General features: G+C 58.1%; 47 protein-coding genes and 3 pseudogenes. 24 read left to right on the forward strand and 26 right to left on the reverse strand.

Features of this window, described 5'->3' with window-relative positions; genetic code table 11:
• Window positions 1-186: 186 nt before the first annotated feature.
• Genes WLY71_RS12985 through WLY71_RS13000 form a run of 4 tightly spaced genes read right to left on the reverse strand, consistent with a single transcriptional unit; the run spans window position 187 to window position 2,448 of the window.
• Window positions 187-645 carry a metallophosphoesterase family protein gene (locus WLY71_RS12985; RefSeq protein ID WP_347803859.1) on the reverse strand — a complete coding sequence of 153 codons (459 nt, stop codon included), beginning with the start codon at window positions 643-645 and terminating at the stop codon, window positions 187-189.
• Between the two features lie 33 nt (window positions 646-678).
• Entirely contained in the window at window positions 679-1,071 is a 393-nt protein-coding gene (locus WLY71_RS12990) for a GFA family protein (protein ID WP_347803860.1), read from the reverse strand.
• A 47-nt stretch (window positions 1,072-1,118) separates the two neighbouring features.
• A complete protein-coding gene (locus tag WLY71_RS12995; RefSeq protein WP_347803861.1) occupies window positions 1,119-1,676 on the reverse strand; it encodes a hypothetical protein in 558 nt (185 codons plus the stop codon).
• A 1-nt stretch (window position 1,677) separates the two neighbouring features.
• Window positions 1,678-2,448, reverse strand: coding sequence for a DUF2092 domain-containing protein (locus WLY71_RS13000; protein WP_347803862.1), 771 nt, complete (start codon window positions 2,446-2,448; stop codon window positions 1,678-1,680).
• Between the two features lie 117 nt (window positions 2,449-2,565).
• Between WLY71_RS13000 and WLY71_RS13005 the strand changes: the two genes are divergently transcribed.
• The 3 genes from WLY71_RS13005 (at window position 2,566) to WLY71_RS13015 (ending at window position 4,297) form a co-directional block, all read left to right on the forward strand.
• On the forward strand, window positions 2,566-2,967 hold the full coding sequence (locus WLY71_RS13005) for a hypothetical protein (protein WP_149632081.1): 402 nt from the start codon (window positions 2,566-2,568) through the stop codon (window positions 2,965-2,967).
• Window positions 2,968-3,192: 225 nt separating this feature from the next.
• On the forward strand, window positions 3,193-3,474 hold the full coding sequence (locus tag WLY71_RS13010) for a DUF3303 domain-containing protein (RefSeq protein WP_056741823.1): 282 nt from the start codon (window positions 3,193-3,195) through the stop codon (window positions 3,472-3,474).
• A gap of 148 nt (window positions 3,475-3,622) precedes the next feature.
• Window positions 3,623-4,297, forward strand: coding sequence for a DUF3313 domain-containing protein (locus WLY71_RS13015; protein ID WP_347803863.1), 675 nt, complete (start codon window positions 3,623-3,625; stop codon window positions 4,295-4,297).
• Window positions 4,298-4,414: 117 nt separating this feature from the next.
• On the opposite strand, the gene ligD is transcribed toward WLY71_RS13015, so the two are convergent.
• From ligD to WLY71_RS13030, 3 genes are read right to left on the reverse strand one after another with little or no spacing between them, the layout of a single operon-like run.
• A complete protein-coding gene (gene ligD / locus WLY71_RS13020) occupies window positions 4,415-7,036 on the reverse strand; it encodes a DNA ligase D (RefSeq protein WP_347803864.1) in 2,622 nt (873 codons plus the stop codon).
• Window positions 7,033-8,028, reverse strand: a complete 996-nt coding sequence (locus WLY71_RS13025; RefSeq protein WP_347803865.1) for a methyltransferase — start codon at window positions 8,026-8,028, stop codon at window positions 7,033-7,035. Before WLY71_RS13025 ends, ligD begins: the two co-directional genes overlap by 4 nt.
• A gap of 10 nt (window positions 8,029-8,038) precedes the next feature.
• On the reverse strand, window positions 8,039-9,424 hold the full coding sequence (locus WLY71_RS13030; RefSeq protein ID WP_347803866.1) for an iron-containing redox enzyme family protein: 1,386 nt from the start codon (window positions 9,422-9,424) through the stop codon (window positions 8,039-8,041).
• Between the two features lie 194 nt (window positions 9,425-9,618).
• Between WLY71_RS13030 and WLY71_RS13035 the strand changes: the two genes are divergently transcribed.
• Window positions 9,619-10,062, forward strand: a complete 444-nt coding sequence (locus tag WLY71_RS13035; RefSeq protein ID WP_347803867.1) for a cupin domain-containing protein — start codon at window positions 9,619-9,621, stop codon at window positions 10,060-10,062.
• 70 nt (window positions 10,063-10,132) lie between these two features.
• Here the strand turns inward: WLY71_RS13035 and WLY71_RS13040 are convergent, their stop codons facing one another.
• A complete protein-coding gene (locus tag WLY71_RS13040; protein WP_347803868.1) occupies window positions 10,133-10,873 on the reverse strand; it encodes a tellurite resistance TerB family protein in 741 nt (246 codons plus the stop codon).
• A 166-nt stretch (window positions 10,874-11,039) separates the two neighbouring features.
• On the opposite strand from WLY71_RS13040, the gene WLY71_RS13045 reads away from it, so the two are divergent.
• The 5 genes from WLY71_RS13045 to WLY71_RS13065 all read left to right on the forward strand — a co-directional run bounded on the left by WLY71_RS13045 (window position 11,040) and on the right by WLY71_RS13065 (window position 14,221).
• The gene (locus WLY71_RS13045; RefSeq protein ID WP_347803869.1) at window positions 11,040-11,465 is read left to right on the forward strand and encodes a GNAT family N-acetyltransferase; all 426 of its coding nucleotides are present in this window, start codon (window positions 11,040-11,042) and stop codon (window positions 11,463-11,465) included.
• Between the two features lie 246 nt (window positions 11,466-11,711).
• The gene (pcsA, locus tag WLY71_RS13050) at window positions 11,712-12,428 is read left to right on the forward strand and encodes a phosphatidylcholine synthase (protein WP_347803870.1); all 717 of its coding nucleotides are present in this window, start codon (window positions 11,712-11,714) and stop codon (window positions 12,426-12,428) included.
• Between the two features lie 16 nt (window positions 12,429-12,444).
• Complete coding sequence (locus WLY71_RS13055; RefSeq protein WP_347803871.1) at window positions 12,445-12,831, forward strand: DUF488 domain-containing protein; 387 nt, start codon at window positions 12,445-12,447, stop codon at window positions 12,829-12,831.
• An 85-nt stretch (window positions 12,832-12,916) separates the two neighbouring features.
• Window positions 12,917-13,390: a GNAT family N-acetyltransferase gene (locus tag WLY71_RS13060; RefSeq protein WP_347803872.1), complete on the forward strand. Its 474-nt coding sequence runs from the start codon at window positions 12,917-12,919 to the stop codon at window positions 13,388-13,390.
• Window positions 13,391-13,453: 63 nt separating this feature from the next.
• Window positions 13,454-14,221: a metallophosphoesterase gene (locus WLY71_RS13065; RefSeq protein WP_347803873.1), complete on the forward strand. Its 768-nt coding sequence runs from the start codon at window positions 13,454-13,456 to the stop codon at window positions 14,219-14,221.
• On the opposite strand, the gene WLY71_RS13070 is transcribed toward WLY71_RS13065, so the two are convergent.
• From WLY71_RS13070 to WLY71_RS13085, 4 genes are all read right to left on the reverse strand, one after another.
• Window positions 14,195-15,070 carry an alpha/beta fold hydrolase gene (locus WLY71_RS13070; RefSeq protein WP_347803874.1) on the reverse strand — a complete coding sequence of 292 codons (876 nt, stop codon included), beginning with the start codon at window positions 15,068-15,070 and terminating at the stop codon, window positions 14,195-14,197. The genes WLY71_RS13065 and WLY71_RS13070 overlap by 27 nt on opposite strands.
• A gap of 768 nt (window positions 15,071-15,838) precedes the next feature.
• Window positions 15,839-16,852: a GlxA family transcriptional regulator gene (locus WLY71_RS13075; RefSeq protein ID WP_347803875.1), complete on the reverse strand. Its 1,014-nt coding sequence runs from the start codon at window positions 16,850-16,852 to the stop codon at window positions 15,839-15,841.
• Window positions 16,853-17,009: 157 nt separating this feature from the next.
• On the reverse strand, window positions 17,010-17,801 hold the full coding sequence (gene map, locus WLY71_RS13080) for a type I methionyl aminopeptidase (protein WP_347803876.1): 792 nt from the start codon (window positions 17,799-17,801) through the stop codon (window positions 17,010-17,012).
• Window positions 17,798-18,064, reverse strand: a complete 267-nt coding sequence (locus WLY71_RS13085; protein WP_347803877.1) for a ParD-like family protein — start codon at window positions 18,062-18,064, stop codon at window positions 17,798-17,800. Before WLY71_RS13085 ends, map begins: the two co-directional genes overlap by 4 nt.
• 308 nt (window positions 18,065-18,372) lie before the next feature.
• Here WLY71_RS13085 and WLY71_RS13090 point away from each other — a divergent pair, with 308 nt between their 5' ends.
• Window positions 18,373-20,052, forward strand: a complete 1,680-nt coding sequence (locus WLY71_RS13090; RefSeq protein ID WP_347803878.1) for a thiamine pyrophosphate-binding protein — start codon at window positions 18,373-18,375, stop codon at window positions 20,050-20,052.
• A 211-nt stretch (window positions 20,053-20,263) separates the two neighbouring features.
• Window positions 20,264-21,481 carry a DUF3422 domain-containing protein gene (locus WLY71_RS13095; protein ID WP_347803901.1) on the forward strand — a complete coding sequence of 406 codons (1,218 nt, stop codon included), beginning with the start codon at window positions 20,264-20,266 and terminating at the stop codon, window positions 21,479-21,481.
• Between the two features lie 32 nt (window positions 21,482-21,513).
• Here the strand turns inward: WLY71_RS13095 and WLY71_RS13100 are convergent, their stop codons facing one another.
• The 3 genes from WLY71_RS13100 to WLY71_RS13110 all read right to left on the reverse strand — a co-directional run bounded on the left by WLY71_RS13100 (window position 21,514) and on the right by WLY71_RS13110 (window position 24,367).
• Complete coding sequence (locus WLY71_RS13100) at window positions 21,514-22,632, reverse strand: glycosyltransferase 61 family protein (RefSeq protein WP_347803879.1); 1,119 nt, start codon at window positions 22,630-22,632, stop codon at window positions 21,514-21,516.
• Window positions 22,633-22,706: 74 nt separating this feature from the next.
• A complete protein-coding gene (locus WLY71_RS13105; RefSeq protein ID WP_347803880.1) occupies window positions 22,707-23,861 on the reverse strand; it encodes a hypothetical protein in 1,155 nt (384 codons plus the stop codon).
• Window positions 23,862-24,169: 308 nt separating this feature from the next.
• Window positions 24,170-24,367, reverse strand: a complete 198-nt coding sequence (locus WLY71_RS13110) for a hypothetical protein (RefSeq protein ID WP_347803881.1) — start codon at window positions 24,365-24,367, stop codon at window positions 24,170-24,172.
• Window positions 24,368-24,561: 194 nt separating this feature from the next.
• Between WLY71_RS13110 and WLY71_RS13115 the strand changes: the two genes are divergently transcribed.
• Window positions 24,562-24,762 carry a hypothetical protein gene (locus tag WLY71_RS13115; RefSeq protein ID WP_347803882.1) on the forward strand — a complete coding sequence of 67 codons (201 nt, stop codon included), beginning with the start codon at window positions 24,562-24,564 and terminating at the stop codon, window positions 24,760-24,762.
• Window positions 24,763-24,946: 184 nt separating this feature from the next.
• A complete protein-coding gene (locus tag WLY71_RS13120) occupies window positions 24,947-25,387 on the forward strand; it encodes a hypothetical protein (protein ID WP_347803883.1) in 441 nt (146 codons plus the stop codon).
• 14 nt (window positions 25,388-25,401) lie between these two features.
• On the opposite strand, the pseudogene WLY71_RS13125 reads toward WLY71_RS13120, so the two are convergent.
• Window positions 25,402-25,521 (reverse strand): annotated as a pseudogene (locus tag WLY71_RS13125) (ABC transporter ATP-binding protein); the annotation flags it as partial.
• Window positions 25,522-25,673: 152 nt separating this feature from the next.
• Between WLY71_RS13125 and WLY71_RS13130 the strand changes: the two are divergent.
• Window positions 25,674-26,600 carry a universal stress protein gene (locus WLY71_RS13130; protein WP_347803884.1) on the forward strand — a complete coding sequence of 309 codons (927 nt, stop codon included), beginning with the start codon at window positions 25,674-25,676 and terminating at the stop codon, window positions 26,598-26,600.
• 135 nt (window positions 26,601-26,735) lie between these two features.
• Here the strand turns inward: WLY71_RS13130 and WLY71_RS13135 are convergent, their stop codons facing one another.
• Both WLY71_RS13135 and WLY71_RS13140 read right to left on the reverse strand, forming a co-directional pair.
• Window positions 26,736-27,548 carry a class I SAM-dependent methyltransferase gene (locus tag WLY71_RS13135; protein WP_347803885.1) on the reverse strand — a complete coding sequence of 271 codons (813 nt, stop codon included), beginning with the start codon at window positions 27,546-27,548 and terminating at the stop codon, window positions 26,736-26,738.
• A 37-nt stretch (window positions 27,549-27,585) separates the two neighbouring features.
• Window positions 27,586-27,855: a DUF4242 domain-containing protein gene (locus WLY71_RS13140; RefSeq protein WP_347803886.1), complete on the reverse strand. Its 270-nt coding sequence runs from the start codon at window positions 27,853-27,855 to the stop codon at window positions 27,586-27,588.
• A gap of 325 nt (window positions 27,856-28,180) precedes the next feature.
• Between WLY71_RS13140 and WLY71_RS31335 the strand changes: the two are divergent.
• A pseudogene (locus WLY71_RS31335) lies at window positions 28,181-28,381 on the forward strand (helix-turn-helix domain-containing protein); the annotation flags it as partial.
• A 9-nt stretch (window positions 28,382-28,390) separates the two neighbouring features.
• Here WLY71_RS31335 and WLY71_RS13150 read toward each other — a convergent pair.
• The 3 genes from WLY71_RS13150 to WLY71_RS13160 all read right to left on the reverse strand — a co-directional run bounded on the left by WLY71_RS13150 (window position 28,391) and on the right by WLY71_RS13160 (window position 30,315).
• Window positions 28,391-29,620, reverse strand: a complete 1,230-nt coding sequence (locus WLY71_RS13150; protein ID WP_347803887.1) for a cytochrome c biogenesis protein DipZ — start codon at window positions 29,618-29,620, stop codon at window positions 28,391-28,393.
• Window positions 29,621-29,790: 170 nt separating this feature from the next.
• On the reverse strand, window positions 29,791-30,003 hold the full coding sequence (locus WLY71_RS13155; protein WP_347803888.1) for a hypothetical protein: 213 nt from the start codon (window positions 30,001-30,003) through the stop codon (window positions 29,791-29,793).
• 48 nt (window positions 30,004-30,051) lie between these two features.
• Window positions 30,052-30,315, reverse strand: coding sequence for a DUF2790 domain-containing protein (locus WLY71_RS13160; protein WP_347803889.1), 264 nt, complete (start codon window positions 30,313-30,315; stop codon window positions 30,052-30,054).
• 306 nt (window positions 30,316-30,621) lie between these two features.
• On the opposite strand from WLY71_RS13160, the gene WLY71_RS13165 reads away from it, so the two are divergent.
• From WLY71_RS13165 to WLY71_RS13175, 3 genes and pseudogenes are all read left to right on the forward strand, one after another.
• On the forward strand, window positions 30,622-31,362 hold the full coding sequence (locus WLY71_RS13165) for a response regulator (protein ID WP_154993650.1): 741 nt from the start codon (window positions 30,622-30,624) through the stop codon (window positions 31,360-31,362).
• Complete coding sequence (locus tag WLY71_RS13170) at window positions 31,359-32,660, forward strand: sensor histidine kinase (RefSeq protein ID WP_347803890.1); 1,302 nt, start codon at window positions 31,359-31,361, stop codon at window positions 32,658-32,660. The genes WLY71_RS13165 and WLY71_RS13170 overlap by 4 nt, the downstream gene beginning before the upstream one ends.
• A gap of 72 nt (window positions 32,661-32,732) precedes the next feature.
• Window positions 32,733-33,206 (forward strand): annotated as a pseudogene (locus WLY71_RS13175) (LysR substrate-binding domain-containing protein); the annotation flags it as partial.
• Here the strand turns inward: WLY71_RS13175 and WLY71_RS13180 are convergent.
• From WLY71_RS13180 to WLY71_RS13200, 5 genes are all read right to left on the reverse strand, one after another.
• On the reverse strand, window positions 33,127-33,723 hold the full coding sequence (locus WLY71_RS13180) for a DinB family protein (protein ID WP_347803891.1): 597 nt from the start codon (window positions 33,721-33,723) through the stop codon (window positions 33,127-33,129). The pseudogene WLY71_RS13175 and the gene WLY71_RS13180 overlap by 80 nt on opposite strands.
• Window positions 33,724-33,964: 241 nt before the next feature.
• On the reverse strand, window positions 33,965-35,083 hold the full coding sequence (locus tag WLY71_RS13185) for an NAD(P)/FAD-dependent oxidoreductase (RefSeq protein ID WP_347803892.1): 1,119 nt from the start codon (window positions 35,081-35,083) through the stop codon (window positions 33,965-33,967).
• 16 nt (window positions 35,084-35,099) lie between these two features.
• The gene (locus WLY71_RS13190; protein ID WP_347803902.1) at window positions 35,100-35,375 is read right to left on the reverse strand and encodes a hypothetical protein; all 276 of its coding nucleotides are present in this window, start codon (window positions 35,373-35,375) and stop codon (window positions 35,100-35,102) included.
• 109 nt (window positions 35,376-35,484) lie between these two features.
• Window positions 35,485-36,423: a cyclase family protein gene (locus tag WLY71_RS13195; RefSeq protein WP_347803893.1), complete on the reverse strand. Its 939-nt coding sequence runs from the start codon at window positions 36,421-36,423 to the stop codon at window positions 35,485-35,487.
• A 205-nt stretch (window positions 36,424-36,628) separates the two neighbouring features.
• Window positions 36,629-36,997 (reverse strand): DUF6124 family protein, encoded by a 369-nt coding sequence (locus WLY71_RS13200; protein WP_347803894.1) that lies wholly within the window; start codon window positions 36,995-36,997, stop codon window positions 36,629-36,631.
• 900 nt (window positions 36,998-37,897) lie between these two features.
• Here WLY71_RS13200 and WLY71_RS13205 point away from each other — a divergent pair.
• The 6 genes from WLY71_RS13205 to WLY71_RS13230 form a co-directional block, all read left to right on the forward strand.
• Window positions 37,898-38,194 (forward strand): hypothetical protein, encoded by a 297-nt coding sequence (locus tag WLY71_RS13205; RefSeq protein WP_347803895.1) that lies wholly within the window; start codon window positions 37,898-37,900, stop codon window positions 38,192-38,194.
• A 273-nt stretch (window positions 38,195-38,467) separates the two neighbouring features.
• Window positions 38,468-41,182 carry a magnesium-translocating P-type ATPase gene (mgtA, locus tag WLY71_RS13210; protein WP_347803896.1) on the forward strand — a complete coding sequence of 905 codons (2,715 nt, stop codon included), beginning with the start codon at window positions 38,468-38,470 and terminating at the stop codon, window positions 41,180-41,182.
• Window positions 41,183-41,441: 259 nt separating this feature from the next.
• Window positions 41,442-41,855, forward strand: a complete 414-nt coding sequence (locus WLY71_RS13215) for a response regulator (protein WP_347803897.1) — start codon at window positions 41,442-41,444, stop codon at window positions 41,853-41,855.
• A gap of 110 nt (window positions 41,856-41,965) precedes the next feature.
• Window positions 41,966-42,592: a response regulator gene (locus WLY71_RS13220; RefSeq protein WP_347803898.1), complete on the forward strand. Its 627-nt coding sequence runs from the start codon at window positions 41,966-41,968 to the stop codon at window positions 42,590-42,592.
• Window positions 42,593-42,604: 12 nt separating this feature from the next.
• Entirely contained in the window at window positions 42,605-45,823 is a 3,219-nt protein-coding gene (locus WLY71_RS13225; protein WP_347803899.1) for a transporter substrate-binding domain-containing protein, read from the forward strand.
• Window positions 45,824-46,216: 393 nt separating this feature from the next.
• The coding region (locus tag WLY71_RS13230; RefSeq protein ID WP_347803900.1) for a pyridoxal-phosphate dependent enzyme at window positions 46,217-46,624 on the forward strand (408 nt) is incomplete at its 3' end.

Here is a 46,624-nt window from a genome sequence, read left to right on the forward strand (position 1 = left end):
GATCGGGGTCGGGGAGAAAGGTGAGATCGTGGTTTGCCATGGGTGTCTCTTGCTTGAGGGGGTAAAGGGGCCGTCGAGTATATAGCGGCTGGAAAACTCAGTGTGGAACGCCCAGTTTGATAGCGATATCTTCTGGCTGGAGACGCCGCCCATCGACTGGTGTAGCCAAAACAATCCAGGGAAAGGTCATTCCAGTAGCGAGACCAGACGCGGCTCAATTGAGGTCTCAAGCACCTCAAGCAGAGCCAGCGTCACCGGCAGCTTGAAGCGCCGTCTTCCCGCGCTGCCGGGATTGAGGTAGAGCTGTTCGCCGCGCCATTCTATGCGTGGCTTGTGCGAATGGCCGGTGATCACCAGCTTTATGCCTGCATCAAGCACGGCTGGGAGATCGGCACTGTCATGTACCAGCAAGGTCTGCCATCCGTTCAGGTCGAAACATAGGCAGTCGGCGAGGTTTTCCGCCCAAGGGGCGTCCAGATCATTGTTCCCGCGGACCACGTGCAGCGGGGCTATTGACGCCAGTTGATCGAGAATTTCGGGATTGCCGATGTCGCCCGCATGAATAATCCGTTCACAACCCTGCAGCGCAGCAAGGGCTTCGGTGCGGAGCAAGCCATGGGTATCGGAAATCACGCCCACTTTCATGCAACATTCCACACCCGGTTCAAGCATCGGCACCTACTCCTCAAAGCGACCCGTGGCATCACGATCGCGCTCGTATCGTCTTGTGAGCGGAAACGGCGGCAACCAGGACTCGCGACGCACGATCCAGCTTTCGTAGGTTGGCATCAGTTGGTCTGGGGCATCCAGGGACCCCAGGTTCACTTCGATTTCGTCGTCGGTGCGCGCAAAAACGGACGAGCCGCAGCGGGGACAGAAAAACCGCCCGGCGTAGTCGCGTGTTTCGCCTTCGATCGTCACCGCACTCTGAGGGAATATCGCAGATGCGTGAAAAAGCGCCCCATGATGCTTGCGGCAGTCGAGACAGTGACAAAGGCCGACCCGATACGGGAGTCCTGACGCCTCAATTCGGACGTTGCCGCACAGGCACCCACCCGTGAATCGCTCCATGCTGCGTCTCCTCTAAAATCAAGCAGTCGGAACGTGATCCCCCCGACTCAAGGCGCATTAACCACGACATAAGTCACATCGCTGCCCTGATACTGCGGTTGATACCAGGTTGAACCGCACTGCATGTAAGCCGTGTTGTACTGGATGACTTGCACGCAACTGGGGGGCAGTTGCGCAGGCGTGAAGATCGACCCGACCACCGCCGCTGTCACCGCGACCGTTGCGGTGACGGCCGCCGCCGTGGCGATCGGATGGTAGTGATTGTCGTAGCCATAGCGGCCACGCCCGTCTACATCGATGTCCACGTCGCGGCTGTTGTCGATGTTGACGTTACGGGTGCTGTTGTTGATGTTGGTTCGGTTGCCGACCGTGTTGCCGGCATTGACCCGATTGCCCGCGTTGACGTTGGTAGCGCGTTGCGCGGTATTGCCGGTGTTGACGCGCTGAGCCCTTTGGGCAGTGGGCGGCGGCGCACGATTGACCGATGCCCTGGCATGCCCTTGGGCGCGCTGGGGTCGGGCATCCACATAAGTGACCAGGCTCAGCGTCAGTACCGAGGTGGTTACGAGCGATAACAACAGGCTCCACGACTTCGTCCTGTTCATGTCATTCCCCTCCCTGATCACTGGCTTTCTTCAAAGGAATCGCCACATCGCCCTTACCCGGTGCGAAGGTGAAGATCGAGTCCTTGATGCCTGGCTTCAGGTTCCAGCGATACACCGCGCTGTATTCCGGAAACCCCGGTTCATCGGTGGTAGTGATCACCAGTTTGCACGGCAACGGCTTCTCGGATCGGGTGATCCACAACTGCCAGTCAACGCCCTCCTGCCGAAAGGCCAGGTGATCACACAGTTGCCCCTTGATCGTCGACGGGCCGACATACAGCGCCTCTTTCAGCGCATCGATCTGCGCCTGATCGCTGCCAAACAGAAACAGGTCCTCCATGGGCACCTGAATCCCGTAATGGTTTTCTATCAAGTGCAGCGTATCGGAGACTTCAGGCGGCGCATCCACGGTGGTGTAGTACTTGAGAAACGGTGAATACTGGGTCAGTTTCTTGCCGTTGTAGAAGAACTCTCGCGTTCGAACATCGCCTTGCGTCTTGGCATACATCCGATCGCGACCCACCACTTTCAAGACAGTGGAGGCCTCGGTCTTGATCTTCTGGCCGGACTCCAGAACGGTATCCCGGGACACTTCGGCATCAACCTGAAACGTCGCCAGACTGCGTAGGTAGGTGCCCATATCGATGAGTTTATCGACCACTTGCGGGTTAATCGTCGGGGTGGCGTCCGGTGTTGGCGGATCGTCGGCACGAGCCCCGGGGATCAGCGCCAGGGTGAACAACAGGCAGAAAACACTCGCGTTGGCTTTCATTGATCCCGCTCCTGGGCCTGTGCACGACTCTTAAGCCTAGACCCGGCGTGACCCGTTCGCCAGAAGGGCAAAAACCCTATGGGCAAACCGGATTGGAGCACTCTATGATTGAACCCCATGACCACCACGCCTCCGATCCGCCAACCCTGCCCGCCCGGCGCCTGCGACTGCGGGCGTGACCCGCTGCTGGAAACACCGGGGGCGGACGTGCGTATCCTGTTTCTGACCCGTTCGGAAGAAAAGCGCCTGGTCGAACGCCTGGAAAACCTCCAGAGCCTGAGTGACCTTGAGCGTGTGCAACGGCGGATGTACGAGCAGTTGGGCATCCGCGTGGACATCGTCCCCAGTTTCAACGAAGTACGCACCATGCGCGGTATCGGTATTAACCTTGGCGAACAACCAGGGCTATGCCGCAAAACCCGTCAGTCGATCCCGGCCGCGATTCGCCGCGCACTGGAGAAGCGCCCGGAGATTGCCTACGAGCTGCTCAATGCCAACGACCTGTTGCGCGACGCGTGAGTCCTTCCAGCGAGCCGATGTCATTGAATCCACGGACTGATAAAAAGGCAATGAAACAGGATCAGCGGTCATACGCAGAGTCTTGGCCGCTGCTATGCCTTCTCATGGGAGCAATGGTTTCAAGCCAGTCAGGGATGAAGCTGGAAACTCAAGCGTGACCGTGGTCCCGGCACCCGCCAGGTGCGCGAAGAGCAACAGGTGCCAATCCGTAGCAGGAGGTGGCAAATGTTATTCATAGTCAGTTGGTCTATCAGTTCGGCAAATCGTAACAGCGCGATCGAGCGTTTCCTCAAGACCGGGGGGGCTCCACCCGCGGGCGTCAAGATGCTGGGGCGCTGGCACGCCGTCGGTGGTGCATCCGGTTTTGGCGTGGCAGAGGCCAGTGATCCGGCGGCCATTCAGAAGTGGGTGCTGGAATGGAGCGACCTCATGACCATGGAGGTCCAGGCGGCACTGACCGATGAACAGATCGCGCCGTTGCTGGCGGCCGCTGTTGGCAAGCAATAGTCGTTGGGGCGGCGAGCCGGGCTCGCCGCCCCATGCCCTCCCCCGCACGAACTTTTACTGTTCCCCTGGGCGAATCCTGGCGCATTGCGGCCGGCCACCTATGCTCTGAACAAGGTCACCGACATCAATCCATGGAGCACTCACCACAATGAACCTGTCCCGAAAGCTGTTTATTGGCATTGCGCTGACCAGCCTGCTGATCGGCGGTTGCACCTCGAAAGTCACCGAGCGTGAGCAGTATTCCGGCTTCCTGTCCAACTACAACAACTTGCAGCAGGTCACCACCACCAGCGGCGAAACAGCCATGCGCTGGGTGAGCCCGTCCTGGAATCCAGATGCCTATAACACCGTGGTTTTCAATAAGCTGGAGCTCTACCCGGCGCCCAAGCCCACTGAGCGGGTTAACCAGCAAACCCTGGACGAGTTGCAGAGCTACATGACCAGCAAGGCCAAAGGCGTGCTGGACCAGAAGTATCGGGTGGTGTCGAGCGCAAAATCAGCGCCGGCCGGTTCAAAAACCTTGATCATGCGCGCGGCGATCACCGGGGTGAATGCCGAAAACGAAGGCATGAAGTGGTATGAAGTGGTTCCGGTTGCCGCCGTCGTGGGGGGTGTTTCCGCTGTCAGTGGTCACCGCGATCAGGACACCACACTGTTCATCGAGGCCGAGTTTATCGACGCCAGCAACAACCAGACCGTGGCGAAAGTGGTGCGAAAAGTCTTTGGCAGCACCCTGTCAAACGCCAGCCAGAAGATCACCACCAAGGATTTCAAAGTGGCGATCGACAAGCTGACCAGTGACCTACAGGCGTTCATCAAGTAACCCCTGTAGGAGCTGCCGCAGGCTGCGATCTTTTGATCTTGATGTTGTCGGTGTAACCACTATCGCCAAGATCGCAGGCTTCGCCAGCTCCTACACCTATCGTGTTCACCCCAACCGCTACTTCTTCATCCCAACCCGCCGCCGCATTTCGGCGGTGATCGACTGCCGGGTTTTCTTCAGGTCGGCCCAAGGTTCATCACCGACCTCGGCCAGGCGTCCATGCACAGTGTGCACGTTCCACTGATTGCCACCCTTGAGCTCGCCCACCTCTTCGCGAAAGATCGGCACTGACACCGGCAGCCCTTCGCGGGTGCGCACGGCGTAGGCGCAGATGGTCGTGGCGCCAAGGCCGTTGCGCAGGTAATCGATGAAGATCCGCCCGACCCGGTTCTTCGGTCCCGACACGGCGGAAAAACGCTCCGGCAGCAACTTGGCCATGTGGCTGACAATCGCGTGGCTGAAGTCTTTCACCTCATCCCAACCCAGCTTGCGAGTCAGTGGTACCACCAAGTGAATCCCTTTGCCGCCGCTGGTCTTGAGGAACGCCTTGAGCCCCAGTTCATCGAGTACCGAGAGGGTCAGCTGGGTGGCTTCGACCATGCTTTTCCAGGGCAGCGCCGGGTCCGGGTCGAGGTCGAGGACGAAGCGGTCGGGTTTGTCGAGGTTGTCCGAGGTGGCGTTCCAGGTGTGCAGCTCAACGGTGCTCATCTGCACGGCGCCGATCAGGGCTTCGGCGTTGTTGATGATCATCACCGGTTGGCCGGTGAGTGCCTTGTCCAGGGTGGTGATCCCCGGAATGGCCAGGCGCTCGGCGTTCTTCTGGAAAAACAATTCGCCGGCGATGCCGTCCGGGGCGCGCACCAGCGCCACGGGCCGGTCCTTGAGCTCGGGCAGAATCCATTCGGCGACGCTGGCGTAATACTCCGCCAGTTGCACTTTGGTGGTGCCGCTGCTGGCGTCGATGACCCGGTCCGGGTGAGTGATGCGGACCTTGCCCTCGCCCAGGCCGATTTGTGAGGGCGCGGGCGCGGCTTTCTTTTTGGCAGGGGTGGAAGGTTTTTCGGCAGTGGTTTTTTTCGCGGCTGAAGTCTTCACGGCTTTCGGACGCTCCTCGGTAATGTCTTCGGCAGGTTTGTCGTCACGCAGACCATGGAACACCGCATGACGAACTGAACCTTCTTTGGTCATTTCGGCAAAAGCGACCTCCGCCAGCAGCGTGGGCTTGAGCCAGTGCACACCCTTGGCGTCAAAACCGCTCGGTGGATTGACCACCGAAATCTTTTTGCTTTGCAGCGGTTTCAGTTGCTCGTAGATGCGCTTGAGCGTCGTCTCGTTGAACCCGGTGCCGACTTTGCCCGCGTAACGCAACTCACCGCTGTCGCGGTCATGCAACCCCAGCAGCAGCGCACCGAAGGCATTGCGCGAGCCTTTCGGGTCGGTGAAACCGACGACCACAAATTCCTGCCGATGCTTGCACTTGAGCTTGATCCAGTCGCTGCTGCGCCGCGACACGTAAGGCGAGCCCAGGCGCTTGCCGATCAGCCCTTCCATCTGCATCTGGCAGGCGCTGTTGAGCAAGGCTTCCGGTTCTTCGCTAAAGGCATCGGAGAAGCGCAGCAGCGGGTCTTTGTTGGGGTTGAGTACTGTCGACAGCGCAACCCTTCGCTCCTCGACAGGCACTTCGCACAGGTCCACGCCGTTGAGGTAAGGCATGTCGAACAGGTAGTAAACGATGTTGCCGCTACGGCCTGAGTCGAAGGCGTTTTGCAAGGCCTGAAAGTCCGGCACGCCCTGCTCGTCGGCGACCACCATTTCCCCGTCGAGCCAGGCGGATTCGAGGCCTAGCGCCGCCAACGCCTCGGCTTGTCTGGGCAGTTTATGGGTCCAGTCGTGGCCGTTGCGGGTGAACAGTTTGACTTCGTCGTGGTCGATACGGGTCATGATCCGATAGCCATCGAACTTGATCTCATAGCTCCACTCGCCGCCCGGGGCCTTTTCGACCAGCGTCGCCAGTTCCGGTTTGAGCAGCTCCGGCAATTTGGCTTTGCGGGCGCCCGTCAATGGCGCCGGTTTTTCCTTGCGCGCCGGGGTGGTGGTATTTTTGATGGGTTTGGGTTTGGGTTTGGGCTTGGGCTTGGGTTTGGGTTTGGTAGCGGTCTTCGACTTTTTGGCCACGATGGTCCGGTCACTGAGCACACTGTCGGGCTCGGCGGCGACCACGTCGTAATCGCTTTCGGGTTTGGCCGCGCCGTCCTGATGCTTGATCAGAAACCATTGCTCCTGCTTGCCCGGCAGATGCGTGCGCACCAGGTTCCACAGGCCACCGAGCTTCTCGCCCTTTAGCTCGAATTTAAGCTTGCCCTTGGCGTACGCCTTGGCCGGATCATCCTGAGGAATCCACACCCCCCGGTCCCAGACGATCACGTCGCCGGCGCCGTAATGCCCTTCGGGAATGCTGCCCTCGAAGGTTGCGTAATCAATCGGATGGTCCTCGACGTGGACCGCCAGGCGCTTGACCTTGGGATCCAGTGACGGGCCTTTGGGCACCGCCCAGCTTTTCAGTGCGCCATCGAGCTCCAAACGAAAGTCGTAATGCAGGCGCGAGGCGTCGTGCTTCTGGATGCAGAACTGCAAGGCATGGTCTTTCGCGGTTTTTTTGCCCGAACGTTTATCGGCGGCCGGTTCAGAGGTCGCCGAGAAATCGCGCATGCGATTGTAATCGTCCAGGCTCCTGGTCATGGCGCACCTGCGGACGACGTAACGGTTCCCCCGATGCCTGGGCCGATGCGCGTGACGATCAGGGCGACGACGGCAATGCGTTCCACCCGCTGATAGCCAGGGGTCAACAGTTCTTCACCGAACACATCGGGGTCGAGTTCGTGGTAGGTCCAGCCGAACATCGGCGATTCCAGATACGGAGTCACCGCATCCAGAAACGGGTCGAGGCCATCGATCATCGCCACCCCGGTGTACAGCACCAGGGAGCCACCAGGGGCCAACCGATACAGGGCTTGCTCGACAATGCGCAACGACAATTGCGCACCAAGCGCGCCGCCGCCATGCCGGTAAGCACGCTCGGCCGGGTCGGCCATGTAGGGCGGATTGGCGACGATCAGGTCAAAGTGGCCGTCGACGTCTTGCAGCACATCGCTGGCCTCGATGCTGACGTTAGCCACCTCGGCGAGCGCGGTATTGACTGCGGTCATGCGTAACGCCAACGGGTTGATGTCGACGGCCAGTACTTCGGCCTCACGGCGGGCGCGGGCAATCACAATCGCTCCGACGCCAGCGCCGCAACCAATGTCCACGGCGCGCCTGATCGGCGCGAAGCTCTGTTGCAGATGAGCGTGAATCAGTTGTGCAAAACGATAAGTGTCGGGGCCGAAGAACACCGCGTCAGCGGCATCAGTGGGGTAACCCGAATGCACGAACAACAGATCATCGAGGCTTGACCAGCGCACATGACTTTTCAGTCGACCATTGCATTCCTCGAGGACACCTGCCTGTTGCAACTGCCGCTGCTCATCCACCGACAACAGACCGGGCTCAAACGGCCGCGACCAGCCGAATACTTCGCGCAGGGTCCGAGCGCTTTGCCCGAATACGCGATCATTGACCCGTTGATGGGTCAGCGGCGTTGGCGTGATGAAACGGTAACCGTCGGCCTGCAAGCGGCGCCCCAGTTGCAGCAGAGCCAGATCGGCGGCGCTAAGGTGTTCTTCCTGATTCATGAAGGGCTCCCTATCGAAAACCGGATTTGAGTTCGATGAACCGTCGCGTGGCCATCAGGCCAGCGGGATGGGCGTGCCGATGGGCGGACAACCACGGAATCAAGACCTGCATTTGCTCGTCGGCGGCAAGCCCTTTAAGTGTAGCGTGCAGGCTTTGGACATCCGGGTCATTGACGGGCACTAGTGGTTCGGTCGCGGCACTGCTACCGCGTCGAACCGCGGCCGGCGCTCGCTCAGGTCGCCAGTCCCCGGCAATCCAGTCGTGCAGCAGTTGTTTTTCGTAGGGGCTGAACACCCCGAACATGGCCGCGCCGTTGCCATCGACCAATTGCCAGAAACGGCTGGCTTGCGGGTCCTGGTGACGCTTGATCCAGCCCTTGTTTTCCATCGCGCTGAGAAAGCCTGGCAACTGCTCCGGCGACGACAACCATTGATTGACGGTCTTGCCTTCAAATCGGCAATAGTCGGAATGCATGTGCTGACCAAACGGGCGCTTGCGCTCAAGCATGCTCAGCAACTCGCCGTACAGGTCGAACGACTCGATGATCGCGCGACTGCCCTGCCCCAGATCGTTGAGCCGATAACCCAGCGCAACCCTGCGCAGAAAGTCTTCACGGTCGGCTTCCACCGGCAACAATTGCAGCACCGATTGCACGGCCTTTTGCGCGTGGCCGGTGCTGGCATTGTCGATGGTCACGTGCAGGGTGAAGTAATACGGATCGATGCCCAGCTCGCTGAGTTCATAGGCGCTGATCAGCAAATGCAGCGGCAGTTGTTCATAACCGAGGTTGTAGCCGATCACTTCCGGCAAAAAATCGTCGCTGCAATAACCCAGCGCCAATTGCACCGCGCCTTGCAGGTAACGCTTGTCCGGGATGAACGCGTTGTCCTGCAAGCCATGTTCGGCGAGCAGCTTGCGGTAGATCACCACATGATTTTGCGCCGGGTTGCCGTCGCCCAGCTCTTCCAGGTAGGTGCAAATCAGCCCTTCAAAACGAGGGTCATGCCAGTGCCGCAGCAGGCCATACAGCCACGCGCCGTCCACCAGTTTGGTCGGGGCAACGGCTTGCAGGAAAAACAACGCGTGCGCCTTGTTAGTGAAGAACTGCCGTGGCGCCCCGTCCTTGCGCTTTTGCAGGTAGTCGGCGTATTGGCGTGCCACGTCGGCGCAGTGCTGTTCGACAAAGGTTTGCAACGCCGACAGGTCTCGCGGCATGTCCTCAGGCAGGTCCGTTGCGTGCGCAAGTTGAGCCTCGAGAAAGGATTGACCAAGTGCACGCTGGTGCTCGATATCGTCGCTCAGCAATAACTGTTCGTAGATAGGTTTCAGGCTGCCGGCGGTCAGGATCGCGCGTTGGTGGGCCGGCTGGGATTCAAGTCGTGTCAGGGCAGTCATGGGGTCGTCTCTCGGTCTGAGGCCAGTGGCAGGACGCTGAATCAGCACGTCTCTACATCAGCAGAGCGACACCCCCCGAAGAAAATTCCATCGGCGTTGAAATCGCCCGGACAGACGGGCTTGTGTCGCGGCACCCGGCGCCAGATCAAGTGAATATACTCAGCGAGTGTAGACACACCCTTCGGAGAGCAATCATGCGAACGGTTCATGTCATCGAGCCCGAAAAAACCCCCGACCCGGTCAATGTCGTGGGTGAGGCCATCACCATTCTCGCGGGCGGGGATCTGAGCAAACCTTTTGAAATGCATATCCAGGAAGGCGTGCAAGGCGGCGGGCCGCCTCCGCACTTTCACCCTTGGGACGAAGCGTTCTACGTCATTGACGGGCAGGTGGAAGTGACGGTTGCGGGCAAGGCCACCACCGTTTTCCCCGGGGGTTATGTGCATATTCCTGCTGGGACTGTTCATGCTTACAAGAACATCAGCGCGACGGCAAAGATGATCGGCGTGGTCTCTGATCCGCGCGGTGGTCAGTTCTTTGCCGCGGTGGATCAGCTCAAAGTGCCGCAGGATTTGCCGCGGATACTGGCAATCGCCGAGAGCTTCGGCGTTACGTTTCTGGTGCCGAATAACGCCTGAAACCCGGTAGAGCCCAAGGCTTCAGCTGATTATGATCGTTCCCACGCAGAGTGGAGCGCGGGAACGATCATCAGGCCACACCACCTTTGGCCTGTTGCTCCAGATGCACTTGCAGCTGCGGATCGATACTCAGCGCCGCAGCCAGTTCATCCAGATAGCTGCGTTCGGCGTCCTGCTGATCGTCCACCAGCATCACACTGGCCAGGTACATCTCCGCCGCCATGCCGGAATCCGTGGCCGACTGCGCCACATCGGCGGCGTCCAGTGGCCGCGCGACTTCATCGTCCAGCCATTGCTGGAGCTCTGGGTCATCCGTGTGGCGGCCGATTTCGGTGCTGATCATCTGCTTCTCGGCGTCATCAATCCGGCCATCGGCCTTCGCCGCCGCAATCAATGCACGAAGAATCGCGCGGCTGTGGTCCTCGACTTCCGGGCCGGACAACAGGTCGACAGTGCGCGGTGCCTGCTGCGGCGCCGAGGCCTGGCTGCGTTGCCAGGCTTGATAGGCCTGGAATGCCATCATTCCGAGCGAAGCCAGCGCCGCGTAGTTGGTGCCGCCACCCGACCGAGTCTGGGTCGAGCGGGTCTGGGTCGAACCGCCCATGGCGGAGCCACCGCCCAGCAGACCACCGAGCAAACCACCCAGGCCACCGCCCCCGGCGCTTGAACCGGCACCACCGCCCAACAGGCCACCGAGCAATCCCCCGAGTCCGCCGAGACCACCTTGAGCCGACGCGCCACCGCCACCCTGTTGCGACATTGAGCCTTGGCCGGCCCTTAGTAATTGTTCGAGCAGATCGCTGGTGTTCATGACGATGTCCTCATCGGTTGGAGTGATCCAGTCAGGCAACGATAGTCCTCGCCGACAAATGCGCCACCACCGTTTGGCTGACGGGAAACCCTTATCGCACTTGACCCCGATGACCCTCGGCTGCGAGTGTTCCACCCTCGCAAACCTCCACAGGATCAACGAACACATGGACCGCCATCTGATTGTCGTCAGCGACGTCATCGAACCTGAAGTCGAGCAAGTACTCAGCGCCGGGCTGAGTGCCTTCAATGATCAGATGACCGGAGTCAACGACCGCCAGTCGCTGGCGGTCACGGTCCGCGATCCGGACACACATCAAGTGCTGGGCGGTATCACCGGGCGTACGTCGCTCGGACTGCTGTTTCTTGATCTGTTCTACTTGCCCGAGTCACTGCGCGGCTCCGGGCTTGGTTCTCGACTGCTTAAAGCGTACGAGGACGAAGGCCGTCGTCGCGGTTGCCGCTCGGCGGTGCTCTATACCCTCAGTTTCCAGGCCCCGCAGTTCTATGAAAAACACGGCTGGCAGCGCTTCGGGGAAGTGCCTTGCGACCCGCCAGGCACGAGTCGGGTGTTCATGAGCAGGGCGCTGTGAATGAGCCAGTCTGTACAAGGTCAATCCGCCGATTACTGCGTTTGGGTAAAAGGTATCGCCTGTGCCGATGTTTCATTTAACACCCCGGATTTATCCGGGGTATTTTTTTGCGGCCCAGCTAAGATTTACAGATGGTGAACCTTATCCCCGGATACCCGGTCGATACATGCAACCTGACTTGGTTTGCCGACACCCCCAATTGAAGGGGTGATAACAGGCTTGCTTCACTTTCTGGAGAACGCCCCCGTGATATCGACCCTACACATCGCCAGGCTCAAAGCATGGGGCGCCCATGGTTTTACCGCCACCGGCGTGGTCACTGCCTTCCTCGCGACCCTCGCCCTGCTGGAAAACCAGGCCGCAAACTGCCTGCTGTGGCTGGGCGTCGCCCTGATCGTCGATGGGCTGGATGGTGCGTTGGCACGCAAGGTCAATGTCCAGTCGGTGCTGCCAAGTTTCGATGGCTCGATCCTCGATCTGGTCATCGACTACCTGACGTACGTGTTTATCCCCGCGCTGTTCATTTATCGTTACATCCCCTTGCCGGACTACACGCTGCTGCTGTCCGTGTCGCTGATTCTGGTCTCGTCGCTGTTTTGCTTCTGCAACGTCAACATGAAGAGCAAGGACAACTACTTCCAGGGCTTCCCCGCCGCCTGGAACGTGGTAGCCCTGTGCCTGTACATCATCGCCCCGTCGCCGTGGATCACCTTTCTCACCATCATCGGCCTGGCGCTGTTGACCGTGACCCGGATGAAGTTCCTCCACCCGTTCCGCGTGCGCAAGTTCATGCCGATCAACATCGCGGTAACGGCCATCTGGCTGCTGTGCAGCTTGTCGCTGGTGGTCAACCATCCGGTGATCAATCCACTGGTGATGGGGCTTTGGCTGCTGATGTCGGCTTACTTCCTGGGGATCTGCATCTGGCGCACGGCGCTGGAGTGGTTCGAAAACTCGCGGTAATAAAGGAATGTAGAGCGTGCCCATCCATATCGTGCGCCTCGGTTCACCGCGCGCAGCCAATGAAGGCCTGCGCCTGGGCACGGTGCGTCGCCCGCCGCGTGGCGTGCCGAAAGCCGAGTTTGCCAGTCGGGATTTTTATGACGTGTGGCAGCCGTTGCTGTCTCCCAGTGCAGAACTGGTCGCAGAAGCCAAAGCGGCAGAAGACGCCAAGGCGTGGGAAGCCTTCAAGCGCAAGTTCAAGACCGAAATGAACCACCCGGCGCCCAGCCAGTTGCTCGATTTGTTGGCGGCGTTGTCCCACCAAACGTCACTGGCCATTGGCTGTTATTGCGAAGATGAAGCGCATTGCCATCGGTCGGTATTGCGGGCGCTGTTAGAGGCGCGTGGTGCGCAGCTCAAATAGTCGCTGGCGCAGGCTATTGCGACATTGACCGCTCAAGATCGGACTAAAGGATTTTGGTAAGGACACAAGGATCGAGGTCTTAAAAATGAATAACCAGATTCGACTCGCCACCCCTGACGATGCGGCAGCCATCAGCCAGGTCATCATTCAATCTCTGCGCCAGTCCAATGCCCTGGACTACCCGCCCGACGTCATCACCCAGGTAGAGAAAAGCTTTTCTACCGAGGCCATCCGCGCCTTGTTGAGCCAACGCCAGGTCTTTGTCGCCACCATCGATAAGCGTGTAGTCGCCACGGCCAGCCTTGACCAAAACGTTGTGCGCAGCGTATTCGTCGAGCCAAGCCATCAGGGCGTTGGACTCGGTAGGCAGTTGATGGCAACCCTTCAATCTGTCGCCCAAGAAGCAAAAATCGAGGTACTGCGCGTCCCCTCCTCCATCACCGCAGAAGCCTTTTACTTCAAGCTGGGTTATCGAAAAGTTCGCGACGAATTTCACGGGGTCGAGCGCACGATCATTATGGAGCGGCGTTTGAGGCCCGTTGTCGACTACACAAACTGACGCCAGCGAATGTCCGTCATTGAGCTGTTCTCGTTACCATCCAAAATAAGTAGGAGTTGATCGATGCGCATCGCCTTGCTGTCAGACATCCACTTGTCCGTCAACGCGTTACCTTTTCCCGATGTGGATGCCGATCTTGTCGTCCTCGCCGGAGACATCTCCCGACCGGCTACGGCCATCGAGTGGGCCAAATCGTGCCCTGTTCCGATCGTGTACGTGGCAGGGAATCACGAGTTCTATGGCAGCGACTTGATCTCTACCTACCAGCACTTGAACAGGTTGTCGGAAGGTACACAGATCCACGTATTGGAACGCTCGGAGTATCTCCACAACGGCGTGCGGTTCTTGGGTTGCACGCTGTGGTCTGACTATCGGCTTTTCGATTCTGCAGAGGATCGGGCACAGGGTGTTGATCTGGCTACGAAGCTCATGCGGGACTTCACCCACATAAAAATCGCACCAGATTTTCCAGATCTGTTCAGCCCGGCAGTTTCCCAACTGGTTTTTTTACAGACAGTCGCCTGGTTGGAAGACTGCTTCTCCCGCGACAAAACCACTCCCACGGTGGTGGTTTCGCATTTTGCACCGACACGGTTGAGCATAGGCCTGCTGTTTGAGAATTCGCCGATTAACGCGAGTTTTGTTTCAAACCTCGAAGACCGGATCAACGTCTGGCAGCCGGCACTTTGGCTGCATGGCCATACCCATGGGAGCTTTGACTACCAAGTGGGCAAAACTCGTGTCATTTGCAACGCCCGGGGCTATGCAAAAAATGGCATTAATGAAAATCCGGAATTTAATGGCTCATACGTGATTGACCTGGATATCTGAGGCAACACGGCCCTGCCTCCTGGAAGCTGGGTCCAGAAAACCGAGCAAAGCCTGCCGGGTGTCATGCCAGGCCGCCGGATGTTCCAAATCGAGGAAGTGCCCGGCATTCTTGATGGTATGGAACCGGGACTGAGACGCATGATCGGCGAACAGCCGGGCGTCTTCGGCCGAGGTGTACTCATCCCATTCGCCGTTGACAAACAGCAGCGGTATTTCGATAGCAGCGGCACAGGCGACATAGCAATGGGTGTCTTGGGTCAGCACCTCATTGACGTGGAAATGCATCTGCCTGTACTCGTGCTCGGCCAGGCTTCTGACATGGCGGTCATTAAAGCGTTTGAACAGCGATGGCAGGTGCTTGCCGATCGTGCTGTTGATCAAGTGACCGACATTGAGGCGGTCGCAAGCCTGGAGATGGTTCATGCCGTGCTCCAGGTAATCGCGCATCGGCGTATTGATACGCGCTGCGAATGAATTGATCACCGCCTTCTCGATTCGTCGCGGCCGCTGAGCCAGCGCCAGCAAGGTAGCCGCACCGCCCCAGGAAAAGGACAGCACATGGTGCGCACCAAAGTGTTCGATTAAATCCAGCAGTATCGCTGCCTCGTCTTCCTTTCGGATCGGTTGGCCGTGGAGGTTGTGTTGCTTCGACTGACCGGCGTAGGGCTGGTCGTAGAGAACTACATTGAATCGCGGCTGCAGGTAACGCACCGTTTGGGCAAAAGATGCGGTCGTTGCCAGTGAGCCGTTGACCAGAATGATGGTCTTGTCAGCGGCAGTGTTGGGATAGTGCTCGGTATAAACCTTGTACTTCCCGCAGATCTCGACGATGGCAGTTTTCGGCATCATGACATTTTCTTCCTTGAACCCATTGGACTAAGCGCACAGCGTTTGGGATGCCCACAGGGCCCTATCGCAGAAAGCAGTACACGTGGACCTGACAGGGAGGTATCAGGCCAATACATCAATAACTCAGGGTGGTTTTCAAGCGTCAACGCATAGGCCTCCTCGGGCTTAATCTGGCAACACGGACAAGCAACAACAGCGCGAGGGTGCTCGGATGGCGAACGTGACCAATGAGTCACTGACTGACCACGTGTTCAGAGTTAAGCAGGGATTTCCTCGTCTGCAAGAACGCAGACGAGTTATTGCGTCGAAGACGTCGTGATGGTCGAACGATGTCACCCAAGACGAGGCGACGCGCGAAAGCTGCGCGGGCCGCTATCCCATGTTCGGGGATCACTTCCCGGGTGACGTCCCCGAGTCATCGGTCTCGTCGAAATACTTGGCTATTGGCCCAGGCCTTGCCTTGGCATCTTTTGCTGTACTTGGCCATCTTTGCGGAATTTCGAATGTTTATGCCTGATAGGGCTTGGTAGGCGACCGCTGGTGCTGATGCTGACCGCAAGCCTGGCGACGATCATGGCGTTTATGCAGGACCTGAACAGTGTGTTGATTGTGGTAAGCATCTAGACGACAGACCGCCCCACTTTCAGGAATTACCCCAAGGTTGGGGCAAAGAGTCGAAAACGGACGTTTTGGCTTCCTCAAAACTACTGAATGATGACGGCGTAAATCTGCACAAATCACGAGTAAGCATCGACTCAAAAAGCCGTTCTATTTGACGAGACGCGTTTCCTTGGAAGGCCTGTATCCGAAGTACGAGCTATAGCACTTGCTGAAGTGGCTGGGCGATACAAAGCCACACGCAACCAACACGTCCACCTGGGACAGCTCTGTGTGCTGGAGCAGCCGACGCGCTTCGGTAATCCGCAATTCCATGTAATACCGTTGCGGCGTTGTGCCCAGTTGCTCCTTGAACAAGCGCTCGAGTTGTCGACGCGAGCGGCCTGCGTAAACGGCCAACTGCTCCAACTCCAGAGGCTCTTCGAGGTTGGCATCCATCAGCTTCACCACCTCGCGTAATGGCGCACTCACGCAGACATTTTCAGTCGGTTTTATTCGCCGATAACGTGACTCCTCGAAAGCCAGGATGTCCTCGATACCCTCGACAAGTGCTTTGTCGTGCAGCCCTTTGATCCAGTCCAACGCCATGTGGAACGCCCCCGAGGGACTGGAAGCCGTGAGCCGGTCTCGATCGATGACGTAGGGCTCACTGGTGACATGCGTCGCCTTGGAGATTTCCGCGAGTGCGGGTCGATGTTCGGGATGAATCGCACACCGATATCCGTCAAGCAAGCCTGCCCTTCCCAGGAACCATGCGCCATTCCATAACCCGGCCAGACTGACACCCTGGTCTGATGCAGCCCTCAATAGGGAGATGAGTTCATCCGTCGCTTTGAGTTCTGTCCTGTAGCCGCCACAAATGACAAGAAGATCCAGGTCCTGGATCGTTGAGCCATCGAAACGGGTATCCGGCCGAATGACCAGGCCCAGGTCACTGACGACTTCCTCATCGGTCAAGCCGAACGTTCGGGAAGAGAACAACCCGGGGCGCAGAAGATTCGCGGTGACAATCGTATCCAGTGCTTGCGTGAATGCGGGCAGCGAGAAATGCTCAAGCAACAGAAATCCTGCCCGAACCATTTGAGTTTTCTCGTTGGGGTTCTCATTCAGATAGCGGAGATTTTTCCCCTTCATGCCTCCGCTAAATTGGCGTCGCTCGATCAATGTTCGGCCTACTCGGTTACGTAACCCAACCTGTCGTTGGGTGCGTTGATAAACCTCAATGCTAACTGTAGAAGTTTCAAAACCACTAGCGCCATTTTGCGATTGATCAGGCCAGCTGAAAGCCGTGACGTAGCGTTGTATCACTCGCAAGCTGCACCTAAACGATGGCCGGATACCCATCGACACTATCGGGCCAAAGGGTCAGAACCTCGAAGCCGTCGTCAGTGACCGCGACCATATGCTCCCACTGAGCAGAGAGTGAGTGGTCCTTGGTGACCACGGTCCAGCCATCAGCCAGCGTTTTCACATGGCGTTTGCCAGCGTTCAACATGGGTTCAATGGTGAAGATCATGCCGGCTTTCAGTTTCAGGCCCTGGCCTGGGTAGCCGTAGTGAAGGACCTGCGGCTCATCGTGATAAACCTTGCCGATACCGTGACCGCAGTATTCGCGCACGACGCTGAATCCGTCTCTTTCGGCCACCTTCTGAATGGCATGGCCAATGTCACCCAGGGTAGCGCCGGGGCGGACGACGCGAATACCGGCACACATCGCTTCATAGGTCGTCTCTGCCAGGCGTCGGGCATCCGGGCCGGGCTCACCCACGAAGTACATGCGGCTGGTGTCGCCGTACCAACCCTCCTTGATAACGGCAATGTCGATATTCACGATGTCGCCATCCTTTAGTGGCGTTGTCGAAGGAATCCCATGGCAGACCACTTGGTTGACCGATGTACACACGGTTTTCGGGAAGCCGTGATAGCCGACATTGCCCGGAATGGCTTTCTGCACGTTGACGATGTAGTCGTGACAGAGCTGATCGAGTTCGTCGGTGGTGACCCCCGCTTTGACATGCGGAGCAATCATGGCCAGGACCTCGGCGGCCAGCGTGCCCGCAGCACGAGACATGGCTATTTCTGCCGGGGTATTGAGCGTGACATTGGCCTTCATTGCTTGGCTCCTGATGCAGCATCAACCTGGGCGCTTTGCGAAAAATCGGCGAGTGCGCATAGCTGTTTTACATCGAGGCCGCCAGCCAGTTCGGCACGAATCAGCAAGCGGCAGATGTCGCTGTGGTCCAGGTTGGGATGTAACTCCGCAAGCATCCCGATGCGCATCCAGTGCTCGGCTTGTGCGTTGATCGAGCGACTCAACGCATCGCTGGCGACGCGCAGATTCTCGTGCATGGCTTCTGAAATTTTTACGATACCCACTGATCAATCCAATATGAAATGTATATGGATCGTATGCTAGTCGGTAGTTGGGTGAAATTGCAATTTCACGATTTGTAGCCACGCCTGAAGCGCGCGACAGCATAAATGTCACTGGGCGACTTGAAGTCCGACTTCAATAGCTGAGGGAATGAAGTGCTGAACAATCATCGTTTGTACCCCTACTCGATGATGCTCAGAATTCGTGGCGCAGACATTAGCCGTTGTTCTTCCAATTGATCGAGTCAGTACCTGCCAGAAAGAGAGCGATTCACCCTTTCACACCGCACCATCCGACTCAGGAGATAACAATGAATAAAACCATTTCTCGTCGTAGCGGAGGTCAGATACTGGTGGATGCCTTACGCATCCATGCCGTCAAAAGAGCTTTTTGTGTTCCGGGAGAAAGCTACCTCGCGGTTCTCGATGCATTGCATGACGTGCAAGAAGAAATCGATCTGGTGGTGTGCCGCCAGGAAGGTGGGGCGGCCTATATGGCAGAAGCCTACGGCAAGCTCACTGGAGAGCCAGGCATCTGCTTCGTGACCCGAGGCCCGGGTGCAACGAACGCCTCGGTTGGCGTTCACACGGCGTTCCAGGATTCATCGCCGATGATTCTGTTCATTGGCCAGGTCGCTCGCGATCAGCAGTATCGCGAAGCCTTTCAGGAAGTTGATTTTCGCCAGATGTTTGGCCCCTTGGCGAAATGGGTCGTGCAAATAGACGACCCCCGCAGAATTCCCGAACTGATCAGCCAGGCGTTCCACCGAGCGGTCAATGGCAGGCCTGGGCCTGTAGTGGTCGCACTGCCGGAAGACATGCTGACCGAAATGGCGGAAGTCAGTGATGCCGGGCCTTTCAAACGCGTATTGATGACCCCGGCAGCCGAACAAATGGCCGCCATGCAGCAACTGCTTGAGCGATCAGAGCGGCCATTGATGGTGCTGGGGGGCAGCGGTTGGGACACCGAGTCGGTGCACGACATCCGGCTTTTTGCTGAACAGCAAAATATCCCGGTTGCCGCCTCCTTTCGCTGCCAGGACCTGTTCGACAATCGACACCCGAACTATGTCGGTGACCTTGGTTTCGCCGCGTCAGCGCAGCTGTCCTCAGCGCTAAAAAACGCCGACCTGCTGTTGGTCGTGGGCTCCAGAATGGGTGAGGTTTCAACGGGCGGATATGTGGCCTTGGATATTCCGGTACCGAAGCAAACCTTGATCCATGTTCACCAAGGCATTGAGGAGTTGGGACGGGTTTACCAACCTTCGTTAGCGATAAACAGCAGCATGTCGACCTTTGCCAAATCAGCAGCAAAGCTTCCGGCGGCGACCAGCCAAATAAAGAGTGAATGGACGCGCACCCTGAACAAAAACTACCGTGAAAATCTGCAACACTCGCCCTCCCCTGGCGACGTGCAAATGGCGGAAATCATTGAGTGGTTGAATCGCCGACTTCCGGACGACGCGATCCTGACCAATGGCGCCGGAAATTATGCCGTTTGGCTTCAACGCTTCTATCAGTTCCGCCAATACCGCACCCAGTTAGGCCCTACCAATGGCTCCATGGGCTACGGCGTTCCTGCGGCGGTGGCCGCCAAACTGACGTGCCCCGATCGAGTGGTGGTTTCGTTTTCCGGGGATGGCTGCTTCTTGATGAATGGTCAGGAGATAGCGACAGCAGCGCAATATGGGGCCAATGTGATTTTCGTTGTGATCAACAACGCAATGTTCGGAACCATCAGAATGCACCAGGAACGCAATTACCCTGGACGCGTGTCAGGCACTGAATTGCTCAACCCGGATTTCGCCGCACTGGCCCAAGCCTATGGACTGCATGGCGAGGTGGTAACCGCCACGTCCGACTTTGCGCCAGCGTTTGAACGCTGCCTTGAAATGTCCCGGCCATCCTTGATTGAGGTCAGAGTCGACCCAGAAGCATTGACACCTCGACTGAGCCTGACTCAGATCAGAGAGCAATCAAGCAAGAAGTGAGCGGCAATTTCTTCTGTTTTGGGCGCCTGGTTCACGATTTATAAGGCGCCTTTTTTTGATTTTCCCTCGCGCTTCATTGTTCGCTGGCCCACTACTGAAGTGGCAGCGTTGCATGACCACTTCAGCGTAAAACCAGAGATTGCTGCGTGTGACTCGTGAGTTCGTCGACCTGTCCCACCTACAACAGCAGTCGATCAATGGCCTGAACAGCATGCATCCGCAAAGACAAACCCTGCACAACGAACTGCACGCGCGCCCGTCACTGTATTTCGACGAACCGGCCCATGTGTTTCATCTGGCCTTCCTCGGCAGGGTCCTGGAGTGTAATGCGCTGCTGGAGCGCTGCTGCCCTGATCCGATCGATCCTCATGCCGCCCAGGGCATCACCCAACTCGATGGCCACGCCCTGAAATGGGAACGCCACGCCGAGTTCTTCACCCTGACCCTGGTGGTCACTTCATCCAGCGATGACCTGTCCTGGACATCACTGCCCGAGGTGCTGGCGCAGAAGGTCGAAGCGCATTTGCCGCAGCTGATCAACTCGGTGCAGATCGTCGTGCGTGGCGAAGCCGGCCTGGACCTCGCCGGCTACGGTTTCAAGGACCCGTGCGGTTCCTGCGTGGGCGGTGGCGATGCGGTGGTCTGGAGCGATTTTCGTCTCAGCGAGGACGGCAACAACCACATCCTGTTCGTCAACCGGCGCCTCAACGCTTACCGCCAAGGGCGGATGATCCGCCGTCTGCTGGAAATCGAGACCTACCGCATGATGGCCTCGCTGTCGTTGACCACGGCCAAGACCTTGAGCGCGCAACTTGATGTCTTTGACAAGACCTTGGTCACCCTCTCCGAGCGTAACGCCGACGCTGACAGCGGCAACGCGAAAGCCCTGCTGGCGGACATCTCCAACCTGTCAGCCCAAGTGGTCAGCAGTACCGCGAAAACCCGCCACCGCTTCAGTGCCACCCAAGCCTATGCCCAACTCGTGTACGAGCGCCTGGGCGAATTGCGGGAAAGTCACGTCGGTGATTGCCAGCGCCTCGGGGTGTTCATCGAACGCCGTTTCAAACCCACCGTCAGGTACTGCACCGCCACCGAACAACGCCTGGAACACCTGGCCAAAAGCGTGGCCAACCTGGGCGACCTGTTGCAAGCCCGGGTTCAAGTGGAAATGGAAGAACAGAACTCGGAAATTCTCAAAAGCCTGAACGCCCGCGCCGATGCCCAGATCAAGATCCAGCGCGCCGTGGAAGGTCTGTCGATTATCGCCATTACTTACTACCTGCTGAACCTGCTCAAGCTTGGCTACTCAGGGTTGCACCTGCTCGGCGCCGAGGTGGCCCCGCGAGAGGCGATGCTGGCCATGACGCCCCTCGCGATCGCGATCCTTGCGCTGATTATTTTCCGCATCAAGAAAGTCAAAGAGCACTGAAACGGTGAATCGCAGGGAGGCGCCATCACCCATCAGGATGGGAACAGATCCAGTGTGCGCTCAACCTCTTGAATGTCGATTTTGAAGCCATCACCCTCTGGCGTTCCGACTACAAAGCCAAAATTCTGGTTGTCGCGATCCGTCAGGTACTTGAAGTAGCTGACGAAACGGTTCGGTGGCTGCAGTACCAGCAACGAACCACCCTGCGGCAGTACATTGACACCATGTACAAGCTGGCTCCCTTCGACCCCCACCACGGTCCGCGCCCCGGCACACGTCGCCACTATGGTCGGGACATCGGTTTTCAAAGGATCGACTATGCGAAACCCTCTGCTCTTGCGCAGATGTTCAGCGAGCTCCATTTCATTGCGCAAAAAGCGCAAGTCACCGTCGCCACCCCGGAGAATGAACACGCCAGGGTGAGACTCATAGCTCACGTGCAACAGTAGCTTTTCACCCATGGCACGGAAACGTAAATGCCTGCTTTGATTGTTGCTCACATCGTCGAACAGCACGAGCTCACGAAAAAACGCACTGTGCAAGCGAAGCGGTTTCATATCAAACCAGTCCTCATAGGCGGGAGCCTGGGTAAATAGAGGAAACCTGGCGGATGGCGCGGTGGTTACCGGGACGCCTTCGTCGCATGCCAATGAATAGGTCGGACAGTCTTCCATCAACCATGTACCAAACCATGTGTTTCCATTTTGCGTGCAGTAGGCGGCACCGCGCTCGATCTCGTTTTCCACGAGAATTCGCGGAAACAAGCCAGGCTTGAGAGACAACCAGTGACTTGCCTTGTTCTTGTAGAGCGCTCCATCGATCAGCCAGACATCCTTGATCAGGTAGCCACGTGTCGGGCCTTGCACTACGTTGCCCAGCCCTTCCATTGTGCGAGCAGGATGCTCGAAAGGATAAAAGCGCTTCGCCTCCCATCCTGTGACGCGGTTCATTTGATTGGGCAGGAAGAAAGCCGGCGGAGAATAGGATGTCCCACCCGGAGCAATATCCCAGGTTTTCGCCGCCAGGCTTTTTAAGTTGATCTCCGCCTTTCGTGCGAGTCTTTTTCTTGCCATATACCTGTAGGCGGCAAGGGTCCATTTTTTCCGATTGCCAGTGGTCGAACTGCTTATTTGCGAGACATCGCTTTCCATGAAGAGTCCTCCCTGCGGGACAGGGTCAATAGTCAGACGCGAAGCGCTCTATTTATTTCAGTCCTGGAAATTGCTCAGCTGGATGCAATCCTTTTCATAATGGGTGGGGTCTGCAAACTGGCGTAGCGACTACGCAAGGTTTCCAGAAACTGTTCGCCCGAGCTCTTGGCGCAATAAAGATAAATCTTGTGCAGCCCGCCAAATACCATTTCATGATAACGGCTGGCGACCTCCTCATCGCTTGGCCCGTCCGGCAAGCCAAGGTGAAGGGTCAATTCCTTTCCTTCGACAGCGAATAGCGGCGTGTCCCAGAGGAATTTGGCTGCCCCTGTCTTGGGCAGCCGGACAAACATATAAGCGTGGTTTCCCAGGGAATCAATATCACCGCCGCGCCTTCTTTTCCATTTCAGAAGTCCGTCATCTGGCCGTGCCAGACAAAGACCGATGTCGTAATAATCGAAGCCATTTTCTATCGCCCATTCAAGTGCCATGAAGGTGGTAATCGAGTTGACTTCACGCAGTCTTTTGGCATCTGAAAAAATCGCCTCGGTATATCCGAAACGTAGCGTGCTCCAGTAGCGCTTTCCGCCCCGGGTTATTACGCAGCCAAGGTGACATGCAACAACCTCGTCCTCCAGCATGATCAGGTCGAGCCGGCCGACAGTCTTGGCGATCCTGAAAACCTCCTGCGTGGCAAATTGCGCAGCGTGGATGCCTTGCCTTGCCGTGGCATAAGGTCGAAGCATTTCCCTGTCTGCCTTTTCAATGTCTTCATCCAACAGCGTCTGGACCATTCGGTAGCGCGGTCGGTTCTTGCGTATATTTCGACGCAATTCGCTATCGTATTTTGTGGTGATCTCCTCGATGGATCGCCCCAGCGGTACGACGGCACTCAGATACAAGGGTACATACAAGGCCCCCGAGGTCGGCATTTCACTGACCACTACCACATGACTCGACGCACCAGGTTCCGGTTCGCCGTCGACCATAGGGGAATCACCTTGGGACTTTCCCCTTATGAGAAGCTTGGCCATCTCCCGCTTCTTTTTCCTTCCGATATAGAGGATTTCGTAAGGACTTTCGTTCTGCACTCTGAACCTGGCAATTTCCCAGCGCCAGAAACAGGCACGTCCGAGGATGTCTCGCAACCAGTTTGAAGCGTTTCTAATCTCATACCGCGTTGAAGGAGATATGAGTTTCCTGACAACTGCCGCCACGTTCTCTTTCATTTCTTCGTCATCCTTTGAGCTTTCTTTTGGGTAAATCAGAAAAAGATCAAGGCGGAACTTCAAGAGGCGTGCTTAAACCTTGATATAAAAGACATATTTGACTAAGAACGCTCTCACGTTCAGTGACTAGTAAAGTTCAAGGTAGAGACTTTGCAAGCGACATGGGATGGCGCCAGCCGTCTATTTCATGACGCCAATTTTTCTTCCAGGCCCAGTAGAAGCGTCGTCAGTATTGTAGTGGTCGTGTTTTCGTCCAACTATGCGCTGTATGGCGACATTGGCGCGCGGGTCAGCCCCCAATATCGTCCTTAGTCAGTGCTTGAAGCAGAGACATTAAGAAAGGCATTCCAGATCTCGTAAGCATCGTGATGCCGTTTGCTCGCCTCTTCCCACTCTGGTCCTGAAACACATTTGGAAGAGACCAGCGTCATCATGCCCATCGTTGCGGCGTCCAGTTCGATCAGGAATGCGTGAGACTGGATTCTGAAATCTTCGACCGATGGCATTACGTGTTCCCCCGGCGGATTACACCGCTATTAAGGAGCGGCTGCTCCTCGGACGGTGGAGTACCGCCAGGAGGGAAAATTCAGGCAGTCTGACCGCAGGCACGTTTCGTCAGGTAATCGAGGAGCGCCGACAAAAATCTCGAACTCAAGCCATAGCGTTGAATCCAATGTTCAGGTCAATGGAGGTCAGTGATATGAACAGCGATAACAGTGTTAACGACGTCGAACCGGACGCAACGTCAAACGCCGAAAGAGATCTTGAGGACAGGGACACGGACGCCAAAGATGTGGATGAAACCGTTACGCCCTCTTCAACTCGAACCCAGGAGCAGGAGGCTGAGGAGCTCAGTCGGAAAATAGCGGAGATAGAACGCAAAGTGGCGGACGGTAACTAGCGGGACGCCAAGGGCTGTGAGGCTATAATCTTGAAGACACGCTGCTCCTCTCCTTCGTCAATGTATTTGCATTGACATTGGAAGGGGCTGGACCGGGTTCCGGTGCTACGCTTTCATTTCCTCGAATAGAGAATGAAGCGATGTCCACCGAACTCACAATCCCCAGACTTTCACGACTGTAGCCATGAAACGGATCCTGATCGGTGGTATCACCGTAGCGATTATCGGCACGATGACGTATGGATTTTTCCAATGGAAAATCGTCGAAAGCCACAAACACGACATTCTGTGCGGAGAGGCCAAGCAGGCGCTGAAAGGCGTGGAGATCCGGGCGCGTGCGTTGGCTGCCGGACTGTCTGTAGAGGCCTATGGCAAGGCTGAAGAAGACGAAGTGGCGACACTCATTGGTGCGCTCGACGCCGCCAAGAGCGACGCTGAGGTCGACTCGGTCATAGAGGCTCACGCTGCCACCATAGAAGCGGTGGATGCGGCTATTGACGCTCAGGTTGATACCCAAGGCGATCAGACATTCCTCGAACAACGACTCGTGAAACAGCGGATACCGGTCGACGTTAAACAAGAACTGCAACGCGCCGCGAAGGCCGTTAGCGTCAGGTGCAGTTAGTATTCAACAGTGCCCTACCCCACGGCCCCCAAGTAATAGTTCTGGATATCCTCGCGCCCGGCCAACTCGACCGCCGAACCTTCATCCACCACCCGGCCGTTCTCCAGCACAAAGGCATATTGAGCGTAATCCAGGGCGCACAGGCTTTGCCAACGCATCCGGCACCCGTACGAACCTCAGCCTGCACCCGGTTTACGGACGGGAGGTAGATCATGGTCAATACTTAGAGACTGGATGTACGTCGCACGAGCCGCACGTCGGGCGGCTAATCCACGGGAGGTTCATCATGTCTGGTCAATCCCGCTTCATGCTGGTTGCATCACCGCTGATGGAACACAGCCCTGCTTTCGACAGGGCCGCTGCGCTGGCCAAGGCCGAAGACGCAGCGCTGCACATCGTCGCCTTCGATTACCTTGAAGGCCTGGCGACCGCCAGTCTGGTCAACGAAAAGGCCCTGGAACAGATGCGCGTGGGCTACGTCGAGCGCCACAGCCAATGGCTTGAGGAGCAGGCCCGCCCCTTGCGCAAAATCGGGGTCCACGTCACCACCGAAGTGGCCTGGGTCGAACGCCCATTGGAGGAAATCCTGATTCACCTCAAAGAGCAGCCGATGGACGTGCTGATCAAGGCGCTGGAGCACGAATCGCTGCTGTCGCGGCTGATGTTTACCCCGCTCGATGTGCATTTGCTGCGCGAATGCCCGGTGCCGCTGCATTTCGTGAGCCACGCCGTGCACGCCTTGCCGCGAAAGATCGTCGCGGCGGTCGACCCCTTTCATCGCGATGATCATTACAAAACCTTCAACGACCGAATCCTTCACGAGGCGGCGAAACTGGCGAGCGCCTGTAATGCCGAGCTCGATGTGGTCTACGCCTATGACCTTTCATCCATCAGCGCCGACGAATTCGGTTTCGACAACGGGTCGGCGTTTTTCTCCTCGGGCAAGGCCAAGACCGTGTTCGATTACCAGGAGGATGCCTTCAACGACTTGGCCGAGCGCAACGGCATCGCGCCGGAGCAGCGGCACATGATCATGGGTAACCCGGCCAAGGTCCTCACCCGCTATGCCGATGCCTATGACGTTGACGTGATTGTCATGGGCCGGATCGGTCATCGCGGCATGGGCCGGCTGATCGGCAGTACGGTGGAGCATCTGCTGTACAAAATGCCGTGCAGCGTTTGGGTGGTGTACACCGAGCGGCTGGATGAATAGCCGCGATACACGCCCCCCTGTAGGAGCTGCCGCAGGCCGCGATCTTTTGATCTTGACCCTATGCGTCGAATGAAGATCAAAAGATCGCAGCCTGCGGCAGCTCCTACAGTGTTCTCTTCAGATAGGTGAATGAGTTCAACGCCGGGTTATCACCACCTCCAGGTATTCACTCGGCACCACCAACGACTTTTCTCCCGCTCTGTTCAAGCGGTTGATCAGTTCGGTCAGGTCGCTTTCCAGCGCTTGGGCGCCTTCAGGAGGCAGCGCTGCGAATGCTTTGTGGACCGGGCCGTACCAGGTGCGGAACGTATCGATGAAATGCGCCGCCGAGCGGTAACGGAAGTTGAAGGTTTTGCGCGTCACCTGGACCTGAAAGTCACGTTCGTCGAAGTGCGTGTGCAGCCAGGCTTCGGTGCCCCACTGCGAAGGCGGTTGAGCGCCCGGCGGTGGCGGCAGGTGGCGGCCGAGGGTCTTGAACATCTGGCCGACAAAACCTTCGGGCGTCCAGTTGGCGAGGCCGATCCGCCCTCCGGGGCGACAGACCCGCGCCAGTTCCGTGGCGGCCTTGGACTGGTCCGGCGTAAACATCACACCGAAGGTCGAAAGCACGGCATCGTAGCTGGCATCCTCGAACGGCAATGCTTCAGCGTCGGCCACTTGAAACGTGACATCCAGGCGTTCTGCCCTGGCCCGGTCTTCGCCGCGTTCCAGCAGCGCGGCCACGTAGTCGGTAGAAGTGACGAGGCAACCACGGCGCGCGGCAGCGAGCGTCGCGTTACCGTTGCCGGCGGCCACGTCGAGCACGCGTTCATCGCAAAGCAGGTCGCAGGCCTCGGCGAGTTGCTCGCCGACAATCTGCAAAGTGGTGCCGATCACGGCATAGTCGCCACTGGCCCAAGAGGCCATCTGACGGTTTTTCAAGGCAGTAAGATCAATGGGTGTACTCATGAATTCCGCTCCGTTGCGGGTTGGAACGCAACCCGGCTTATTCGGCCGTGGTGGGATCGATGATGGCCGAGACCTGGGAAATGCGGTTGGCCGGGAAACCGCTCTGCCTGGCGTGTTCCTTGATCAACTCTTCGTTGGGCGCGATGTACACGCAGTAGAGCTTGTCACCGGTGACATAACTCTGCTGCCACTGCACCTCTGGCAAGTCGCGCAACGTCCTGCAGGACTTTTGCGAAGCCGCTTTCAAATCCCTTTCTGACAGTGTTCCAGCACCTGGAATCTCGCGTTCTATGACGAACTTCGGCATGGCAACCTCTCATTCTTGTTATTGATGACAGGGTCGGCAGACCCTGTGTGCCAACTATCGCGCCGGGCAACGCTGGCGTCCTGCCCGATCGTCGGCCAACCCTGCCCGATCGTCCGGAGATTTCACGCTCTGGCGCGACAGGCTCACATTCAAGCTCACCACCCAAAGCTGCCCGCCAACACGGGAAAACCACCATGGACGCCCTGTCCCAGACCCTGCGCGTCGTCTGCCTGGTCGGCGCGATTTTCATCAATGCCAGGTTCACTGCCCCCTGGTGCTACCAATCGCCGAGCGCCGACACGGCGGCGCCGTTTCTGGAGCCCGGCAATGGCGCATGTTGCTGGCGGCCAACCTGTTACGCAGCAGTAACAGCTCGTTGATGCGGATTGCCGAAGAGGTGGGCTACCAGACCGACACGGCGTTCAGTCGGGCGTTTCGTCGAGAGTATGGAGCGCCACCGGCGGCGTGGCGGCGCAGTCAGGAGAAAAAACCAATGGCCCACGGCGTGCAGCCTGTGAGCCATTGATTTGAAAGTTTATGCGGCGGGTACGGGGGCTTTGGCGTCGGCCTTGGCCTCTTCCAGCAACTGCTGAATCATCTTCTCCTGAGTCTCGTAGCGACCTTCGCCGAAGTGGGTGAAACGCACCTGACCCTTGGCGTCGATCAGGTAGTGAGCCGGCCAGTACTGGTTGTCGAAGTTGCGCCAGATCGCGTAGTTGTTATCGATGGCCACCGGGTAGGTGATGCCGAGCTTTTTCACCTGATCCTTGACGTTGTCGATGATGCGCTCGAAACCGTATTCAGGGGTGTGGACGCCGATCACCACCAGGCCATCCTTCTCGTATTTCTTCGCCCAGTCCTTCACGTAGGGCAAGGTGTGCTGGCAGTTGATGCAGTCGTAGGTCCAGAAGTCCACCAGCACGACTTTGCCTTTCAGCGAATCGTTGCTCAGTGCCGGTGAGTTGAGCCATTCGACCGCACCGGACAGCGACGGCATGGCGCCTTTGGCGTTATCCATGGACGAGTCTGCATTGACCTTGCTGACGAAGTAATCGACGACTTTCGGTACGGTTTCCAGCACGCGTTGCTCAACCGTCGTCACGCCTTCGGACGAGGTGCCGGCCAGCAGTGTTTTATCGGCACCGGTGGAAATCACCGCCGCCGCCGCCAGCACCGCCACACCCGTACCACGACGCAGCCAACCGGTGACCGGAATCGACGATTTCAAGCGATTGACCAGGCCGCGACCGGCGAAGATCAAGGTGCCCAGGGACAATGCGCCGCCCAGGCCATACGCCACCAATAACAGGCTGGTTTGAGCGTTTGCACCTTGCAGCATGGCGCCGGTGAGGATGACCCCGAGGATCGGTCCGGCGCACGGAGCCCAAAGCAGACCGGTGGCAACACCGATCATGACCGAACTCAACGGGCCGGACATTTTGCGGGTGTCGGGGTCGATGCGATTGCCCAGCGCCACGAAAGGACGGGCCAGCCAGTCACCGACACGGGCGGAAATCAGCGACAGGGCGAACAGCACCATCACGATGAGGGCCACATGACGGCCGGTGTTGCTGGCGTGTATCACCCACTCGCTGCTGACCACGGCCAGGCTGGAGATCAGGGCGAAGGTCAGGGCCATGCCGCCGAGGGTGAGCAGGATCGAGGAACGTGAACGTTTAACACCGGCGAACAGGAACGGCACGACCGGGAGGATGCAAGGGCTGAGGACGGTCAATATGCCGCCGAGGAAAGCGATGAGAAACATTGGGATCACCTTGAAATTATAGAGGGCGACTCACCACCCATCCCTGTGGGAGCGAGCCTGCTCGCGAAGAGGCCATCACATTCAACATTTTCGTTGACTGACACCCCGCTTTCGCGAGCAGGCTCGCTCCCACACCGGAATTGTGGTGTTCACAAAACCGTGTTCGGGCTTCAGGCCGTCTGGTTACCCAGCAACTGACCTTGCGGCGTACGGCTGGAGCCGTCCTGCGCCAAAAAGGCGTTCCCGCCCTTCTGCGCCACCGGCGTCAGCTGAAAGCAAGTCGCGCTGCCACAGCTTTTTTGTTCAACAGCAGCGTTGGCATGGGCAGCGGCGCCAGCCACGGAGAAGGCAGTGGCAGTCAAAAAGCGGGCGACGTTGTTCATGATGTGCTTCCTGTTTCAATTGGGATGGGCAATGGGTCAGCGCAGGACTCAGTTGTCTGAGTTGCAGCCATCAGCAAATTTCCGATAGTCCAGAACCTGGGTTTTGTTATGGGAATCCAGGTAAGTCAGCTGGGCATCCACAACCCCACAGGAAGGCGAGGCGTCCTGTTTCAGCGACACCACTTTCTTGATGTCCAGGTGCGTGCCGTAGGTGTAGGTTTTAGCGGAGACATCGGCTTCGGCGCGGGCCGACAAGGTGCAGATGTTCAGGGCGGCAAACAGGCAAGCGGCGTAGACGGCTTTGGTGTTCATGGTGGTTTCCTCAAGGCTTCAATAGGTCAATCGTGTATTGGGCCGAGGCGACTTGGCTTGCCTCGATGGAACCTATTAGAAGCCCGTGAGGTATCCCGACTGTGTCGGGAACAGGCGCGTGTAAATCGGCACGTATCAAAACCGGCTCGGGATACAGAGCGATACAAAAGCCCTGGAAATGAGCGTTTTTTGCGTCCACGTGTATCCGCCGACATGCCAGATACACTGCAATACAAAGGACTGCGGGCGAGCGGGCCAAGGCTCGATAGACTGCGCGACATCCCCCATCTACAAAGGCCTGGCCAAATGGAACACGTCGATCACATTCTCATCGTGGACGATGACCGCGAGATCCGGGAACTGGTAGGCAACTACCTCAAGAAAAACGGTCTGCGCACCACCGTCGTGGCGGATGGACGGCAAATGCGCACGTTCCTGGAATCCACGCCGGTGGACCTGATCGTGCTCGATATCATGATGCCGGGTGACGATGGCCTGATGCTGTGCCGTGAGTTGCGCGCCGGCAAACACAAGGCCACGCCGGTGCTGATGCTCACCGCGCGCAACGATGAAACCGACCGCATCATCGGCCTGGAAATGGGTGCCGACGATTACCTGGTCAAGCCGTTCGCTGCTCGTGAATTGCTCGCCCGAATCAACGCCGTGCTGCGCCGCACGCGGATGCTGCCGCCCAACCTTGTGGTCACCGAAAGCGGTCGCCTGCTGGCCTTTGGGCGCTGGCGACTGGACACCTCGGCCCGGCACTTGCTCGATGACGACGGCACCATGGTCGCGCTCAGTGGCGCGGAATATCGGCTGCTGCGGGTGTTCCTCGATCACCCTCAGCGGGTGCTCAATCGCGATCAATTGCTGAACCTGACCCAAGGCCGCGACGCCGATCTGTTCGACCGTTCCATCGACTTGCTGGTCAGCCGTTTGCGTCAGCGTTTGCTGGACGATGCCCGCGAACCGGCCTACATCAAAACCGTGCGCAGTGAAGGCTATGTGTTTTCGCTGCCGGTGGAAGTACTCGGGGCGCCATCATGAACTTCACCGTTCGTTGGCCCCGCACCCTCTCCTCGCGACTGTCGCTGATCTTCCTGATCGGCTTGATTCTCGCGCAGGCGCTGTCCTTCGGCGCGCAGTACTACGAGCGGTACGAAAGCACGAAGAACACCATGCTGGGCAATCTGGAAACCGACGTCTCGACCTCCATCGCCATCCTCGACCGTTTGCCGGCCGAAGAACGCATGAGTTGGCTGCAACAACTGGATCGACGTAACTACCGCTATTTGTTGAACGAAGGCTCGCCGGGCATGCCCATGAGCGATTCGCCAATAGCGATGACTTCGATCAAAGAGGCCATCGGCAAGGATTACCCGATGACGGTGACCGACATCCCCGGGCCGGATAAACATTTTCAGGTCCACCTGAAACTGGCGGACGGCAGCCCGGTAACCATCGACGTGCGGCCCTCGATGGTGCCGTTGTCGCCGTGGTTACCCATCGTGTTGCTGGGGCAACTGACACTGATGCTCATCTGCACCTGGCTGGCCGTGAGAATCGCCATCCGCCCCCTCACCCGCCTCGCCCAAGCGGTAGAGACGCTTGACCCCAACACCCACGCGGTGCACCTGGACGAAAAAGGCCCGACCGAAGTCGCCCATGCCGCCATGGCCTTCAATTCGATGCAGGCGCGCATCGCCGTCTACCTGAAGGAGCGCATGCAACTGCTGGCAGCGATTTCCCACGACCTGCAAACCCCGATCACTCGCATGAAACTGCGCGCCGAATTCATGGACGACTCCGCCGAGAAAGACAAACTCTGGAATGATCTTGGCGAGATAGAACACCTGGTGCGCGAAGGCGTGGCCTATGCCCGCAGCGTTCATGGCGCCACCGAGGAAAGTCGCCGCACCCATCTGGATTCGTTCCTCGACAGCCTGGTGTTCGACTATCAGGACATGGGCAAAGACGTGCAGCTAGGCGGTAAAAGTGACGCGGTGATCAACACCCGGCCGCACGCCTTGCGGCGGGTGCTGGTGAACCTGACGGACAACGCATTGAAGTTCGCCGGCGCCGCCGAGTTGAGGGTGGAAGCGAAGGCTGACGGCAGCTTGTCGGTGAAGGTGATGGACCGCGGGCCAGGGATTGCCGAGGAGGAATTGGCCCAGGTGATGGAACCGTTTTATCGCGTGGAGAATTCGCGTAACCGCAGTACCGGCGGGACCGGGTTGGGGTTGGCGATTGCACAGCAGTTGGCGTTGGCGATCGGGGGATCGTTGACGTTGAGTAATCGTGAGGGAGGTGGGTTGTGCGTGGAGCTTAGATTGCCGGCTCAGTAGCATGATGATCGTTCCCACGCCCTGGGAACGATCGGTTACTGTGGCGAAGGGGCTTGCCTCCTCGCCACACGTTTTTCCGTCGGGATCAGCTACACCACGGAGCTGCCGGCCAACGCCAAGCGCAAGAAGTTGCGTGACCTGAGCGTGAAGATCCTGCGCGGCGACAATCGCCCCGGCACCCTGACCCTGGATGAATACTGCGAACGTCCGCACGCGCTGGTGTCGTTTTCCGGGGATTTGACCGGGGCCATCGACAACGACCTCGCGCGTATCGGCCGCTCACGCCGGGTGGTGCTGGCGGTGCCGCAATTCGCCGGCCTGCGCGCCTTGCTGGCCGGCACCGATATGCTGGCCACGGTGCCGGACTACGCGGCGTGCGCGCTGATCGAAGGCAGCAGCCAGTTGCGGGCCGACGACCCGCCGTTCGACATCGTGCTGTCCGAACTGTCCATGGTCTGGAACGGCGTCAACGATAACGATCCGGCAGAACGTTGGTTGCGCTCGCGAATTGCCCAACACATGTCGGCGCCGTTGCCGGGGCATTAATCGATTGGAAAGATGCGGGGTCGGTCTCGCGCAGGTACACCGGCAAGTCAGTGACCGGCGGCATGACCGGAATCTCGAAATACATCTGGATCACCCAGCCTCGGTGATAACTGGCGTGATTGACCACATGCATCAGTATCGCGCCGGCGCTCATGATGCCGCTTTCCCCCGAGACAAAGCTGAACTCGACGGGTTTATCCAGCGAGGCATCGGTCTGCCGTTCGCTCCAGTCGCAGTACCAGCGATCGATGTCCTTTTGCGCCAGGCGCAGCTCGGCGAGGTCGGGGTGCAGCAGATCGTGTGACGTCTTGAAGCCGTGCCCTCGGCCTTCGAGGTGAGCCTGCCAAATGCAGTCCACCACGTAGATGTGGTTCAGGGTGCCGATCATGTTCTTGAACACCGACACGCGTCCTTTATTGACCTCACCCGGTGGCAGTGCGGCCAGGCTGTCAAAGAGGCGTCGATTGGCCCAGCGTTTGTAATCGGCAAGCATGCGGGCAGTGCGTACGTTGATCATTGGAGGTCTCCCATTGTGATGGGCGCACTGCCAAGCATAGCCCTCAGGGCGAGCGGCATTGCAAACGCTGATTACCGGTACTTAAGCCATAACGCGACCCGTAGCAGCTGCCGAGCCTGCGAGGCTGCGTTCGGCTGCGAAGCAGTCGTGAATCCTGTGCACGCGGTTTGTCTGAGACACCGCAGCGTATGGTTTAGCGACGGCTTCGCCGCCGAACGCAGCCTCGCAGGCTCGGCAGTTGCTACACCGGTCGTGGTGTGACTAGTATGGTCGTCACCCGATCTGCCAACGCCAGGCAACTGGTCAACCCCGGCGATTCGATTCCGAACAGGTTCACCAGCCCCGGCACACCATGCTCGCTCGGACCACTGATGACAAAGTCGGCCGCCGGCTCGGTCGGGCCCGTGATTTTCGGGCGGATACCGCTGTAGGCCGGTTGCAGGCTGTTATCGGGCAACGCCGGCCAGTAGCGCCGGATCGCCTCGTAGAAACCATCGGCTCGGTGTGGATCCACACGATAGTCGAGCTGATCGACCCATTCGACGTCCGGCCCGAAGCGCGCCTGACCGCCAAGGTCGAGGGTCATGTGTACGCCCAGCCCTGCACTTTCCGGAGCCGAATACACCAGATGCCGGAACGGCGCCCGGCCGCTGAAACTGAAATAGCTGCCCTTGCATAGCCGGGCAGTTGGAACGTGCTGCGACGGCAAGCCCTCAATCCGGCTCGCCACCTCAGGTGCGAACAATCCGGCGCAATTGATCAACTCACGGCAGTTCAATGTCATCGGTTGGGCGCCGCCCATCCGCAGTTCGAAACCTTGCCCGGTGCAACGGGCCGACGCCAGCGGCGTATGAAAAATCAGCGATGTGCCGCTGGCCTCGGCATCTGCCTGAAGCGCCAGCATCAGGGCATGGGAATCGACAATCCCGGTGGACGGCGACCAGAGCGCAGCGACGCAGGACACTGCCGGTTCAAGTTCCCGCGCCTGTTCGGCGTCCAGCCATTGCAGGTCATCGACGCCATTGCTGTGGCCCTGCGCCAACAACTTCCGCAAGGCCGCGCACTGACCGTCATCCGTGGCCACGATCAGCTTGCCCAGGCGCCGATAATCGATGCCGCGCTCATCGCAATAGGCGTAAAGGCGTTGTTTGCCCTCCACACACAATTGCGCCTTGAGGCTGCCGCTCGAGTAGTAAATGCCGGCGTGGATCACTTCCGAATTGCGCGAACTGATGCCCACGCCAATCCCCTCGCCCGCCTCGACAAGGATCACTTCCCGCCCGCTCCGGGCCAGGGCTCTGGCGACCGCCAGCCCGACCACTCCGGCCCCAACCACCACGCACTCGATATCGACGCTCACCTGTCCTCAGCTCCTTTCACGCCAGCCCTCGTTCCCGATAATCGATCAGGCTGGAGAATATCGCCAGCAGCATGGCCATGACCACGAAGAAGATCAGCACCAGGAAATACGACCCGGTGAACGCTGAACATGCTGCGCATGACGAGGCAAGCGTGCAGCGATGCTGCAAAGGGAAGGAACCATGTCCGTGTGTTCTCGATTCAAGAGGTAAACCAATGACTGCGGCAACGCCCACTTTGTAGCAGCTGGCGAAGCCTGCGTTCGGCTGCGCAGCAGTCGTGAGATCAGACAATGCGGTGTTTCAGAAAAACCGCGTACTCAGGTTTTACGACTGCTGCGCAGCCGAGCGCAGGCTTCGCCAGCTGCTACAAAGTGTGCGTTACGGCTTCGAACGGTGGCTGTCAGCGAATGGCGACCGGGTTGATGTTGACCTGGGTCGAACCCTTGTACAGCGGCTGGCCGAGGACAAACATGAACTCCCAGGCCTTGTCTTTCACCAGCGCTCGGCTGTCGATCAACTCAAGGTTGTAGATGCCGTTCTTGGCCAGCATGAATTGGTTGACCGGGAACTCCTGGCCGTCTTTGGCCGGGTATATTTCCGAAGCCCAGGTGTCACCGCCGAACGCGACGATCTGCTTGTCCGCCAGCCACTTGGCCGCTTCCATGCCGATGCCCGGTTCCACGGCGAGGAATTTCTGGTTGTCCTTGCCCAGCAGTTCCAGCCAACCGGTGTTGAACAGCACCACGTCGCCCTTCTGAATGGCGATGCCTTGCAGGTCCAAAGCCTTCTGAATGTCGGCAACGCTGAACTCGGTTTTCTCCGGCACGATGGCGCTGCCGTACACCGCAGTCATGTCCAGCACTACGCCTCGGGTGACGATCGGCGGAACCTTTTCGATGCCGAGCTTTTTCACCCCTCCGACGGTCACGAAATCGGCGGCGAGATTGCCGTTGTAATAGACGTTGTCGATGCCGATGTGGCCGATGCCGTTGAGCTGAATGCCGACGCCGGTCCAGCCCACCACCAGTTCATCGTTGAAGGTGAATTTATTCGGCCCCATCGTGGTGCCGCCCGCTTCACCTGGCTGGATGTTGGTCAGGTGAAAGCTGCGCTGACGGAACGCCGGCAACGTCTTGTCGATGGGCACGGCCAAGGGGTAGGTTTTGCCGGTCTTGATCAGTTTCGAGGCGTTGATCACCGACTCGGCGTTGAGCAGATTCAGCGAGCCGATTTCATCGTTGGCGCCGTATTTTGACGGATACCATTTCTCAGCATCCGCGGCGTAGGCGGCATTGAGGGTGAACAACAGGGCAAACGGCAGTACCAGTCGGTTCAGCATGAGGGGGTCTTTGTGAGGTTGCAGTGAACCCAAGGTACCCAGCCCGTCTGTGGGGAAACAGACAGGAATGGGCAATACATTTGTTCTGGATTGTCACGAGTGATGCGAGTGTTGTAGGAGCAAGGCTTGCCCGCGATGAACGATGACGCGGCGTGTCAGGCCTGACGCCATCGCGAGGAAGCTTTGTTCCTACAGTGCCTGGCTACTACCCAGGCTTGTGGTTATCCAAAACCCGATTGACCGCTAACTCACCCAACATGATCACCCGTTGCAGCACCAGCACCGTTTGCCGTCGCGGGCCGTCCGTTACGTCGGCGAGATCGTTGACCATGGCGCTGGCTGATGCCAACGATTCACAGGCCTCGACGAGCAACGTTTCGTCATCCACCGCTGCGTCGATGGTGAAAATGGTGCTGGGTTTGCGGGGCGATATCTGCGTTTTCGACGCCCCGGGGTTGAGGTAGAAGCTGAGTGCGCGGTCGGCCGCCTCTTTCATTTTCCTGGGGTCAAGATCAATAAAGGCGTCGTAGGGTATCGGACCGGTATTCGGGGGGTTGGGCGTAACTTTGAACATAGATGAAAACTCCTTGTTGCAGATTTTAAGGAGCCATCACCCTCGCTACCAAACGAAGGGTGGCGGCCATACGCGGGTTGGTAGACCGGCTGCAACAGGAAACCCGGCGCTCACAAAGGAGCCCCACGCATGACCACCATAAAAAAAGAGTCCCAAAAAAAGAGACGGCATAAGGTGTTGCCATACGGCTGTTACAAGGCGGGCTACCAAACCCGATCACTGTTTTGCAGTGACCGGGAAACGATATAGCCTGCCCCATAGCCGCACAAGCCGGCGGATTCTGGCGTACGCGTAGGTAACGACGCAAGGTGTTGTAGCCGCTTATGACGTAACACCGAGTGTCTTTAAACGCGTGTCGTTAAACAGGTTTATGCGGTGTGCCGGCTGACGCCATCGCGAGCAGGCTCGCTCCCACAGGGGACCTGCGCCGGCCACAAATCCTGCGAACGACACCAAACAAATGTGTGGGGCTTGCTCGCGATGGCGTCTGCGCATTCAGCATCACCGTAACTGACCCATCGCCATCGCGAGCTAACTTTGCTCCTACGGTGCGCATCATAAAAATGACAATTAACTGTCATTTACCTGAACAAGTTCTAACTTCAATAACCGAATCCGACGTTTTTCCATTCAATTGCGTTTTAATCAACTATTGAAGGTTGACTTCACCCACCTGCCTGAGTAAATTGCGCGGGCCGGTTTCACAGGCCTTTTTTCAACTCACAAAAGAATCCAATGGACACAGTATCTAGTCGCTGCCGGGTGACTGCGAATTCGCAGGCTCTGGCACATAACCCAGAACATGACGGGACTCGACTTTTCGGTCGGGTGAGCTGCGCTAGAGCTTGATGCTCCACCGTAACTTGCCTCGCCGGCGTCAGTCCGGTCCAGAGGTATGTTATGAACTTCAAATCCACTGTAATGCCCGGCGTACGCGCCTTTGCCTCGACCATGCGGGTCAAGCTCTGCCGTGAGCGTCCTGCCACAGCCCGGGGCAGCGCACTGTTTTCCAGCCCTTCCTCCCCTGCCAAGGCGCAACTGCGTACCAACTGGCGCGTCTGCCCGATGACGGGTCAGCTTCAGCAACGCTGGAGCCTCGACGATAGCCAGGAACCACCGAGTCGGCGCATCGCGCGCCTGTTCCAGCAGGCCGGCCTGATGTTCGGCCTGTTCCTCGGGACGCGCACTTTAAATTGAGCTGAAGGCACTTTAAAAGCCCTTCCTTAACGTTTTCCTTATCAAGGAATTCGGCAACTTCTTATTGCCTGTTAAATAGTGATTTAGTTATGGACGAAGCCTGTAGACGGTTCGCTGCCCGTCACTTTCCAATCGATGGACAGCGAACATCAACTATTAAAAACGCAACGATCAGAATCGATCGCTTATTGGCGGCTCGACATACGTGCGCTCGTCTTTAATTAGCTGAGGTGCCTGTGTGTCGTGCCGCGAACCAGCGGCAGGAGCACAGCAATGACCCTTGTAAAAACCGCAAAGAAAACCGCCCAAGGCGCCAGCAACGACAACGCCAAGCTGTCGATGCGCGCCGCACGGGAAGCGCAGAACGGCCTCGCCGTCACGCTGACCAACCTCAACGCCACCACTGACGGCCTGACCGAACTCGAAGCCCAGGGCCGCCTCGCACGCAACGGTCACAACGAAGTGGCCCACGACAAGCCGCCTCACGCCCTCATCCAACTGCTCAAAGCCCTGAACAATCCCTTCATCTATGTGCTGCTGACCCTGGTCGGCATCAGTTTTTTCACTGACTACTGGCTGCCGATCAGCAACGGTGAAGCAGATGACGCCGACCTGACCAAGGTCATCATTATCATGACCATGGTCAGCCTCAGCAGCCTGCTGCGGTTCTGGCAGGAATACCGCTCGGCCAAGTCCGCCGAAGCCCTCAAGGCGATGGTGCGCACCACCGCTACCGTGCTGCGCCGCGAGCACAAGGACGGCAAATCGGTGCTGCGTGAAGTGCCGATGCGCGATCTGGTGGCCGGCGATATCGTTCAGTTGAGCGCTGGCGACATGATCCCGGCCGACATCCGCCTGATCGAATCCCGCGACCTGTTTATCAGCCAGGCTGTGCTGACCGGTGAAGCCTTGCCGGTCGAGAAGTACGACACCCTGGGCAATGTGGCGCAAAAGTCCGCCACCAGCACCGCGCCAGATCAGTCGAACCTGCTGGACCTGTCGAACATCTGTTTCATGGGCACCAACGTGGTGTCCGGCACGGCCATGGCGGTGATACTCACCACCGGCAACAACACCTATTTCGGCGCCCTGGCCCAGCGGGTTGGCGCTACCGATCGCGCACCCACTTCATTCCAGACGGGCGTCAACAAAGTCAGCTGGCTGCTTATCCGTTTCATGTTCGTCATGGCGCCGCTGGTGTTGTTCATCAACGGGTTCACCAAGGGCGACTGGACCCAGGCGCTGCTGTTCGCGCTGTCGATTGCAGTAGGCTTGACCCCGGAAATGCTGCCGATGATCGTCACCTCGACCCTGGCCAAGGGCGCGGTGTTCCTGTCGCGTAAAAAAGTCATCGTCAAACGCCTCGACGCGATCCAGAACTTCGGCGCCATGGACGTGCTGTGCACCGACAAGACCGGCACCCTGACTCAGGACAAGATCTTCCTCGCACGCAATGTCGACGTCTGGGGTGAAGACTCCGATGACGTGCTGGAAATGGCCTACCTCAACAGCTACTACCAGACCGGCCTGAAAAACCTGCTGGACGTGGCGGTGCTCGAACACGTGGAAATCCACCGTGAACTGAAAGTCGGCACAGCGTTTCGCAAGGTCGACGAGATCCCGTTCGACTTCACCCGCCGACGCATGTCGGTGGTGGTCGCCGAGCGCGATCATTCGCACCTGCTGATCTGCAAAGGCGCGGTGGAAGAAGTGCTGGCGGTGTGCACGCGGGTGCGTCATGGCGTTGTTGATGAAGCGTTGAGCGATGAACTGTTGGCACGGATTCGTCAGGTGACCGCATCGTTCAACGCCGAAGGACTTCGTGTCGTCGCCGTCGCCGCACGGCCAATGATTGAGGGGCGCGACACCTACAGCCTGGCGGATGAACAGGCGCTGACGCTGATCGGTTACGTGGCGTTTCTCGATCCACCCAAGGAAAGCACCGCGCCGGCCCTCAAAGCCCTTGCCGCTCACGGCGTGGCCGTGAAAGTGCTGACCGGTGACAACGAACTGGTGACCGCGAAGATTTGTCGCGAAGTCGGCCTGGAACAGCAAGGCCTGCTGATGGGCAACGACATCGAGCGCATGAGCGACGCCGAACTGGCGGTAGCGGTGGAGACCACCAACGTTTTCGCCAAACTCACCCCGTCGCACAAGGAACGCATCGTGCGTTTGCTTAAGGGCAACGGCCATGTGGTCGGTTTCATGGGCGACGGCATCAACGACGCGCCAGCGCTGCGCACCGCCGACATCGGCATCTCGGTGGACAGCGCCGTCGACATCGCCAAGGAAGCAGCGGACATCATCCTGCTGGAGAAAAGCCTGATGGTGCTGGAGGAGGGCGTACTGGAAGGGCGCCGGACCTTCGCCAACATGCTCAAGTACATCAAAATGACCGCCAGCTCGAACTTCGGCAACGTGTTCTCGGTGCTGGTGGCCAGTGCGTTCATCCCGTTCCTGCCGATGCTGCCGATGCACCTGCTGGTGCAGAACCTGCTCTATGACATTTCGCAGATCGCCATCCCGTTCGATAACGTCGACGAGGACATGCTGAAAACACCACAACGCTGGCAGCCGGCGGACGTCGGGCGTTTCATGCTGTTTTTCGGACCGATCAGCTCGATCTTCGACATCACCACGTTTGCCTTGATGTGGTACGTCTTCGACGCCAATACCCCGGACCATCAAACCCTGTTCCAGTCCGGCTGGTTCGTGGTCGGGCTGCTGACCCAGACCCTGATCGTGCACATGATCCGCACACCGGAAATCCCGTTCCTGCAAAGCCGCGCAGCGATGCCACTGATGGTGATGACTGGAATTATCATGGCCGTCGGCATCTTCTTGCCGATGGGACCACTGGCGCACTACTTCAAATTGCAGGCGCTGCCGTCGCTGTACTTCGTGTTCCTGCCGGTGATTCTGCTGGCGTACATGGGCCTGACGCAGGCGATGAAAGGATTTTATGTTCGCCGGTTTGGCTGGCAGTAATGCTGCCAAACGTAGGAGCTGCCGCAGGCTGCGATCTTTTGATTTTGATCTTCTGGCGCAAATTGCCGAGAAGCCAGATCAAAAGATCGCAGCCTGCGGCAGCTCCTACAGAAGTACCGTGTTCGGACGTTTTTTTGACTTTAACTTCCCAGTTCACCGGAAGATGGGCGCGGTTTTTAGGAAAAGTCCTACAGAAAGCTCGACGGGTCTTCCGTAGCCTTGCGCCCTCACGAATCTGACACTCTCCTGGGGGCCCACGTTGTCGAACAAAGCCTTACGTATCCTGATCGCCGACGAGTTGCATTTTCACCGCATGAAGGTCGAGCGACTGTTCAATCAACTCGACTACTACCGGATAGCACCGGTGCACAGCCTTGAAGAGCTGTTGACCCTGGTCGAATACGGTTGCGAGCCATTTGATCTGGTGGTCATCAATGCCTCGCTGGCGGGCGGAGCGTTGAACCTGTTCGATTTTTTCCTGGATAACAAACAGGTTCATCACGCCTTGATCTATGACGGTCAGCAGGCGCAACTGCCGCCCATTCCTGCCTGCGTTCAACAGACGGTCGAGGTGAGCCACGCAATGCTGCCTGATCTGGCGTCCATTGCGCGGCTGATGGCGATCATCGACCCTCGTCTACCGTTCGTCGGTACTGTCATTTCTGTCAGGTAGTTGCGCCCGGTTTTCCATGCAAAAGTCTTTGCGCAGCCGGTGCGTTCAACCGGGCCGGGCTCATGGGCATTGATTGCTCAATCGTCGTTGTTGTTGCACAGGGAGTTGCCATGAAGTCAGTGCTGATTGTGGACGATCATCCGGTGGTTCGCGCCGCAGTCAAAATCGTACTGGTGCAGGAGGGTTTCAAGCAGATATACGAAGCGGCGAGTGGTAATGAGGTCTTGCCGAAGATCCGCGAACACAAGCCTGATCTGGTGGTACTGGATCTGGTGATGCCCTCGCTCGACGGGCTGGATGTGCTGGCGCGGATCAAGACCAGTGGGGTGCCCTGCCGAGTACTGGTCTTCACGTCCCAGGAACCCATGTTTTATCAGGATCGTTGCATGCACGCCGGCGCCGCAGGCTATATCGCCAAGTCCAATGACTTGCAGCATTTGCACAGAGCCGTGCACGCCGTGATGGGCGGTTACACCTATTTCGCCCAGCTACCCTCGGCGTCGGTGTCGCTGAACTCGATACAACTGAGTGAAAAACAGATGATCGATAAACTCTCCGACCGGGAACTGACGATCTTTCAGCATCTGGCCCGGGGCATCAGTAACAAGGCGATCGCTGAAGTCATGCACTTGAGTCACAAGACCGTCAGCACCTACAAGACCCGTCTGGTTGGAAAACTCAACGTGGAATCGGCGGTGTACCTGAGGGATTTTGCCAAGCGTAATCATCTGATCTGAGTGAGCCCGATCATGCGCGATTGTTTGTGGGCTCTGTTGCTGTTCTGTGGACTGGGAGCACCGGTGACGGCGGCCGATGAGCCAACGCTTTTGCATGTGCTGGGGCGTTCCGCGGTGGAGGGTTATCAGGTCCAGCTGGATGAAAAAGACTGGCAGTGGTTGCGTGGCAAACGAGTCTTGCGCCTCGGGGTGTCGGGGCCGGACTACCCGCCGTTCGAGATCACGCGTAACGTTGATGAGCTGGAAGGCATCACCGCAGACTATGCCGCACTGTTGGGGCAACTGCTGCACGTAAAAATCGACGTGCTTCGTTATCGCACGCGCGAGGCGGCCATGGATGCGCTCAAACGCGATGATCTGGACCTGCTCGGTACGTCCAACAACTTCGAGGCGGCTGACCCCGAGCTGACCCGATCCAGCGCCTATGCCGAGGATCAGCCGATGCTGGTTACCCGCGTGGACGACTGGATGCCCGTCGACCTCGCTGGCAAACGCATCGCCATGGTCGATGACTATCTGCAGGCGCAGACTGTCGAAGCCTTCTATCCCGATGCGAGCTTGCAACGCTACCCCTCCGCACTCGACGCGATCGGGGCGGTGGCGTTCGGGCAGGATGATGTGTACCTCGGGGACTTCATCAGCGCCAATTACCTCATCAATAACAACTACCTCAGTAACGTACGCCTGGTAGGGCCTTCCGGCCTGGACGCCAATCCGTTCGGCTTTGCCTTGAGCCGGGGCAACCCACGTCTGAAGAGCATTGTCGATAAGGCGCTGGCGGCGATCTCCATGGATCAGCGCATGGCCATCGAGCAGCGCTGGAGTGCCGGAAGAGCCAACATGGCGGGTCAAGAGCGAGTACGTTTGAGCGCCAGTGAACAACGTTGGCTGGATCAACATCCGACGGTGGAAGTGGGTGCCATCGAGAGCTTTGCACCGCTGACTTTTTACGATGCACAGGGACAACTCAGCGGGTTGACCGCGCAATTGCTGACGCTGATCAGCCAGCGCAGCGGCTTGACCTTCAAGGTGCAGCGGGGTAACTCCCTCGATCAGCAGATCCAGCAACTCAAGGACGGCAAGATCGACGTGTTGCCGGTGGTCACGCCCGGCATCGAGCGCGAAGTCGATCTGCGTTTCACTCGGGCCTACTTGAACAATCCGTTTGTACTGGTCAGTGCGACCACCCCGGGAAGCCCCAGGACCCTGGATGATATGGCCGGTAAACGCCTGGCGATTTATCGCGGTCATCCGTTGCTCGGGTTCATCCGCGCTCGGGCGCCAAATGTACGTCTGGTCGAAGTGCAGAGTCCGGCGCAGGGCATGGAATGGGTGATCAAGGGCCAGGCCGACGGGGTAGTCAGTTCATTGATCGTGGCTCGGTATCTGATCACCCGGCAATACCGCGAGCGTCTGCGGATCAGCAGCACCGTGGGTGATGAACCGGCGCGTATCGCTCTGGCCACCAGCCGTGGTGCGCTGGAGTTGCACTCGATTCTGAACAAGGCACTGCTGAGTATTTCGCCCCGGGAGATGGATGAGCTGTTGGCCCGCTGGAGCAATGATGTGGTGGTCGATGACAGCTACTGGCTGCGTCATCGCCAAGGCATTCTCCAGGCGTTTGCCGCTGCGGGCGCTTTGCTGTTGCTCGCACTGGCCTGGATTGCCTGGCAGCGTCGGCAGATAACTCAACGCCAACACCTGCTCGGGCAATTGCAGGATGCCAAGAACGCCGCCGACGATGCCAACCGCGCCAAAACCACCTTTCTGGCGACCATGAGTCATGAAATCCGCACACCGATGAATGCCCTGATCGGCATGCTCGAACTGGCGCTGAAGCGAGCGGAAGAAGGCTTCACTGATCGCTCCGCCATCGAAGTGGCATCCAACGCCGCACAGCAATTGCTGGCGTTGATCGGCGACATCCTGGACATCGCCCGCATCGAGTCCGGGCATTTGTCGCTGACCCCTGAGCGGGCCAATCTACGCACGCTGGTGGAGTCGGTGTGCCGGGTTTTCGAAGGCCTGGCACGGCAGAAAAACTTGCAGTGGCGGGTCGAATTGGCCGAACACAGCGATCGTGACGTGTTAGTCGACCCCACGCGCTTCAAGCAGGTGCTGTCCAATCTGCTGAGCAACGCGATCAAGTTCACCGGTGAAGGTGAGGTGAGTCTGACACTGCAAGTAGAGCCCGGTGTGTCGGGGCATCTGGCAGTCAGTGTGCGTATTGAGGACAGCGGCATCGGTGTCAGTGTGGTCGATCAGCAACGACTGTTCAGCCCGTTCGTGCAGGCCGGTAACAGCCAGCAGTCAGGCCACAATGGCTCCGGTCTGGGACTGGTGATCAGCCGCACTCTGTGCGAAATGATGGGCGGCCGATTGCAGCTCGACAGCGTCCTCGGACTGGGTACGCAGGTCGACATCAGCTTTGATCTGATTGCGTTGCAACCGTTGACCTGCGGCGAGTGGGCGGATAGCGGATTGCAGGTGGCCACTCGGCTGCTGACGATTCTGGTGGTCGACGATTACCCGGCCAATCGATTGTTGCTCTCACGGCAGCTGAGCTACCTGGGGCATCAGGTGCTGGAGGTTGAGGATGGCGAGCGTGGTCTTGCGCAGTGGCGCGAGCATGAGCTCGATTTGGTCATCACCGATTGCAACATGCCGGTGGTCAATGGTTATGAATTGGCGGGTGCGATACGCGATGAAGAGCGCGCTAATGGCTTGCCACCCACGCTGATTCTTGGGTTTAGCGCCAATGCGCAGCCGGAGGAAAAGATCCGTTGCCTTGAAGCGGGCATGGACGACTGTCTGTTCAAACCGATCCGGCTGGCAGATTTGAGTGCCTGGCTGGCGTCCCGATTTGTGAATGAGCCGCCAGCGCCGGTTGAAGAGCAAGCAACGTCCGAGATCGACTTGACCGGCCTGGAGCTCTACGTCGGTGAAGACCGGACGCTGATCAATCAGTTGTTGCGCGAACTGGCCGAGACCAATCGCTACGATCGCGATGATCTGCTTGCAGCGCACGTCAGTGGCAATCGTCACCGGCTGCAAGACCTGGCGCACCGCATCAAGGGCGGTGCGCGAATGGTCCGTGCAGAGCGTTTGATCGAGTGCTGCGAACATCTGGAGTGTGCCTGCGCCGAAGGGCGCGCGGCGTTGATCGACGTGGCAGTCGATCAATTGCAACACGCCATGGCACGCCTGGATCAGAGCCTCAAGAGAGACTGACGTTTAATCCCAGTGGGGCGCGATGCCTTTGGGAATGGACACGAGTATCCCCGGCTGCACCGGGGGATACACCCCAACCTCAGCTGTACTGGAAAAAACCCGAAATCTGTATCTCTCCCCGCGTAGGAAAATTCGCCAGTATTTCTACAAGCCTTGGCGAGCCAATGAATGGCTCTACTTTGCACCCCGCAACACGCTCGACGACTTACAGTCGGCAGAGCGCAATACCTGATTTTTTGAATAGATCGGCGTCCACCGCAAGGTCACTTCCTGTCCAGCTAAAAAATCTAAAAACAAACCCAACAGGCGAACTGCTTTTACTGCTTTTCAGACATTCCAGGATGAATGCTGGCGCCCCCGTGCGCCCGGCATAAGAGGCGAAACGGACGACGTATGATCAAGCAACTTATCAATGAAGATAGTTATGTGCAGATTGGGGATCTTTGCAGCGCAACGATCCAACTGAAAATCGAAGGACTGAATCCTGCCGGATCAATAAAACTCAAAACCGCCCACGCCCTCGTTACGGATCTGGAAAACCAGGGCCGGATTACCCATAAAACTCGGCTGGTCGAATCTTCGTCGGGGAATCTGGGGGTCGCGCTGGCCATGGTCTGCGCCGCCAAGGGTTACAAGTTTGTCTGTGTGATCGACCCCAATATTTCTGCGCCGAACAGAAAGCTCATGCAGGCACTGGGTGCCGAGATGATCATGGTTGATCAGCGTGACGAGAACGGCGGCTACCTTAATTCGCGCATTCGTTTGATCGAGCAAATGGTCGCGCAAAACCCGGACTACATC

This window comes from Pseudomonas rossensis, from assembly GCF_039888995.1.
Lineage (GTDB): Bacteria > Pseudomonadota > Gammaproteobacteria > Pseudomonadales > Pseudomonadaceae > Aquipseudomonas > Aquipseudomonas rossensis.

Bases quoted from the DNA above. Each gene is read 5' to 3' on its own strand.
- WLY71_RS12985 (WP_347803859.1), bottom strand. From the start codon at position 645: ATGAAAGTGGGCGTGATTTCCGATACCCATGGCTTGCTCCGCACCGAA.
- WLY71_RS12990 (WP_347803860.1), bottom strand. From the start codon at position 1,071: ATGGAGCGATTCACGGGTGGGTGCCTGTGCGGCAACGTCCGAATTGAG.
- WLY71_RS12995 (WP_347803861.1), bottom strand. From the start codon at position 1,676: ATGAACAGGACGAAGTCGTGGAGCCTGTTGTTATCGCTCGTAACCACC.
- WLY71_RS13000 (WP_347803862.1), bottom strand. From the start codon at position 2,448: ATGAAAGCCAACGCGAGTGTTTTCTGCCTGTTGTTCACCCTGGCGCTG.
- WLY71_RS13005 (WP_149632081.1), top strand. From the start codon at position 2,566: ATGACCACCACGCCTCCGATCCGCCAACCCTGCCCGCCCGGCGCCTGC.
- WLY71_RS13010 (WP_056741823.1), top strand. From the start codon at position 3,193: ATGTTATTCATAGTCAGTTGGTCTATCAGTTCGGCAAATCGTAACAGC.
- WLY71_RS13015 (WP_347803863.1), top strand. From the start codon at position 3,623: ATGAACCTGTCCCGAAAGCTGTTTATTGGCATTGCGCTGACCAGCCTG.
- ligD (WP_347803864.1), bottom strand. From the start codon at position 7,036: ATGACCAGGAGCCTGGACGATTACAATCGCATGCGCGATTTCTCGGCG.
- WLY71_RS13025 (WP_347803865.1), bottom strand. From the start codon at position 8,028: ATGAATCAGGAAGAACACCTTAGCGCCGCCGATCTGGCTCTGCTGCAA.
- WLY71_RS13030 (WP_347803866.1), bottom strand. From the start codon at position 9,424: ATGACTGCCCTGACACGACTTGAATCCCAGCCGGCCCACCAACGCGCG.
- WLY71_RS13035 (WP_347803867.1), top strand. From the start codon at position 9,619: ATGCGAACGGTTCATGTCATCGAGCCCGAAAAAACCCCCGACCCGGTC.
- WLY71_RS13040 (WP_347803868.1), bottom strand. From the start codon at position 10,873: ATGAACACCAGCGATCTGCTCGAACAATTACTAAGGGCCGGCCAAGGC.
- WLY71_RS13045 (WP_347803869.1), top strand. From the start codon at position 11,040: ATGGACCGCCATCTGATTGTCGTCAGCGACGTCATCGAACCTGAAGTC.
- WLY71_RS13060 (WP_347803872.1), top strand. From the start codon at position 12,917: ATGAATAACCAGATTCGACTCGCCACCCCTGACGATGCGGCAGCCATC.
- WLY71_RS13065 (WP_347803873.1), top strand. From the start codon at position 13,454: ATGCGCATCGCCTTGCTGTCAGACATCCACTTGTCCGTCAACGCGTTA.
- WLY71_RS13070 (WP_347803874.1), bottom strand. From the start codon at position 15,070: ATGATGCCGAAAACTGCCATCGTCGAGATCTGCGGGAAGTACAAGGTT.
- map (WP_347803876.1), bottom strand. From the start codon at position 17,801: ATGAAGGCCAATGTCACGCTCAATACCCCGGCAGAAATAGCCATGTCT.
- WLY71_RS13090 (WP_347803878.1), top strand. From the start codon at position 18,373: ATGAATAAAACCATTTCTCGTCGTAGCGGAGGTCAGATACTGGTGGAT.
- WLY71_RS13095 (WP_347803901.1), top strand. From the start codon at position 20,264: ATGCATCCGCAAAGACAAACCCTGCACAACGAACTGCACGCGCGCCCG.
- WLY71_RS13100 (WP_347803879.1), bottom strand. From the start codon at position 22,632: ATGGAAAGCGATGTCTCGCAAATAAGCAGTTCGACCACTGGCAATCGG.
- WLY71_RS13105 (WP_347803880.1), bottom strand. From the start codon at position 23,861: ATGAAAGAGAACGTGGCGGCAGTTGTCAGGAAACTCATATCTCCTTCA.
- WLY71_RS13110 (WP_347803881.1), bottom strand. From the start codon at position 24,367: ATGCCATCGGTCGAAGATTTCAGAATCCAGTCTCACGCATTCCTGATC.
- WLY71_RS13115 (WP_347803882.1), top strand. From the start codon at position 24,562: ATGAACAGCGATAACAGTGTTAACGACGTCGAACCGGACGCAACGTCA.
- WLY71_RS13120 (WP_347803883.1), top strand. From the start codon at position 24,947: ATGAAACGGATCCTGATCGGTGGTATCACCGTAGCGATTATCGGCACG.
- WLY71_RS13130 (WP_347803884.1), top strand. From the start codon at position 25,674: ATGTCTGGTCAATCCCGCTTCATGCTGGTTGCATCACCGCTGATGGAA.
- WLY71_RS13135 (WP_347803885.1), bottom strand. From the start codon at position 27,548: ATGAGTACACCCATTGATCTTACTGCCTTGAAAAACCGTCAGATGGCC.
- WLY71_RS13140 (WP_347803886.1), bottom strand. From the start codon at position 27,855: ATGCCGAAGTTCGTCATAGAACGCGAGATTCCAGGTGCTGGAACACTG.
- WLY71_RS13150 (WP_347803887.1), bottom strand. From the start codon at position 29,620: ATGTTTCTCATCGCTTTCCTCGGCGGCATATTGACCGTCCTCAGCCCT.
- WLY71_RS13155 (WP_347803888.1), bottom strand. From the start codon at position 30,003: ATGAACAACGTCGCCCGCTTTTTGACTGCCACTGCCTTCTCCGTGGCT.
- WLY71_RS13160 (WP_347803889.1), bottom strand. From the start codon at position 30,315: ATGAACACCAAAGCCGTCTACGCCGCTTGCCTGTTTGCCGCCCTGAAC.
- WLY71_RS13165 (WP_154993650.1), top strand. From the start codon at position 30,622: ATGGAACACGTCGATCACATTCTCATCGTGGACGATGACCGCGAGATC.
- WLY71_RS13170 (WP_347803890.1), top strand. From the start codon at position 31,359: ATGAACTTCACCGTTCGTTGGCCCCGCACCCTCTCCTCGCGACTGTCG.
- WLY71_RS13180 (WP_347803891.1), bottom strand. From the start codon at position 33,723: ATGATCAACGTACGCACTGCCCGCATGCTTGCCGATTACAAACGCTGG.
- WLY71_RS13195 (WP_347803893.1), bottom strand. From the start codon at position 36,423: ATGCTGAACCGACTGGTACTGCCGTTTGCCCTGTTGTTCACCCTCAAT.
- WLY71_RS13200 (WP_347803894.1), bottom strand. From the start codon at position 36,997: ATGTTCAAAGTTACGCCCAACCCCCCGAATACCGGTCCGATACCCTAC.
- WLY71_RS13205 (WP_347803895.1), top strand. From the start codon at position 37,898: ATGAACTTCAAATCCACTGTAATGCCCGGCGTACGCGCCTTTGCCTCG.
- mgtA (WP_347803896.1), top strand. From the start codon at position 38,468: ATGACCCTTGTAAAAACCGCAAAGAAAACCGCCCAAGGCGCCAGCAAC.
- WLY71_RS13220 (WP_347803898.1), top strand. From the start codon at position 41,966: ATGAAGTCAGTGCTGATTGTGGACGATCATCCGGTGGTTCGCGCCGCA.
- WLY71_RS13225 (WP_347803899.1), top strand. From the start codon at position 42,605: ATGCGCGATTGTTTGTGGGCTCTGTTGCTGTTCTGTGGACTGGGAGCA.